62 protein-coding genes (1 of these 62 cut by a window edge) are annotated in these 55,975 nt (G+C 66.1%); 29 read left to right on the top strand and 33 right to left on the bottom strand.

Annotated features, from left to right (window positions below; genetic code table 11):
* A protein-coding gene (locus DQP58_RS01300; RefSeq protein ID WP_112706710.1) for a MarR family winged helix-turn-helix transcriptional regulator crosses the window boundary here: on the top strand, positions 1-291 show its 3' portion. It extends 201 nt beyond the left edge of the window; 291 of the gene's 492 nt are visible here — the last part of the coding sequence; the start codon falls outside the window, past its left edge; the stop codon is at positions 289-291.
* Positions 292-310: 19 nt separating this feature from the next.
* Positions 311-727: a DUF5313 domain-containing protein gene (locus DQP58_RS01295; RefSeq protein WP_112706791.1), complete on the top strand. Its 417-nt coding sequence runs from the start codon at positions 311-313 to the stop codon at positions 725-727.
* Between the two features lie 3 nt (positions 728-730).
* Here the strand turns inward: DQP58_RS01295 and DQP58_RS01290 are convergent, their stop codons facing one another.
* A complete protein-coding gene (locus DQP58_RS01290) occupies positions 731-1,579 on the bottom strand; it encodes a mycofactocin-coupled SDR family oxidoreductase (protein ID WP_066865757.1) in 849 nt (282 codons plus the stop codon).
* Between the two features lie 233 nt (positions 1,580-1,812).
* Positions 1,813-2,463, bottom strand: a complete 651-nt coding sequence (locus DQP58_RS01285; protein WP_066865760.1) for a TetR/AcrR family transcriptional regulator — start codon at positions 2,461-2,463, stop codon at positions 1,813-1,815.
* 243 nt (positions 2,464-2,706) lie between these two features.
* On the opposite strand from DQP58_RS01285, the gene DQP58_RS01280 reads away from it, so the two are divergent.
* Positions 2,707-3,894 carry an acyl-CoA dehydrogenase family protein gene (locus DQP58_RS01280; protein ID WP_112706709.1) on the top strand — a complete coding sequence of 396 codons (1,188 nt, stop codon included), beginning with the start codon at positions 2,707-2,709 and terminating at the stop codon, positions 3,892-3,894.
* Positions 3,895-3,902: 8 nt separating this feature from the next.
* On the opposite strand, the gene DQP58_RS01275 is transcribed toward DQP58_RS01280, so the two are convergent.
* The 8 genes from DQP58_RS01275 to DQP58_RS01240 all read right to left on the bottom strand — a co-directional run bounded on the left by DQP58_RS01275 (position 3,903) and on the right by DQP58_RS01240 (position 10,044).
* Entirely contained in the window at positions 3,903-4,172 is a 270-nt protein-coding gene (locus DQP58_RS01275) for a DUF4190 domain-containing protein (RefSeq protein WP_112706708.1), read from the bottom strand.
* A 119-nt stretch (positions 4,173-4,291) separates the two neighbouring features.
* Positions 4,292-5,050 carry an acyl-CoA dehydrogenase family protein gene (locus tag DQP58_RS01270; protein ID WP_240629516.1) on the bottom strand — a complete coding sequence of 253 codons (759 nt, stop codon included), beginning with the start codon at positions 5,048-5,050 and terminating at the stop codon, positions 4,292-4,294.
* Positions 5,051-5,124: 74 nt separating this feature from the next.
* Positions 5,125-6,222: an acyl-CoA dehydrogenase family protein gene (locus DQP58_RS01265; RefSeq protein WP_112706706.1), complete on the bottom strand. Its 1,098-nt coding sequence runs from the start codon at positions 6,220-6,222 to the stop codon at positions 5,125-5,127.
* Between the two features lie 17 nt (positions 6,223-6,239).
* The gene (locus tag DQP58_RS01260) at positions 6,240-6,710 is read right to left on the bottom strand and encodes a nuclear transport factor 2 family protein (RefSeq protein ID WP_112706705.1); all 471 of its coding nucleotides are present in this window, start codon (positions 6,708-6,710) and stop codon (positions 6,240-6,242) included.
* Positions 6,688-7,908, bottom strand: a complete 1,221-nt coding sequence (locus tag DQP58_RS01255; RefSeq protein WP_112706704.1) for a metal-dependent hydrolase family protein — start codon at positions 7,906-7,908, stop codon at positions 6,688-6,690. Before DQP58_RS01255 ends, DQP58_RS01260 begins: the two co-directional genes overlap by 23 nt.
* A gap of 3 nt (positions 7,909-7,911) precedes the next feature.
* On the bottom strand, positions 7,912-8,235 hold the full coding sequence (locus DQP58_RS01250) for a hypothetical protein (RefSeq protein ID WP_112706703.1): 324 nt from the start codon (positions 8,233-8,235) through the stop codon (positions 7,912-7,914).
* Positions 8,219-9,496 carry an aromatic ring-hydroxylating oxygenase subunit alpha gene (locus DQP58_RS01245; RefSeq protein ID WP_112706702.1) on the bottom strand — a complete coding sequence of 426 codons (1,278 nt, stop codon included), beginning with the start codon at positions 9,494-9,496 and terminating at the stop codon, positions 8,219-8,221. Before DQP58_RS01245 ends, DQP58_RS01250 begins: the two co-directional genes overlap by 17 nt.
* Before the next feature lie 14 nt (positions 9,497-9,510).
* Positions 9,511-10,044: a carboxymuconolactone decarboxylase family protein gene (locus tag DQP58_RS01240; protein ID WP_112706701.1), complete on the bottom strand. Its 534-nt coding sequence runs from the start codon at positions 10,042-10,044 to the stop codon at positions 9,511-9,513.
* A 401-nt stretch (positions 10,045-10,445) separates the two neighbouring features.
* Between DQP58_RS01240 and DQP58_RS01235 the strand changes: the two genes are divergently transcribed.
* From DQP58_RS01235 to DQP58_RS01195, 9 genes are all read left to right on the top strand, one after another.
* Entirely contained in the window at positions 10,446-11,744 is a 1,299-nt protein-coding gene (locus tag DQP58_RS01235; protein ID WP_112706700.1) for an amidohydrolase family protein, read from the top strand.
* Between the two features lie 134 nt (positions 11,745-11,878).
* A complete protein-coding gene (locus DQP58_RS01230) occupies positions 11,879-13,045 on the top strand; it encodes an acyl-CoA dehydrogenase family protein (RefSeq protein ID WP_112706699.1) in 1,167 nt (388 codons plus the stop codon).
* The gene (locus DQP58_RS01225; protein WP_112706698.1) at positions 13,042-13,875 is read left to right on the top strand and encodes an enoyl-CoA hydratase/isomerase family protein; all 834 of its coding nucleotides are present in this window, start codon (positions 13,042-13,044) and stop codon (positions 13,873-13,875) included. Before DQP58_RS01230 ends, DQP58_RS01225 begins: the two co-directional genes overlap by 4 nt.
* 4 nt (positions 13,876-13,879) lie before the next feature.
* On the top strand, positions 13,880-15,034 hold the full coding sequence (locus tag DQP58_RS01220) for a thiolase family protein (protein ID WP_112706697.1): 1,155 nt from the start codon (positions 13,880-13,882) through the stop codon (positions 15,032-15,034).
* Between the two features lie 127 nt (positions 15,035-15,161).
* Positions 15,162-15,776, top strand: a complete 615-nt coding sequence (locus DQP58_RS01215; protein WP_112706696.1) for a TetR/AcrR family transcriptional regulator — start codon at positions 15,162-15,164, stop codon at positions 15,774-15,776.
* Positions 15,773-16,288, top strand: coding sequence for a hypothetical protein (locus DQP58_RS01210; RefSeq protein ID WP_112706695.1), 516 nt, complete (start codon positions 15,773-15,775; stop codon positions 16,286-16,288). Before DQP58_RS01215 ends, DQP58_RS01210 begins: the two co-directional genes overlap by 4 nt.
* A gap of 164 nt (positions 16,289-16,452) precedes the next feature.
* Positions 16,453-17,727: a cytochrome P450 gene (locus DQP58_RS01205; protein ID WP_112706694.1), complete on the top strand. Its 1,275-nt coding sequence runs from the start codon at positions 16,453-16,455 to the stop codon at positions 17,725-17,727.
* Entirely contained in the window at positions 17,724-17,912 is a 189-nt protein-coding gene (locus DQP58_RS01200) for a ferredoxin (protein ID WP_112706693.1), read from the top strand. The genes DQP58_RS01205 and DQP58_RS01200 overlap by 4 nt, the downstream gene beginning before the upstream one ends.
* Before the next feature lie 30 nt (positions 17,913-17,942).
* Complete coding sequence (locus tag DQP58_RS01195; protein WP_009952166.1) at positions 17,943-18,227, top strand: DUF1330 domain-containing protein; 285 nt, start codon at positions 17,943-17,945, stop codon at positions 18,225-18,227.
* Position 18,228: 1 nt separating this feature from the next.
* Here the strand turns inward: DQP58_RS01195 and DQP58_RS01190 are convergent, their stop codons facing one another.
* From DQP58_RS01190 to DQP58_RS01160, 7 genes are all read right to left on the bottom strand, one after another.
* Complete coding sequence (locus DQP58_RS01190; RefSeq protein ID WP_007777398.1) at positions 18,229-18,429, bottom strand: ferredoxin; 201 nt, start codon at positions 18,427-18,429, stop codon at positions 18,229-18,231.
* 11 nt (positions 18,430-18,440) lie between these two features.
* Positions 18,441-19,646, bottom strand: coding sequence for a cytochrome P450 (locus tag DQP58_RS01185; RefSeq protein ID WP_112706692.1), 1,206 nt, complete (start codon positions 19,644-19,646; stop codon positions 18,441-18,443).
* Positions 19,647-19,758: 112 nt separating this feature from the next.
* Positions 19,759-20,559 carry an NAD(P)-dependent oxidoreductase gene (locus tag DQP58_RS01180; protein ID WP_112706691.1) on the bottom strand — a complete coding sequence of 267 codons (801 nt, stop codon included), beginning with the start codon at positions 20,557-20,559 and terminating at the stop codon, positions 19,759-19,761.
* Positions 20,556-21,371 (bottom strand): NAD(P)-dependent oxidoreductase, encoded by an 816-nt coding sequence (locus tag DQP58_RS01175; protein ID WP_112706690.1) that lies wholly within the window; start codon positions 21,369-21,371, stop codon positions 20,556-20,558. Before DQP58_RS01175 ends, DQP58_RS01180 begins: the two co-directional genes overlap by 4 nt.
* Positions 21,371-22,264 (bottom strand): alpha/beta hydrolase, encoded by an 894-nt coding sequence (locus DQP58_RS01170; RefSeq protein ID WP_112706689.1) that lies wholly within the window; start codon positions 22,262-22,264, stop codon positions 21,371-21,373. The genes DQP58_RS01175 and DQP58_RS01170 overlap by 1 nt, the downstream gene beginning before the upstream one ends.
* Before the next feature lie 7 nt (positions 22,265-22,271).
* Complete coding sequence (locus tag DQP58_RS01165) at positions 22,272-23,951, bottom strand: thiolase C-terminal domain-containing protein (RefSeq protein ID WP_112706790.1); 1,680 nt, start codon at positions 23,949-23,951, stop codon at positions 22,272-22,274.
* 126 nt (positions 23,952-24,077) lie between these two features.
* Positions 24,078-24,395 (bottom strand): hypothetical protein, encoded by a 318-nt coding sequence (locus DQP58_RS01160; RefSeq protein ID WP_112706688.1) that lies wholly within the window; start codon positions 24,393-24,395, stop codon positions 24,078-24,080.
* A gap of 187 nt (positions 24,396-24,582) precedes the next feature.
* Between DQP58_RS01160 and DQP58_RS01155 the strand changes: the two genes are divergently transcribed.
* From DQP58_RS01155 to DQP58_RS01145, 3 genes are read left to right on the top strand one after another with little or no spacing between them, the layout of a single operon-like run.
* Entirely contained in the window at positions 24,583-25,506 is a 924-nt protein-coding gene (locus DQP58_RS01155) for an NAD-dependent epimerase/dehydratase family protein (RefSeq protein ID WP_112706687.1), read from the top strand.
* Between the two features lie 11 nt (positions 25,507-25,517).
* Positions 25,518-26,261 (top strand): hypothetical protein, encoded by a 744-nt coding sequence (locus DQP58_RS01150; protein WP_112706686.1) that lies wholly within the window; start codon positions 25,518-25,520, stop codon positions 26,259-26,261.
* Positions 26,262-26,273: 12 nt separating this feature from the next.
* The gene (locus DQP58_RS01145; RefSeq protein ID WP_112706685.1) at positions 26,274-27,230 is read left to right on the top strand and encodes an LLM class F420-dependent oxidoreductase; all 957 of its coding nucleotides are present in this window, start codon (positions 26,274-26,276) and stop codon (positions 27,228-27,230) included.
* On the opposite strand, the gene DQP58_RS01140 is transcribed toward DQP58_RS01145, so the two are convergent.
* The 3 genes from DQP58_RS01140 to DQP58_RS01130 are packed head-to-tail and all read right to left on the bottom strand — an operon-like array spanning position 27,231 to position 30,022.
* Positions 27,231-28,406 (bottom strand): acyl-CoA dehydrogenase family protein, encoded by a 1,176-nt coding sequence (locus DQP58_RS01140; protein WP_112706684.1) that lies wholly within the window; start codon positions 28,404-28,406, stop codon positions 27,231-27,233.
* 27 nt (positions 28,407-28,433) lie between these two features.
* Positions 28,434-28,730: a ferredoxin gene (locus tag DQP58_RS01135; protein WP_112706683.1), complete on the bottom strand. Its 297-nt coding sequence runs from the start codon at positions 28,728-28,730 to the stop codon at positions 28,434-28,436.
* The gene (locus tag DQP58_RS01130; RefSeq protein ID WP_112706682.1) at positions 28,727-30,022 is read right to left on the bottom strand and encodes an NADH-ubiquinone oxidoreductase-F iron-sulfur binding region domain-containing protein; all 1,296 of its coding nucleotides are present in this window, start codon (positions 30,020-30,022) and stop codon (positions 28,727-28,729) included. Before DQP58_RS01130 ends, DQP58_RS01135 begins: the two co-directional genes overlap by 4 nt.
* A gap of 36 nt (positions 30,023-30,058) precedes the next feature.
* Here DQP58_RS01130 and DQP58_RS01125 point away from each other — a divergent pair, with 36 nt between their 5' ends.
* Positions 30,059-30,532 (top strand): hypothetical protein, encoded by a 474-nt coding sequence (locus DQP58_RS01125; RefSeq protein WP_112706681.1) that lies wholly within the window; start codon positions 30,059-30,061, stop codon positions 30,530-30,532.
* A gap of 5 nt (positions 30,533-30,537) precedes the next feature.
* On the opposite strand, the gene DQP58_RS01120 is transcribed toward DQP58_RS01125, so the two are convergent.
* The 6 genes from DQP58_RS01120 to DQP58_RS01095 form a co-directional block, all read right to left on the bottom strand.
* A complete protein-coding gene (locus DQP58_RS01120) occupies positions 30,538-31,404 on the bottom strand; it encodes an alpha/beta fold hydrolase (protein ID WP_112706680.1) in 867 nt (288 codons plus the stop codon).
* A gap of 15 nt (positions 31,405-31,419) precedes the next feature.
* Positions 31,420-31,818, bottom strand: a complete 399-nt coding sequence (locus DQP58_RS01115; RefSeq protein ID WP_064882584.1) for a Rieske (2Fe-2S) protein — start codon at positions 31,816-31,818, stop codon at positions 31,420-31,422.
* Position 31,819: 1 nt separating this feature from the next.
* On the bottom strand, positions 31,820-32,965 hold the full coding sequence (locus DQP58_RS01110) for an amidohydrolase family protein (protein WP_066864369.1): 1,146 nt from the start codon (positions 32,963-32,965) through the stop codon (positions 31,820-31,822).
* 29 nt (positions 32,966-32,994) lie between these two features.
* Positions 32,995-34,086 (bottom strand): amidohydrolase family protein, encoded by a 1,092-nt coding sequence (locus tag DQP58_RS01105; protein WP_112706789.1) that lies wholly within the window; start codon positions 34,084-34,086, stop codon positions 32,995-32,997.
* 247 nt (positions 34,087-34,333) lie between these two features.
* Positions 34,334-35,227, bottom strand: a complete 894-nt coding sequence (locus DQP58_RS01100; RefSeq protein WP_112706679.1) for an NAD(P)-dependent oxidoreductase — start codon at positions 35,225-35,227, stop codon at positions 34,334-34,336.
* Positions 35,228-35,236: 9 nt separating this feature from the next.
* Entirely contained in the window at positions 35,237-35,617 is a 381-nt protein-coding gene (locus tag DQP58_RS01095) for a carboxymuconolactone decarboxylase family protein (protein WP_112706678.1), read from the bottom strand.
* A gap of 293 nt (positions 35,618-35,910) precedes the next feature.
* Between DQP58_RS01095 and DQP58_RS01090 the strand changes: the two genes are divergently transcribed.
* The 3 genes from DQP58_RS01090 to DQP58_RS01080 all read left to right on the top strand — a co-directional run bounded on the left by DQP58_RS01090 (position 35,911) and on the right by DQP58_RS01080 (position 38,809).
* Entirely contained in the window at positions 35,911-36,528 is a 618-nt protein-coding gene (locus DQP58_RS01090) for a nitroreductase family protein (RefSeq protein ID WP_112706788.1), read from the top strand.
* Between the two features lie 123 nt (positions 36,529-36,651).
* Positions 36,652-37,650 (top strand): acyl-CoA dehydrogenase family protein, encoded by a 999-nt coding sequence (locus DQP58_RS01085; protein ID WP_066864359.1) that lies wholly within the window; start codon positions 36,652-36,654, stop codon positions 37,648-37,650.
* Positions 37,634-38,809, top strand: coding sequence for an acyl-CoA dehydrogenase family protein (locus tag DQP58_RS01080; protein ID WP_112706677.1), 1,176 nt, complete (start codon positions 37,634-37,636; stop codon positions 38,807-38,809). The genes DQP58_RS01085 and DQP58_RS01080 overlap by 17 nt, the downstream gene beginning before the upstream one ends.
* Before the next feature lie 5 nt (positions 38,810-38,814).
* Here the strand turns inward: DQP58_RS01080 and DQP58_RS01075 are convergent, their stop codons facing one another.
* From DQP58_RS01075 to DQP58_RS01045, 7 genes are all read right to left on the bottom strand, one after another.
* A complete protein-coding gene (locus tag DQP58_RS01075; protein ID WP_112706676.1) occupies positions 38,815-40,191 on the bottom strand; it encodes an alpha/beta hydrolase in 1,377 nt (458 codons plus the stop codon).
* A gap of 255 nt (positions 40,192-40,446) precedes the next feature.
* Positions 40,447-41,046, bottom strand: a complete 600-nt coding sequence (locus DQP58_RS01070) for a hypothetical protein (RefSeq protein ID WP_112706675.1) — start codon at positions 41,044-41,046, stop codon at positions 40,447-40,449.
* Positions 41,043-41,930, bottom strand: coding sequence for a hypothetical protein (locus DQP58_RS01065; protein ID WP_112706674.1), 888 nt, complete (start codon positions 41,928-41,930; stop codon positions 41,043-41,045). Before DQP58_RS01065 ends, DQP58_RS01070 begins: the two co-directional genes overlap by 4 nt.
* A gap of 55 nt (positions 41,931-41,985) precedes the next feature.
* Complete coding sequence (locus DQP58_RS01060) at positions 41,986-42,381, bottom strand: hypothetical protein (protein ID WP_112706673.1); 396 nt, start codon at positions 42,379-42,381, stop codon at positions 41,986-41,988.
* Between the two features lie 121 nt (positions 42,382-42,502).
* On the bottom strand, positions 42,503-43,867 hold the full coding sequence (locus DQP58_RS01055) for a cytochrome P450 (protein WP_112706672.1): 1,365 nt from the start codon (positions 43,865-43,867) through the stop codon (positions 42,503-42,505).
* A gap of 48 nt (positions 43,868-43,915) precedes the next feature.
* Positions 43,916-44,116, bottom strand: coding sequence for a ferredoxin (locus tag DQP58_RS01050; protein WP_067023400.1), 201 nt, complete (start codon positions 44,114-44,116; stop codon positions 43,916-43,918).
* A gap of 53 nt (positions 44,117-44,169) precedes the next feature.
* On the bottom strand, positions 44,170-44,871 hold the full coding sequence (locus DQP58_RS01045; RefSeq protein ID WP_066880500.1) for an SDR family NAD(P)-dependent oxidoreductase: 702 nt from the start codon (positions 44,869-44,871) through the stop codon (positions 44,170-44,172).
* 281 nt (positions 44,872-45,152) lie between these two features.
* Between DQP58_RS01045 and DQP58_RS01040 the strand changes: the two genes are divergently transcribed.
* From DQP58_RS01040 to DQP58_RS01000, 10 genes are all read left to right on the top strand, one after another.
* Complete coding sequence (locus tag DQP58_RS01040) at positions 45,153-46,688, top strand: aldehyde dehydrogenase family protein (protein ID WP_112706671.1); 1,536 nt, start codon at positions 45,153-45,155, stop codon at positions 46,686-46,688.
* Positions 46,685-47,890, top strand: coding sequence for a CaiB/BaiF CoA transferase family protein (locus DQP58_RS01035; protein WP_112706670.1), 1,206 nt, complete (start codon positions 46,685-46,687; stop codon positions 47,888-47,890). The genes DQP58_RS01040 and DQP58_RS01035 overlap by 4 nt, the downstream gene beginning before the upstream one ends.
* Before the next feature lie 222 nt (positions 47,891-48,112).
* Positions 48,113-48,295: a hypothetical protein gene (locus tag DQP58_RS26570; RefSeq protein WP_133259332.1), complete on the top strand. Its 183-nt coding sequence runs from the start codon at positions 48,113-48,115 to the stop codon at positions 48,293-48,295.
* Positions 48,285-49,103 (top strand): MlaE family ABC transporter permease, encoded by an 819-nt coding sequence (locus DQP58_RS01030; RefSeq protein WP_112706669.1) that lies wholly within the window; start codon positions 48,285-48,287, stop codon positions 49,101-49,103. Before DQP58_RS26570 ends, DQP58_RS01030 begins: the two co-directional genes overlap by 11 nt.
* 7 nt (positions 49,104-49,110) lie before the next feature.
* Positions 49,111-49,956, top strand: coding sequence for an ABC transporter permease (locus DQP58_RS01025; protein WP_066864323.1), 846 nt, complete (start codon positions 49,111-49,113; stop codon positions 49,954-49,956).
* A gap of 19 nt (positions 49,957-49,975) precedes the next feature.
* Positions 49,976-51,238 carry an MCE family protein gene (locus DQP58_RS01020; protein ID WP_112706668.1) on the top strand — a complete coding sequence of 421 codons (1,263 nt, stop codon included), beginning with the start codon at positions 49,976-49,978 and terminating at the stop codon, positions 51,236-51,238.
* Positions 51,235-52,257, top strand: coding sequence for an MCE family protein (locus tag DQP58_RS01015; RefSeq protein WP_112706667.1), 1,023 nt, complete (start codon positions 51,235-51,237; stop codon positions 52,255-52,257). Before DQP58_RS01020 ends, DQP58_RS01015 begins: the two co-directional genes overlap by 4 nt.
* Positions 52,257-53,375 (top strand): MCE family protein, encoded by a 1,119-nt coding sequence (locus DQP58_RS01010; protein ID WP_112706666.1) that lies wholly within the window; start codon positions 52,257-52,259, stop codon positions 53,373-53,375. The genes DQP58_RS01015 and DQP58_RS01010 overlap by 1 nt, the downstream gene beginning before the upstream one ends.
* A gap of 8 nt (positions 53,376-53,383) precedes the next feature.
* Positions 53,384-54,799, top strand: coding sequence for an MCE family protein (locus tag DQP58_RS01005; RefSeq protein WP_205869307.1), 1,416 nt, complete (start codon positions 53,384-53,386; stop codon positions 54,797-54,799).
* Positions 54,796-55,975 (top strand): MCE family protein (locus DQP58_RS01000; RefSeq protein ID WP_112706787.1); only part of this gene is annotated, 1,180 nt, incomplete at its 3' end. The genes DQP58_RS01005 and DQP58_RS01000, both read left to right, overlap by 4 nt.

Here is a 55,975-nt window from a genome sequence, read left to right as displayed (position 1 = left end):
TCGGTCAAGCAGATCGCCGCGGCATTGCAGATGGATTCCGCGACGCTGTCGCCGATGCTCAAGCGCTTGGAGGGCCAGGGGCTGATCACTCGTGCCAAGAATCCGGCCGACGAACGCACCACCGATGTGACGCTCACGCAGCGCGGAATAGCGTTGCGGGAGAAGGCACTCGAGATTCCGCCCGCCGTTGTGGCGCGCCTGGGCGTGGAACAGGCCGAACTCGGGAACCTGCATCAGGTCCTTACCCGAATCAACGCCGCCGCAGTGGCAGCCGGCGCACTGCATTCCTGACATGACCCCGAGGAGCACCATGACCGCCGGGAAACCCAATCTCTGGCAGCGCATCGGCTATGCCTACGGGCGGCGCCTGCCCGACTCGATGCGTGACTGGGTGGCGCGCGATCTGGCCGGGGAGGGAGCCATCCGCCGGCACATGATCAGGTGGGCCATACCGCCCCTGTTGGTGCTTGCCCCGTTTTGGTTGCTGCCCGCCTCGCTCTACGTGCACACGGAGATGACGGCGCCGCTCTACATCTGGGCGTTGCTGATAACCCTTGCCCTGAACAAGGTCTGGCGCCGCCACCGGTTGGCCGTTCATGGACTGGATCCGAACCTGGTCGACGTGATCAATCGACAAAAACAGGCGCGGATGCATGAGGACTACATCCGCCGCTACGGGCCGCGACCCGAATCGGCCGAATGGCAGTCCAACAGCAGCCCCTTCTAGCGGCTACTTGAGGCAGCTACCCGCATCGATGGGCAGGGTCACGCCGGTGATGTAGCGGGCCTCGTCCGAGGCGAAGAACAGCACCGCGTTGCTGATGTCGATCGGCTCGACCCAGGGGATCGGCAGCGTGTGGAACAGCTGACAGATCGGCGCCATGTCGTCGGGGCCCGGGTTTTCCAGGTCGGGACGGAACATCTTGAAGGTGCCGTCGTTGTGCAGCATGGGTGTCTTGACGTGGGTCGGGTGCACGGAGTTGACGCGAATCATGTGCTGTCCCAGCTCAACTCCGAACGCGCGCATCAGCCCGACGACACCGTGCTTGGCCGCGACATAGTGGCCGGTGTGGGGGTAGGCCTTGAGTCCGCCGACTGAGCTGGTCAGGATGATCGAACCGCCGTTGCCGCCCGCGATCAGATGCGGCACACCGGCTTTCACGGTCTTCCACACGCCGGCCAGGTTGATGTCGATCATCTCGGTCCAGTCTTCTTCGCTGGTTTTGTCCAACGTTTCGCCGCCGTTGCCGATTCCGGCGTTGGCCACGATGATGTCGAGCCGGCCGAGTTGCTCGACGCCGGTGTCCACCGCCGCCTTGAGTGCGGCATAGTCGCGCACGTCGACTTCGGCCGTGAAGATCCTGCGGTTGTGTCCCTTGACCAAGTCGGCGGTCTCGGCGAGGTCTTCGGGTGTCGATGCCGGGATCGCCGTGTCCAGCACGCCTTCCCGGATGGGCTTGCAGATGTCGATGGCGATGATGTCGGCGCCCTCCTGGGCCAACCGCACCGCGTGGCTGCGGCCCTGACCGCGCGCCGCTCCGGTGACGAAAGCGACTTTGCCCTCAACACGTCCGGTCATGGCTACCTCAACTCCTGACTTGATAGATCGGCACGCCTGCGCCGGACAACGATGCGGCCTCCGACCGCGGGTCTTGCCGCCCTTGAACTCTGTCATTCGCCCGCCGCGGGTGTCAATGACGAATCCGTTTCGGCTATTTGTGGTTCTAGATATTAGAGAATCTCATTCTCACCGGCAAACGGCGTGCGCTATTTGCTCACTGGCGAGGTGCGGGAAGGCGGGGCGTTCGGGTGCTACGCGACGAAACCGCGTGAGCAGAAATCCCATACCTCTTCGGCGGTGATGGGATGCGTCGTCGCGTCGTCGGGCCCGCCGCTGGATTGTGCGATGAACATCACCGTCTGCATGGTCATCGCGGCGACTCGTTTGGGGTTGATGGTGGTGCGCAGCTTGCCGGCATCATGCGCCGCGTCCATCAGTTCGGTCAGCAACGCGAGCAGCGGTGCATGGGCGATCTTGACCTCGGCCGGGTGGGTGACAAGCAGTCGAGGAGCAAAGTCCGTGAACAGCGGGCGCTTGGCCGTCGGGTCCGGGCGGGACGCTTCGTACAGGAGCTGCACGGCGACCTGCAGCCGCTCCAGCGGATCGGCCTGGTTCTCGGTGGCCGCGCGGATCTGGTCGGCCGACCGGCTCAGTGCATCCTCGAAGAGCGCCAGCAGCAGCTCGTGTTTGCCGTCGAATTGCAGGTAGAAGCTGCGCAACGACTGCCGGGAGCGGTCCACGACCTCCTGCACCGTAAAGTCCGTGCTGCCCTTTTCGATGATGATGGCCTGGGCGGCGTCGAGGAAGCGCTGAACACGCTGCGCCGCACGCAATTTCGCCGTCTTGATCGACCGCTCGACCGCTCGCTGCTTCCAGGCCGGCTCCTCGCTTGGATTGGTCACGGCCGACTCAGGTGATTGCCGCGCGGGGAGAACATGGTTGGACTCTACCGGAGAACGCCGTGACATCGCTGCGCTCGACCCCCTCACGGATCACGTGTCGGAGATTGTAACTTTCTTACCATGAGAATACTATTCTCTTAGACGTGTGTATGGAAGCGTAATCGCAAGAGTGAACCGCGTCGTCGACGGAAACCTTGATCTACCGACGCGTGGGAACACTGAAGGACCATCCCGGGAAGTGCCGTGCAGCTGACCTTTGACGCCGACGTGGAGGCGTTCCGAGCCGAGTTCGTGGCTTTCCTCGACGCGCATCTGCCTTCCGAGGCCGAGGCGTTGGTGCGGCCGCAGTCGAGCTCGGACATCCCGGACTGGGCCCGCCGCTGGCAACGCCTGCTGTTCGACAGCGGCTGGCTACAACCCGGCAACCCGCCGGAGTTCGGCGGACGTAACGCGACGCTGCTGCAGCAATACGTGTACTCCGAAGAGTTGTCGCGCCGGCGGATCTATCAGAGTTTCAATCCGCAAGGTGTCGGGATCATCGCGGCGTCGTTGTTGTCGTTCGGCACGCCCGAACAGAAGCAACGGTGGGCGGTGCCGATCCTGCGCGCGGAGATCACCGCGTCGCTGGGGATGAGCGAGCCCGGCGCGGGATCGGATCTCGCGTCGCTGAAGACGCGCGCAGTGCGCCACTCCGATTCGCAAGGCGACTGCTTCATCGTCAACGGGCAGAAGGTGTGGACGTCGGGCGCCCACCACGCCGATGTGTTGCTGACATTCGTGCGCACCGATCCGGACGCGCCAAAGCACAAGGGGATCAGCGCTTTACTGATCCCCACCGACACTCCCGGTGTGGTTCGGCGCCCGTTCGCCTCGATGGGTGACATCGAAGACGTCGACTTCAACGAGGTCTTCTTCACCGACGCCCGGGTGCCGGCCGAGAACCTGGTGGGGGAGCTCAACGGCGGCTGGCGCGTCGCGACCGGTTCGCTCGGCCACGAACGCGCCATGCTGTGGCTGGATTACGCGGACATGCTGCACGCGATGACCGTCGAGTCGAGCCCCTCGGGGCCGGTGCAGCGGGACCGCTACGCGACGCTGGTAATGGATTTCTACGCGATGCGGCTACTGGGGTCGGCGACCCTGGCCAAAGCCGCGCGCGGCGAAGAGGACGTGCCCGCCCAGTCGGTGCTCAAGTTGCTCGGCTCGGAGGCGATGCAACGCGCCTGCGAGGACGCGCTGGCCGCCAAGGACGGCGAGGGACTGGCCTTGCGCGGAGTCACCGCCCCGTTCGCCCCGCTCAACCTGGACAGCCACTACGGCAGCTGGTTCGACCGGTACGCGCGCACCTTCGCCGCGACCATCGCCGGTGGCACGTCGGAGATTCAGCGCAACATCATCGCCGAACGCGTGCTCGGGTTACCGCGCAATTGATCTGTGCGTCAATGGTTTCGGGCGTCCAGGTGGGCGTAGTAGCCAATGGCGACAAGACCCGCAACTATCGCGACCGCCCCTAGAACCATCCCGGCCAGAGCGGTTCGCCGGTTGTTCGCCTGGCCGCGGGCCACCCTTCGCCGGGCGATGTCGCCGGTCACCACAGCCGCGATGCCGAAGGGCACCCCGAGCAGCAGCCAGCAGGTGATGAGTCCGACCACGCCCAGGAGCACCGAGGCGACCCCGAACTGGTTTTGTGGTCCTTGCGGCCGACTCATTGCGTCCCACCTCCCAGGGCTCATGGCGGGGCCGACGTCCGCGCGCCGACCCAACCACCAAGTGCCCCCGCGAAGCATCTCATGCTCCGCGCACGGTGCCTGGATGTGGGCGCGCCGCGTTACAGCTGCGCGAGCCGGGGCGCCGAGCCGGCAGCCAGGACCGCCTTTCCGGCCTGACGTATCAGTTCTTTCGAACTACCCAGCAGCCCGTCGAGGATCAACGACCGCTTGATGTGGTGGTGCAGGGGGTGTTCGGCGGTGAAGCCGATGCCGCCGAGCACCTGCTGACAGTGGCGCGCGGTGGTCAGCGCCGCCTGGCCGGCCGCGGCCTTGGCCAGCAGCGAAGCGAGCCCCTGCGGGTCGTCGCAGTCCGTGGCGGCCTGCAGTGTCGCTTCGGCACCCTCGATCGCGACCAGCGCCTCGGCCAGTCGATGCCGGATCGCCTGGAACGAACTGATGTGCCGACCGAACTGGACCCGGTCGACGGCGTGCTGACGAGCCAAAGACAGCATGGCGCGGCTGGTGCCGACCAGCCACCACCCCAGAGCCCGCCAACCCGCGTGCAGCACGGCGGGTGGCAACGAATCATCTTGGGGCACGCGGTGTATCGGCAACAGCTCATCGATCGCCGACTCGGCATGGTCACGGCGCTCCCACAACACCCAGGAGCCACCGGCAAACGGCAGCGGCAGGGTCCCCCCGGGCGCGTCACCCGCCGCGCGCAGCACCACGTCGTTGAGCACGGGTGCGTGCGCGCCGGTCTCACCGAGCAGCTTGAACACCAGAGGTATTGCGATGTCGGGCATTTCATCGAGCATGTCGCGCCAGCCGAGCTCGGTCAGCGCCGCGTCGAGCTTGGCTCCCGAGGCGGCCGTCATCGTCGTCCGCAACGACTCCGCAAGCAGGCGCAGAGATTCGGGATCGGACTCGATGTCCGTCGGAGGGGTCACGGTCACTCCTTCCCGAGGTCGAGTAGCCGGCGGGCGATGATATTGCGCTGGATCTCGGCGGTGCCGCCGTAGATCGTCGCAGCGCGTGAATACAGATATTCCGAACGCCACGGGGTGTCTTCGAGCTCGAGCGTTCCCGGCAACACGTCGCGGACGGTGTCGTAGAGTCGCTGCTCCGCGGAGGCCAGCAGCACCTTGTCGATGGAGGTGTCCGGCCCCAGCCTTGCCCCGTCCCGCATACGATGCTGGGTGGCACGCGATCGGCAGCGCAACGTATGAAGAGCCAGATAGGCTCCGCCGAGCGCGGATTCGTCGGGTTCCCCGTTTTCTGACGCCGCGGTGATCAGATCGTCGAAACGTGAATAGAGGTAGGCGATTCGCTGCCAGAAGCAAGCGGAGCGTTCGTAGGGCAGCAGGTCCATTGCCAGTCGCCAGCCGTCCCCGGGCTTGCCCAGCATCCTGCTGGCCGGGATCACCACGTCGTCGTAGTACACCTCGCAGAATTCGTCGACGCCGTGCATCGTGCGCAGCGGGCGGATGGTGATGCCCGGGGTGTCGAGGTCGACGAAGAACGCGGTGATCCCGTCGTGGCCGGGCGCGGTGCGGGTGAGCAGGACGCACCGGGTGGAGAACTGCGCGAAGCTGGTCCAGACCTTTTGTCCGTTGACGATCCAGTTATCACCTTGCTGCGTCGCGCGGGTGGTCAGCGACGCCAGGTCACTGCCCGACCCCGGCTCGGAAAAGCCTTGGCACCATTGCTCTTCCCCGCTGAGCAGCCGCGGCACCATTTCCTTGGCGAGCTCCACGGGCGCGTAATCGATCATCGTGGGTGCGAGGACCTCGAGCATCGAATAGGGGCCGGGCTCGGCCAGGCGCCGGCCCACCACCTCTTCGCCGACGATCGCGCGCAGCACTGCCGGGCCGCCGAGCCCGCCGACCTCGACCGGCCAGCCGAACCGCATCCAATCGGCGTCGTAGAGTGCGCGGCTGACCCGGGCGAACTGCCGCATGTGCCCCTGCAGCGAGTGGTCGCGCTCGGGGGTCAGATCGTTGTCGTCGAGCCACGCGCGCAGGTCGGCCCGGAACTGCTCGACATTCACTTCAATGGGTCGGCTCCTTAAGTCGCTGCCTGGGCCGCGGAGTCACCGGCGGGACGGCCGATGGCGTGCGGGCGCCCGGAGTCGTGCACCCCGCTGCGGCGGATGAAGGTCATGGCGCGGGTCTTCAGTCGCCACCCGTCAGCGGTACGCAGATAGGTGTCGCGGTAGTAACCGATCCGCATGTCGTGAGTGGCATGGTCGATGAAGCACAGCGGTTGGGTGCCGGTGGCCGCATCCCCATCGAGGTCGACCACCGCGGTTCCGGTGAGGAACAAGCCCTTTGGGGCTGCGGCCACCAATTCCGGGAATCGGCTCAGGCTGTAGGTCTCGCCGAAGGCGCTGTAGGTGCCGTCGGCAGTGAAGACGGCGACCAGACCCTCGATGTCCTGCTGGGTGATGGTGACCGCGTAGCGGCCAAGCAGCTGCTGGATCTCGACCAGGTCATCAGTTCGGGTTGGGCCGCTTTTAGGCTGATCGGGTGTCGACATAGACCTTGCCGCCTTTCATGACGAAGCTGACGCGCTGGGTAACCGTGATGTCTTCCAACGGGTTTCCCGGTACCGCGATGATATCCGCGAGCTGGCCCGTCGCGAGGCGCCCCCGGTCGGTTTTGTTGATGAGCTCGGCCGCGGTGATGGTGGCGGCCCGCAGCACCGCCAGCGGCGGCATGCCCCATTCCACCAGCGTGACGAGCTCGTCGGCGTTCTTGCCGTGCGGGATGGCCGGGGCGTCGGTGCCGACCGCGATTTTCACCCCGGCCTCGTAGGCCGCCTTGATCGAGGTCTCGGCCTTGGGGAACATCTCGGCCGCCTTGTCCTGCAAGGCTTTCGGGGCGCGCGACACGTCCATGGCCTGGGCGAGCCTGCGGGTGGTCACCAGGAACCTGTCGTTGTCGACCAGCATCTGGATGGCCTCGTCGTCCATCAGGAACCCGTGCTCGATGCAGTCGATACCGCACGCGACCGCGTGCTTGACCGCCTCCGCTCCGTGCGTGTGGGCGGCGACACGCAGTCCACGGCGGTGCGCCTCGTCGACGATCGCGCGCAGTTCCTCGTCCGAATAGTGTTGCGCCCCGGCCTCACCGGTCAATGACATGACACCGCCGGAAACGCACACCTTGATCAATTCGGCGCCGTGCTTGATCTGGTAGCGCACCGCCTTGCGGATCTCGTCGACGCCGTTGGCGATGCCCTCTTCGATCGTGAGCTCGAGTGCGCCCGGCATGAATGCGGCGAACATCGTCGGGTCAAGGTGCCCGCCGGTGGGCGTGATCGCGTGGCCGGCCGGGACTATTCGGGGCCCGTCGATCCAGCCCGCGTCGATGGCCTTGGCCAGGGCGACGTCGAGCAGGTAGCCGCCGGTCTTGACGAACAATCCGAGGTTGCGAACGGTGGTGAAACCGGCGCGCAGCGTGCGCCGGGCGTTGCCGACCGCGCGCAGCACCCGTGTGGGCGGGTCGTCCTGAACCTGGGACAGCCCGGGCGTCTCGCCGCGCCCGCCCATCAGGAGGTTGACCTCCATGTCCATCAGGCCCGGCAACAGAACTTGGTCGCCAAGCGCGATGATTTCGCCTTCGGGGTCGCCCCCCACGCCGACGATCCGGTCGTCCTGGATCTTCAGGATGCCGGGCCGGATGATCTCGCCGCCGTCAACGTCGAGCAGCCCCGCGGCCTTGAGCGTCAGCACCGGCTAGATCACCGGTTCCCGGATCACTGCAACCCATGCCGCGCCGCTGTCCGGCACGCGCGGCTGCTTCCACGCCTCGATGGGGAACGACACCATGACGAGCGACTGCATCATGTGCATCAACGTCCTTGCGTCGTCCGGCAGGTCGTCCAAGGGGAACTTGTCGCAGTATGCGATGACGTCGTTCAGCTTGGGAAATGCGACGTCATAGAACGCCTGCATTTCCGCCATCGTCGAGGCCAACCGCTTGGCGTAGCGCTCGGGCTCGGTGGCCAGGTCCCACTCCAAAAAGGGCTCGAGGGCGGCGAATTCAGACGGTAGCGCCATTGCGCTGGTACTCCTTGACGTAGTTGGCGGTCGTGTGGTGCAGGTGTCGGATCAAGACTTCCTGGTCGCAGAGCAGGAACTCCTTGACGGCTCGGGTGCCGATCATGGTCTGGGTCGCTTCCAGGGTGTTGGCGTCCTGCAGCGCATACTCCTTGAACGTCACCGCGGCCAACTCCTGGGCCAGGCGTTCCCGCGCATTGCGCGGCGGCACGAAATACAGCGACGACTCGAAGATGTGCTTGTCCACCGCGGTCGGCCAGTAGTGGTAGGTCAAATACCAGCCCGGCTCCCAGATCAGCAGCATGAAGTTGGGGTAGAACAGCCACGAGTCAATGCCCCACTGCGGCACCCGCTTCACGTTGACGCCCGGCGGCAGCTCCAGGTTCTGGATGATCTCCGGCTTGTCCCAAGGACCGAACAGCCCGCTGCGCAACACCTGGTCCATCGGCTTGACCATCGACATGTCCGGGGGCGGCGCCTGGCCACCCCAGGTCGACTGCAGGTTGTGCGGGCCGGCCAACTCGTAGTGCAGCGCCTCGTAGCCGAACTTCTGGATCTTGGCGGCTTCTTCCTTGGTGTACTGACCCTGGTGCAGGATCGGCGCGTGGTAGAACTCGACGAACGCGTCGATGAACAGCTTCCAGTTGCTGCCGACCTCGGCCCGGTAGGAGTAGGTCTCGGTCATCTCGCCGAACGGGTAGCCCTCGATGCTCTTGGCCAGCGGCCCGAGGTAGTCGGTGAGCGGCGCCGCGTTGTCGTCGAAGTTGATGAAGATGAAGCCTTCCCACACCTCGCAGCGAACGGGCGCCAGCCCGAAGTTGCTCTTGTCGAGGTCGAAGAACTCTTCTTCCTGCTGAACGAAGGTCAGATCGCCGTCGAGGCTGTAGCGCCAGGCGTGGTACTTGCAGGTGAACTGCCGGCAGGTGCCGGAGGTCTCCTCGTTGGGAAAGTCGTTCCACACCAACTTGTTTCCGCGGTGGCGGCAGACGTTGTGGTAGGCCTTGACGGATCCGTCCTTGGTCTTGGTGATGATCACCGACGTGCCCTTGCCGGCCGAGGGCAGTTCCCTGGTGAAGTAGCTGCCGGTGCGGGGCAGGCGCTCGACGCGGCCGACGTTGAGCCAGGTCTTCCTGAACACGGCGTCGCGCTCGGCCTCGAAGAACGCGGGGTCGATCGAGTCGGTGTAGTCGACCGGCGAGGTCCCCAACTCGGGGTAGTTCTCTGTCCAGCTGCCGGCGGCCGGCTTCGGGAAGTGCGGCAACGTTCTTACTCCTCTTATTCGACGTTGTTAGCGGCTGTGGTGGCGTGCTCGGGTTGGATGCCAAAAGTGTTGAAGGCCATGGCCAGCAGGGCGTAGCAGCCGACCGTGAAGACGAAGTCCATCCGTTGCTGGTCGTTGAGGCGCTCGCCCAGTGCCGCCCAGGTCTGGTCCGACAGCTCCGACTTCTCATCGAGCTCGTCGACCCCAGTGATCACGACCTGGTCGAACGCGTCGGCGGCCTCGCCGCGCTGCAAGGCCGCGATCTGGTCGTCGGTGATCCCTTCTTCTTTGGCCATCCGCTCGTGGTGTGACCACTCGTAGGCGCACTGCCGGCGATGGGCCACCCGCAGGATGGCCAGTTCGCGGATGCGGGCCGGCAGTGTGGATGACACCAGCAGGTGAACGTTGAACCGAAGAAACGCCTTGGCCAGCGCCGGATGGTGGGCCAGCGTGGACAGCGCGTTGTTGCTGTCCGCCCCACGCATCGCCGAGAGGGCCTGCCGGGTCGCCTCGTCCCACTGGTCGGCGGGCAGCGGCTGCAAGCGCATCGGCAGTGTCCTCTCGGTGAAAGAGAATCATATTCTCATTTGCAACTAACAGACTGGCACGAAACGCGCGTCCGGTCAATGCCGGCGTGCCGCTCGGGGACAGGTCCGCCCATCGACTCGGCGCAGGCCGCGGCTGGGCCGTCGACCCGGGCCGACAGGGTGGCAAGCGCCTCGGTCCCGCCGCGCCAACCCGGGTTCTACCTCACGGCATGGCTGCGCCGTGGAAGGGCGCTAGACCTGCACGTTCGGCTGCTGGTCAGAAGGTTGCGGCAACGCCTAGCAACCGCTGGATGTTGATTCTCGCCTGGCGAGAAGATAGTTTTCAGTTTAGTGATCTTGGCACGGGACAGCGATTCGCCGAGGCTCTAATCGATCCGGTGGATCCGATGAAAGGGACGGCCATGAACAAAGAAGACATGATTTTGATCAGCGTCGACGACCACACCGTCGAGCCGCCGGACATGTTCAAGAACCACCTGCCGAAGAAGTATCAGGACGATGCGCCCCGGCTCGTGCACAACGCCGACGGATCGGACATGTGGAAGTTCCGCGACACCGTCATCCCCAACGTCGCGCTCAACGCGGTGGCCGGGCGGCCGAAGGAGGAGTACGGCATCGAGCCGACGGGGCTCGACGAGATCCGGCCCGGTTGTTACAACGTCGACGAGCGCGTCAAGGACATGAACGCCGGCGGCATCCTGGCGTCGATCTGCTTCCCGTCCTTCCCCGGTTTCGCCGGACGGCTGTTCGCCACCGACGACAACGACTTCTCGATCGCACTGGTGCAGGCCTACAACGACTGGCACATCGAAGAGTGGTGCGGCGCCTACCCGGCGCGATTCATCCCGATGGCGATCCCGGTGATCTGGGATGCCGAGGCGTGCGCGGCCGAAGTGCGACGGGTCGCCAAAAAGGGCGTGCACGCCTTGACCTTCACCGAGAACCCGGCCGCGATGGGCTACCCCAGCTTCCACGACGACTACTGGGCCCCGCTGTGGAAGGCGCTGTGCGACACCGGCACCGTGATGAACGTGCACATCGGTTCCTCGGGGCGGTTGGCCATCACCGCGCCCGACGCCCCCATGGACGTGATGATCACGCTGCAGCCGATGAACATCGTGCAGGCCGCCGCCGATCTGTTGTGGTCCAAGCCGATAAAGGAATACCCCGACCTCAAGATCGCGCTGTCGGAGGGCGGAACCGGCTGGATTCCCTACTTCCTCGAGCGCGCGGACCGCACCTTCGAGATGCACTCCGCCTGGACGCACCAGGATTTCAAGGGCAAGCTGCCCAGCGAGGTTTTCCGCGACCACTTCTTGACCTGCTTCATCAGCGACAAGGTCGGCGTGGCGCTGCGCAACATGATCGGCATCGACAACATTTGCTGGGAAGCCGACTACCCGCACAGCGACTCGATGTGGCCGGGTGCGCCCGAAGAGCTGTGGGATGTGTTGTCCCTCAATAACGTTCCCGATGACGAGATCAACAGGATGACCCACGAGAACGCCATGCGCTGGTACTCGTTCGACCCGTTCACGCACATTTCGCGCGAACAGGCGACCGTCGGTGCGCTGCGCAAGGCCGCCGAGGGGCACGATGTGTCCATCAAGGCCAAGGGCCACGACAAGGACAGTCGGGGCGGCTCGTCCTTCGCGGACTTCGCGGCCAACGCGAAAGCCCTTACCGGCAACAAGGACTGAGCACAGTACTGTTGCCGAGCAGCCCCCCGCAAGCGGGAGCTGCCCCCGGCAAGAGCACCTAATTCGTCGGCGTGCCGGGTGCTTCTGAGTTGTTCGCGCTGAGAAGAGGAGACTGAGCAGTGCCCGGCGCTGGAATGAACTTTGAACTGACCGAAGATCAGGAACTGATCCGTCGGTCGGTCGCGGAGCTGGCACGGAGATTCGACGACCAGTACTGGATGGAGAAAGACCAGGCGCACGAATTTCCGACCGAGTTCTATCAGGCCATCGCCGATGGCGGCTGGCTGGGCATGACGATCCCGACCGAGTACGGCGGTCATGGCCTGGGAATCACCGAAGCGACGATCCTGCTCGAGGAGGTCGCCAAGTCCGGCGGCGCCATGAACGCCGCCAGCTCGATTCACCTGTCCATCTTCGGCATGCAGCCGGTCGTGGTGCACGGCTCCGACGAGCTCAAGGCCCGTACGTTGCCCGCGGTCGCGACCGGCGAGGTGCACGTCTGCTTCGGGGTCACCGAACCCGGTGCCGGGCTTGACACTTCGCGGATCACCACGTTCGCCAAGCGCGACGGTGATCGCTACATCGTCAACGGTCGCAAGGTCTGGATCTCCAAAGCGATGGAATCCGACAAGATCCTGCTGCTCACCCGAACGCAGAGCTACGACGAGGTCACCAAGAAGACCGACGGGATGACCCTGTTCCTCACCGATCTCGACCGCAGCCGCGTCGACATCCGCCCCATCCGCAAGATGGGCCGCAACGCCGTCAGCTCCAATGAACTGTTCATCGACAATCTCGAGGTGCCGGTCGAGGACCGAGTGGGCGAGGAAGGCAAGGGCTTTCAGTACATCCTCGACGGCCTCAACCCGGAGCGGATGCTGATCGCGGCCGAGGCGCTCGGCATTGGCCGGGTGGCGCTGGAGAAGGCGGTGAAATACGGCAATGAGCGCGAGGTGTTCGGCCGACCCATCGGCATGAACCAGGGATTGCAGTTCCCACTCGCCGATTCACTGGCCCGGCTCGACGCCGCCGAGCTCATGCTGCGCAAGGCCACCTGGCTCTACGACAATGGCAAACCCTGTGGGCGAGAGGCCAATACGGCAAAGTATTTGTGCGCCGACGCCGGCTTCACCGCCGCCGACCGGGCGCTGCAAACCCACGGCGGCATGGGTTACGCCGAGGAATACCACATCACCCGTTACTTCCGCGAGGCCCGGTTGATGAAGATCGCGCCGGTCAGCCAGGAGATGATTCTGAACTTTTTGGGAGCCAACGTCCTGAAGTTGCCGAGGAGCTATTGACCACGACCGATGACCCCGTGTTGCTGTCGGAGGACCGCGACGGGGTGCGCACCCTCACGCTCAACCGCCCGCGTCGCAAGAATGCGATCAACCCGGAACTGTGGGCCGCCCTGCGGTACGCGTTGGATGCCGCCGGCCACGATCCCGGCGTGCGCGCACTGGTGATCACCGGCTCCGGCGGCAGTTTCTGTTCCGGCGCGGACATCTCGGCTCCCGAGGACATCCATCCGAAGTACAAGTTGCAGCGGTTGACCGACGTGGCGCTGGCGCTGCACGAGCTGTCGGTTCCGACGATCGCCAAGGTGACCGGGGTGGCCGTCGGCGCCGGCTGGAACCTCGCGCTGGGCTGTGATCTGGTGGTGGCCACACCGGAATCGACGTTCTGCCAGATCTTTTCGAAGCGTGGTCTGTCGATCGACCTCGGCGGCTCCTGGCTGTTGCCCAAAATCGTTGGGCTGCAACAGGCCAAGCGGCTCGCGTTGCTGGCGGACACGATCGATGCCGAGGAAGCGTGCGCCCTGAACCTGGTGACCTGGGTGGTGTCGGCCGCGGAGATCGACGCGTTCGTCGACGATCTCGCCAACCGACTGGCGGCCGGCCCGCCGATCGCGCTGGCCCACACCAAGGCGCTACTGAACGAGGGCGCCGACCGCACCCTGCGGGACGCGCTGGCCAGCGAGGCCCGCGCCCAGGGCGTCAACTTCGCGACCGCGGACACGGCGGCCGCCTACGCCGCTTTCGCGCAACGGCGGGAGCCATCGTTTACTGGTCGGTGGGCCCTAGCAAAATCTGGCGCGGAACCACATTCTGGCGACAAGCAATCGGAGTAGGGATATGCGAGAAACAGTCATCGTCGAGGCCGTTCGGACGCCGGTGGGGAAGCGCAACGGCGCCCTGTCCGGCATGCATGCCGCCGACCTGTCCGCGGTCGTCCTGACCGAACTCATCGAGCGCACCGGCATCGGTCCCGAGATCATCGACGACGTGGTCTGGGGTTGCGTCTCCCAGGTGGGCGATCAGTCCAGCAACATCGGCCGCTACGCGGTTCTGGCCGCCGGTTGGCCCGAGACCATCCCCGGCACCACCGTCAACCGCGCCTGCGGGTCCAGCCAGCAGGCGCTGGACTTCGCCGTGCAGGCGGTGATGTCCGGGCAGCAGGATGTCGTCGTGGCCGGCGGGGTCGAGGTCATGAGCCGCGTTCCACTCGGTTCCGCCCGCGCAACCGGTATGCCCTACGGCCCGAAAGTCCTTGCCCGCTATGACGACTTCTCCTTCAACCAGGGCCTGTCGGCGGAACTGATCGCCAAGAAATGGGGATTCTCCCGCACCCGCCTCGATGAATTCTCCGTCGAGTCCCACGAGCGGGCGGCCGGGGCCCAGGACAGCGGCGCATTCACCGAGCAGCTGGTGCCGGTGTTCGTCGAGGGAGGCGACAACAACGTCGTCACCGCCGACGAGGGCGTGCGGCGCGGCAGCACCGTGGAGAAGCTCGGCACCCTCAAACCCGCCTTCGCCGAGGACGGGGTGATCCATGCGGGCAATTCCTCGCAGATCTCCGACGGCGCCGCCGCCCTGCTGGTGACCACCGCGGAACTGGCCGTCGAGCTCGGTTTGACGCCGATCTTGCGCTACCTGGCGGGTGCGGTGACCGGCGCCGATCCGGTGCTGATGCTCACCGGCCCCATCCCCGCGACCGAGAAGGTGCTGGGCAAGGCCGGCGTCGCGCTGTCCGACGTGGGTGTCTTCGAGGTCAACGAGGCCTTCGCGCCGGTTCCGCTGGCGTGGCTGGCAGAAACCGGGGCGGACCCGGCCCGGATGAACCCGCTGGGTGGGGCGATCGCGCTGGGACACCCGCTGGGCGCGTCGGGGGCGGTGTTGATGACGCGCATGGCCCACCACATGCGCGACAACGGGATTCGCTACGGGTTGCAGACCATGTGCGAAGGCGGCGGCACCGCCAACGCCACGCTGGTCGAGCTGGTGAGCTGACCGCCGCGGCCCGCAGCGGCCGCACGCGCGCCGAAAGTGTGCACCACGTGACCCTTGTCACAGCGCCCAAACTAACCTACTGTGTGTTCACTAAGTTGGTTTTGCTATGTCGGTAGAGAGGACCCTGGTGCCCGTCGCACGGCGATACGACACACTTCTCGCCAAGGGGGAGGACCGCAAGATGCGGATCCTCGACGTCGCCCAACGCCTGCTCACCCGCAACGGCTGGCGCAGCACCACGCTCGCCCAGATCGCCGGTGAGGCCGGGGTGACACCGGCGGGCCTACTGCATCACTTCGAATCGAAAGAGCAATTACTGCACGCGGTGCTCGATGCCCGCGACCTCGACGACGACACCCACGCCGACCGGACCGGGGACCTGTTCGACCAGATCGCCGCGGTCGCGGACCGGTTCCACCGGGCCCCCGAATTGGTAGGGACGTTCACGGTGCTGCTCGTCGAGAACATCCTCCCGGAGGCTCCGCTGCACGACCGCATGCTAGCGAGGCACCGGGCCGCCACCGACATCGTCGCCGAGCTCATCCGTCGCGGTCAGGCCGACGGCCGGTATCGCGAAGACATAGACCCCGCCGTCAAGGCAGTGGAAATCCTCGCCTTCGTCCACGGAATGGAAACCACATGGTTACTCGATCCCTCGATACCGCTGCCCGAGGTATTCAAGCAGTACGCCGAGACACTGGCGCGGGACTTCGCGCCCCCGAAGAAGCTCGAGACGGCATGAGGTACCGGCTCGACGTCGTTGCCACCACCGCGGTCGATGTGGTGCGGTTCGCCGGTGGCTGGATCTTCGACCGGTCGATGGCGGGTTGGGACGTCACCGTGCTCTTGATGGATCTGGCCGACCACCCCGATGATCGGCCGCTGCAGATCATCGGCGCTCAGGTGCTCGACCTCGAAGAGGCGCTGGCATCGGTGCAATCGCGGCCCCGCCCCCAGGCCCTGGCGGCCGCGGCGGACCTGTTCGGTTGCGACGCGCGGGTTCGCCAAGGCGTGCTGCGGGCCCTCGATCAGGGCGCCATGGAGGTCACGCTGTGGGGGGAGGACTGGCCGTCGGAACTCGATGACAGCGTCGGCCTGGTGCAACACCAGCTGAGCATGGCGGCGCAGACGTTCAAGGCCCAGGCCCTCGCGGCCGCGGCCGTACCGCACGCCCCCGTCGGCCACGTCGAGACGTTCCGCAGCGGGCTGCTGGCGTGGCCCTCGGTGGCCGCCGACCTGGTTCCCGCCAGCTAGTCGGGCGCGATGCGGACCGGCGCGCCACGGCCGGCGGCCGGCGGACTCGCGCATCTCGTGACACCCGGCGGGGACCCGTCGTTGACGACCACCACCCCGTGTGAAAATGTAATACTCATCCGCGAGAGGCACATTCTCACTAGCCGAGATTCAAGGAGCAGGAGATGGCGAACGAATTCTCCGAGTTGGACTTCTTTCGCGGCAGCGAGCTCATCGAGAACCCGTACCCCTACTACGAGGCGCTGCGTCAGCGATGCCCCGTCACCCGGGAAAGCCACCACGACGTCACGATGATCACCGGGTGGGACGAGGCGTGTGCGGTGCTCAACGACGCCGAGACCTGGTCTTCCTGCATCTCGGTGACGGGTCCGTTCCCCGGCTTCCCGGTCCCGATCGAAGGCGACGACATCACCGAGCTGATCGAGCAGCACCGTGACGAACTGCCGTTCAGCGACCAGCTGCCGACGCTCGACCCACCGACCCACACCAACCATCGCTCGCTGCTGATGCGACTGATCACCCCGAAGCGCCTCAAGGAGAACGAGGACGCCATGTGGGCGCTCGCCGACCAGGCGCTCGATGACTTCCTGGCCCCCGGCCGCGGCGAATGGATCAAGGGCTTCGCGGGCCCGTTCACCCTGCTGGTGATCGCCGACCTGCTGGGCGTGCCGATGGAAGACCGCGACAAATTCGTCAAGGGCATTCGCGAGCACTCGGGCGGCGGCGTCGGGGGCACCGGCAAGGAATCGTTGGCCCACAGCCCGCTGGAATTCCTCTACGGCCTGTTCTCCGATTACGTCCGCGACCGCCGGAGCGAGCCGCGTGACGACGTGCTGACCGGGCTGGCCACCGCCACCTTTCCCGACGGTTCGATCCCGGACGTCGAGGACGTGGCCCGCGTCGCCAGCAACGTGTTTTCGGCGGGACAGGAGACCACCGTGCGGCTGCTCGGCGCGGCCCTGCAGACGCTGGGCGAGCGCCCCGACATCCAGGCGCAGCTGCGCAAGGACCGCAGCCTGATCCCGAATTTCATCGAAGAGTCGCTGCGCCACGAGAGCCCGGTCAAGGGCGACTTCCGGATGAACCGGCGGCCGGTCAACGTCGGCGGCGTCGACCTGCCGGCCGGCACCACGGTGATGATCGTGCAGGCCGCGGCCAACCGTGATCCGCGCCGGTTCGAAGAACCCGCCACCTTCGATCCGACGCGCAAGAACGCGCGCCAGCACATCTCGTTCGGTCGTGGTATCCACAGCTGCCCCGGCGCCCCGCTGGCGCGGGCCGAAACCCGGGTGGCGATCGAACGGCTGCTCGACCGCACGACGGATATTAAAATCAACGAGGACGTCCACGGGCCCGCGGATAGCCGTCGTTACCAATACGTTCCGACCTACATTCTGCGTGGCCTGACCGAATTGCACCTGGAGTTCACACTGGCATGAAGGTTTGGGTAGACGACCAGCGATGTCGCGGTCACGGCATGTGTCTCACGCTGTGCCCCGACGTGTTCAGCCTGACCGACGACGGTTACGCCGTAGCGATAGATTCCGATGTCCCAACGGAATTGGAGTCCGCCGCCCAGGAGGCGATCCAATGCTGTCCCGAGCAGGCGATCAGCGAGAAATAACCAAAATTACGGGCGAGTAAGGAGATTCGAGTGGCCAAAGGGTATGTCATCCTGACCGAGGCCATCAAAGACCCGGAAGGCATGAAGGCATACGCTCAAGCCGCCGGATCCGCGATGAGCGGTGCCACCATCCTCGCGGTGGACACCGCGCCCAAAGTCATCGAGGGGGACTGGCACGGCGACCAGACCGTCGTGCTGGAATTCGAATCGGTGGATGCGGCTCGGGCGTGGTACGAATCCGAGGGCTACCAGAAGGCGGCGAAACTGCGCCAGCAGGCTGCCGACTGCAACGCCGTCATCCTCTCCGGATTCTGATTTACTCGCCGACGATCGAGATCGCCTGCCGAGGGCACTGACGGACGGCCTCGCGCACGTCCGCCTCGTTCTCGGGGGTGACTTCCTCTTGGTGGACGGTCAACATGTCGTCGTCGCCGAGTTCGAAGATGTCTGGGTTGATGCCCATGCAGACACCGTTGCTCTCGCAGAGTCCCCAGTCGACTTCGATCTTCTTCGTCATCGTGGCCCCCTTCAACGAAGCACCTTGACGGGCACGTTCTTCCAGCCCGCCACGTTTTGCATGGTCACCCGTTTGCATCCCGCCAGGTCGAGCTCGTAGCGCGGCATGAAATCGAGCAGCCGCTCCAGCGCGATCCGGCTTTCCAGGCGGGCCAGCGCTGCGCCCAGGCAGCTGTGGATCCCGTACCCGAGTCCGAGGTGCTGCGCCTCGGTGTGGTCGCGTTCGATGTCGAACGTGTCGGGGTCGGTGAAGGCGTCCGGGTCGCGGTTGGCCGCGGCGCCGCACAGGAATACCGGTTTGCCCGGCGGGATGACCCCACCGCTGACGTGGGCCTCCTTGAGGGTGTAGCGGACGTTGTATTGCACCGGTCCCTCGTAGCGCAGTAGCTCTTCGACAGCCCCGGGGATCTTGTCCCGGTCCTCCTGGAGCTTCTGCCACTGGTCGGGGTGATTGGCGAAGATGACCGCGGCGTTGCCCATCAACTTGGTGACGGTCTCGGCGCCCGCACCACCCAAAAGCGTTGCGAACCCGCAGATCTCGATGTCGTCGAGCTTGCGCAGCTGGCCGTCTTCACCGGGAATCTCGGCGGCGATCAGCCGGCTGATCATGTCGTCCTGCGGCTCCTGGCGACGCTCCTGGACCAGGCTGAAGTAGTACATCGCCGTGTCGATGTTGGCCTGCATGCCGGCCTCGCTGATCTCGATCTGCCCCGGCTCGTGGTGCAGGCTGGTGTCGATCCAGTGGCGGACCTGCTGGCGGTATTCCTCCGGCACTCCAGCCATCCGGGTGATGACCTCAACCGGGAACGGACCGGAGAAATCCTGCACCACGTCGAAGTTGTCCGAGTCGACCGCACCCAGGTATTTGTCGATCACCTCGATGATCGTCTCGCGCTGCGACTGGATCGCCCGCGGGGTGAACGCCTTATTGAGCAGGCTGCGCATGTGGCGGTGCTCCGGCGGATCCATGAAGATGATCGACTTCTGCTCGGGGGCAATGCCCCGGCGCACCATCGCCAGGTCGCAGCCGCGTGCCGAAGAGTACGTCTCGAAGTCCTTGAACGCGGCCGCCACGTCTTCGTGACGGGTCAGCGCGTAGAAGTCCTCCTTCTCGTCGTAATACAGTGGCGTTTCCTCGCGCATCCGCCGATAGATGTCGAACGGATTGTTGAAGTAGTCCTCGGAGTAGGGATCGAAGACGACCTTCGGTTTTGTCACTGCATCCTCCTCAGCGGCGAGGTCGGGCTGGAACCTTTACAGCGGAGTCACTGACTGTAACGCTAACGGTAATACCTTCGTGACGAACCGGAAAGACCAAAACGCTGGCATTTCATACCCTCTTCGCGGCGCCGATGGCCGCGATGACGTCATCCAGCGCACCCAGGCCGCTGCCCAACTCCCCGGCGATAGCGCGGACGGCGGCCACATCCTTCGCCACGAACTCACCGGTCATTTCGATGAACGACGCGATGGAACCGCCCGCCGCGACGAGGTTGAGCACGCGGCTGGTCGCGCTGCCGTGCCCCAGGGCGCTCAGCAATGTGGCTTCCGGGACGCCGAGCACTTCTGCCAGTCGTATCGACTCGGCAAGGAGCCCGATCTGCGCGGCGAACAGTGCGTTGTTGACGAGTTTCACCTTCTGACCCGCGCCGGCGGGCCCGACGTGCAGGACCGGGTCGCCGTAGCAAGCCAGCAGCGGTCGCACTCGGTCAACCGCTTGGTCGGCACCGCCGACGAACAGCGTGAGCCGGCCGGCGGCGATGTCGTGTGGGCCCCCACTGACCGCGGCGTCGACGACGTCAACGCCGTTGGCGTGCTCGGCGATGGCCGCGATGGTGTGCGGGTTGACGGTGGTGTGCACCACCAGCACCGCGCCGGGCCGCAGGGCGGCCAGCAATTCGCCGGCCAGGCAGAGCTGTCGAACCTGTTCGTCGCTGAACACACAGAGGACCACGACGTCGGCTTGGGCACCGGCCTCGGCCGCCGCGCCGACGGCCCGCGCGCCCAGTTGCTCGACCTCGCCGCGCTTTTCGGCCGTCCGGCCCACGGCCCGGACGTCGTGACCGGCGGCCACCAGGCGGCCGACCATGGGGCGGCCCATCCGTCCCGCGCCGATGAATCCGATTCTCACCGCGGGTGGTCCATCAGGGCCAGCGCCGCGTCGGCCGCATCGAGCACCGCGCCGCCGTTGGCCCCGGCGTTCTCGGCAAGGTCGACGACCAGCCGAACATCCTTCTGTAGCAGCCCGCCCGCCACCCCGGCCAGCCGATCAAGTCCGCCGATGCCGCCCAGGGCGTTGAGCGCAAAGCTGTTGCCTGAGCTGCGGGAGACCACCTCGGTGAGGCGGTCCGGCTCGACGCCGAGCAAGCTGGCCAGTGACAGCGCGCTGGCCGCGGTGGCCAGGTTGGCGGTGAACAACAGGTTGTTGAGGAGCTTCGTGGTCTGTCCGGAACCCAGCTCGCCGAGGTGAACGACGGGATCGGCATAGGTCGCGAAGACGGGGCGGCAACGTTCGACGACGTCGGTGTCGCCGCCCACCATCACGAGCAGCCGGCCCTCGGCCGCCGCGCCGCCCCCGCCGCTCACCGGCGCATCGATGACGGAAACACTTTGGGCGGCGGCCTTGTTCGCGAGGTCTCGGCAGGTGTCCGGATGCACCGTGCTGTGCACGGCGATCACGCTGCCGGGCTTCATCGTCGACAGCAATCCATTTGTCCCGCAGGCCAGTTCGTCGATGTCGGCGTCTGCGACCACGCAGAGGCAGACCAGGTCACTGGCCGCGGCGAGTTCGGCCGGCGATCCGGCAATGCCGGCCGAGGTGTCGGCGAATGCCTCGAGGGTCTCCGGCCTGCGCGCCCACAACGTGGTGGGGTAGCCGCCCTCGACGATCCGGCGCGCCATGGGGCCGCCCTGGCTGCCCAACCCGATGAATCCGACGCGCATCAGCCGGCCTCCAGATCGGATTGCGTCTTCGCCGAACGCTCGGCCACACAATCCCGCACGAATTCAAGGACTTTCGAGTGATAGATGGGGGCGGCGTGGCTGAGGCTGATGTTGTGCCCGGCGTCGGGTTGCCGGTGCACGACGAATCGCGGCGCCCCGGTGAACAGGGCGCCGACCTCGGTCACCGCCGCATCGTCGGCCTGCCAGACCTTTTCGTGCTCGGCGATGCTGAAGTGCACCGGGACGCGCACGTCGGGCGCGAGCTCCGGGAAAGTCTGTCGCGCCCAGTTCGACACCATCTGGTCTTCGTAGGCCGGGGCGGACGGCGACACCGTGGCGCCGTTGAGAACCTCGGGCGGATAGGACTGCTCTGGGCTCCACAGCAGTTCGCGCATGCCCGACGGGCGGCGTTCGCGGGTGGCCGTTTTCAGTATTTCCTTGGCGGCGGGGTGGTAGTGCCGGCCGGTGCCGGCCAGCTCGATACCGAGGAGGTCGGCACCTCGCGCGTCGGCGGCCAACCGCAGCGTCAGCTCGCAGCCGCCCGAGTGGCCCCACACGAATGTGCCGGCGCCCCGCGGTCGTTCGCCGAGGATGCGGTCGACGGCGCCGTAAGCCAGGTTGACGCGCTGCTCGCCGGAGACCATCGCTTCGGGATAGGGCGCCGAGCTGCCATAGCCCGGCCGATCGAGGGCCACCACGGTGAACCCGGCCGCCGCGCCGGTCCGCAACAGCGAATACGAGGGGTGGCCCGGGCAGTCGAAATACATCGCGGTGGTGCCACCGCCGTGGATGGCCACGATCACGGCCTGGGGGTCTTCGACTTCGGTGACCAGCGCCGACATCGGCACCCCGTCGACGATTACCAGCCGTGGCCGCGGTGCCGCGGGGTTCATGCTCGCCTCATTCCGGCGCCCGCAGCAGGAGCACGCCGCTAGGAGTCAGGCCGCCGCTGCTGACCACACCGACGCGGGCACCGGCGACCTGGCGGTCACCGGCCTCGCCGCGCAGCTGAGTGATGGCCTCGTGCAGCAGACCCATGCCGTGGGTGCGGCCGTGCGAGAGTTGGCCGCCGTGCGTATTGAGCGGCAACTGCCCGTCGCGCGCGATGTTCTTCCCGCCGTCCAGAAAGTCTTTGGCTTCACCGATTCCGCAGAAGCCCAGCGCCTCGATCCAGGACAGACAGTTGAAGGAAAACCCGTCGTACAGCTCGGCCACGTCGACGTCGGCGGGTCGCAGCGAGGTACGCGTCCATACGTGCGCCGCCTGGCCCAGGACCTGCGGCTCGTGGGTGAGGGTGCTTTGGTCCCAGTCGAGTCGCTCGACGATCTGCGTTCCCACCGCTTCCACCAATACCGGCGGCTTGGCCAGGTCGCTTGCTGCGTCGACGGCCGAGACGATGACGGCGATGGCGCCGTCGCACGGCACGTCGCAGTCGTATAGGCCGAACGGCGTGGTGATGGGCCGCGCGCCCAGGTAGTCGTCCATCGTCATGGGGGAGCGGTAGATGGCGGTCGGGTTGAGTTCGGCATTGGCGCGCTGGTTCAACGCGATCCAGCCCAGCGTCTCCTTGCGGGTGCCGTACCGGTGAAAGTGCCGCTGCGCGTTCATCGCCAGTGTGTGCGCCGCCGACGTGGCACCAAATGGCATCTGCCAGCCCGACATTCGGCCCGCTGAACCATGGGCCGGGGTGATCTTGCCCTGCTTCATCAGCTCGCCGTGGGTGGCTTCCCACACCGTCCGGAAACACAGCACGTGCCGCGCGAGCCCGACGGCGATCGCCAGCATCGCGGCGATCACCGAGCCACCCGGCCCGAACGTTTCCATCGCGCCGTTGTGCCAAGTCGGCCGGATGCCCAATGCGGCCTCCAGGGCGGTGGTGCCCCCCTCGCCCATGCCCGCCACGTTGAGAGCGCCGGGGTAGGTGGACAGACCGTCGATATCGGCGAATGTCAGGCCGGCATCGGCGATGGCCGCTTCACACGCCTGCACCGTCAACGCCAGCGGCGGCTGCATCAACCGGCGACCGATCGGCGACGCGCCGATTCCGGTCAACGCGACCTTGTCCTCGAACTTCTCGGCGGTCAGCATCGGCCGGACGTGCTCACCGAAACGTTCCGGCGCGATCTCGTCGACCGGCAGCTCACCGGGTTCGTCGGCATCGGTCCCTCCCGCCCGCAAGGGTCGAAACAACGGAAACCACACGTCCTCGACCTGCTCGAAGACGACCTCGACCTGCTGTCCGAGTTCCAGCCGATCGACATCGCTTTCGACGATGTTGGTGGTCAACCGGACCCGCGGGTCCTCGGCGATAGCCACCTGCGCGATCACGTAGGGCGCCGCCAGTCCGGGCAGGCTGAACCGCTCGTTGATCGTGAAGCCGGCGAGCGTCGCCCGGCCCGAGACCGCCCGCACGCCGATGTCGCGGGACCGGCAGTACCGGCAGACCGGCGCGGGTGGATGGATCAGCGATTCGCAGCTCTGGCATTCCTGCAGGCGCAGCTTGCCGTCGGCGCCCGACGTCCAGAAGAATTCGTTGTCCTGCGTGATCAGGGGCAGCGGCCGTCCGGGTGCTGCTGACACGTCACCTCCGGGGGTCCGCACGGCCGGCCTGGTAGGGCCATTATGCAAATCGGAGAATTACGTTATCACTTAGCGCAGGTGCGATCCAGACGCGTTGCGGGGTTCGGTGAGGTGGGGCGGCCCCGGTCAGTACGGCACCCAGACGCCGTCGAAATAGGCGCCCCATTGGTGAAAGCCGACGCTCCACATCGGTTCGTTCGGCGACCACGCCGGCCGAGGCGGCGGCGGCGGCACGTCCGACGCGAATGCCGGCGAATATGCCGGCGGCACGGCGTACCACGGCGGCGGGGCCGGTCGCGGTTTGCATTCGAACGTCGACACATTGAACGACAGGTTGCGATCGCACTGCGCCGAGCCGATCGCCGGCGTCGCGATCACCGCAACCACCATCGCCATGAAGGCGACCGCGACAACCGCGGTCAGGCGACCAAATAACCACCTCATGGTGGGCCTCCCGGTGGGCCAATTCGAGCCTGGCCTGGTCCAGCTTATTCCGTTGCTACCGCCACGACCAGGTGACGTTCGTTGGAGGACGACACGACACCGAACGCGGCGTCTCGTGGCGTTTTCCGTCGACCGGGAGTTATGCTCGCGCCACGCGGTATCAAGTACTTAATATTCGGAGGACGGGTTGCTCGACGCAGAGAAGATCCTGATCACCGGTGCGACGGGCAAGATCGCGTTTCCGATCGCGCGTGCCTTGGCCGCAGCAGGGAACGAGGTGTGGGGCGCCGCCCGCCTGAAAGAACCCGCGGCCCGGCAAAAACTGGTGGACGCGGCGATCAGACCGGTCGCGCTGGACGTCGGCGCCGGCGACTTCTCCGGTCTGCCAGACGATTTCACCTACGTCTTCCACGCCGCCGTGGACCCGGGCGCCGATGATTGGATCCAGTGCGTCGAAACGAACGCGCAGGCGTCGGGCGAACTGCTCTACCATTGCCGCGCCGCAAAGGGTTTCGTCTTCTGCTCCACCGGCTCGATCTACGCCTACCAGGGCCGACGACCGCTTACCGAGACCGATCCGCCGGGGGCACCACTGCGGGCCAACTACAGCTTCTCCAAGGTGGCCGCGGAGGCGGTGTGCACCTGGATCGCCAGGCGCTTTCACATCCCGCTGACCATCATCCGGATCTGTTCGACGTACGGCCCACAGGGCGGCGCGCCCGCAGACCGTCTCGACGCGATGTTGGCGGGCAAGCCCATTCGGCTGCATCCCGACAAGCCGAACAATTACAACCCCATCTATGAAGACGACTACGTACAGCTGGGCATCCGCGCGATGGAAGTCGCCGCGACACCGCCCGTCGTGGTGAACTGGGCGGGCAGCGAAACCGTCAGCGTGGAGGAGTACTGCGCCTTCATGGGTGAGTTGGTCGGTGTCGAGCCGATCTTCGAGTACACGCCTCAGGCGCACACCCCGCTGTGGCCGGACGTCACCCACATGCACGACGTGCTCGGCCGCACGAAGGTGCCCTGGCGTGTGGGATTTCGGCGCATGATCGCGGCTCGCCATCCAGAAATCCAATTGTATCAAGACGATTCGACGAGAGCCTGAGGTTCAACGCCATGCATCTTCCCGGCACGCCGTCGGACGAGGTCCCCGAGATCCGTGCCGCCGGTAGCGGCGAGATCACCACCCTGTTCGTCTCCATGGCGGTCCGCCATCCCGACGGTAAAGACGCCGAGTACCTGCGTTGGCACAGCCTGGATCACCGTCCGGAGCAACACCGCCTGCGCGCGGTGCGCGCCTCGCTGCGGCTGGTGTCCACGCCGGCCTGCCGCTCGGCTCGCGCGGTGAGCGACGGGCCGTTGAACGCGGTCGACCACGTGATGACGTACTTCTTCACCGACATTGCCGGACTGCACGATTTCAACGAACTGTCCACGGCGCTGGGGAATGCCGGCCGCAAACTCCCGCTGCTGCCGCCGGTGGAGCGCGGCGTGTACGACGTGCAACGCAAAGCCGCCGCGCCGCGCGTCAGGATCGGGTCAGACGTGTTGCCCTGGCTGCCCGTGCGGGGCGCGTTCCTGTTGGTCGAGCGGGGACCGTCGTCGCCGGACCCACTGGTGGACGTCGACGGCGTCGCCGGGGTCTGGTCCGCAGTATCTCGCCGGGTCGATGCCAGTTTGGCCAGCGCACCACAGAACCAGACGATCACGTATTGCTTTCTCGACGACGACCCGATCGCCACCGCGCAGCGGCTGCGACCGGTACTCGAGGCCCGCTGGGCCGAACCGGGCATTGAAGCATTGTTCGCCGCACCATTTTTCGCGGTCGTCCCCTACGAGTGGGATCGCTATGTGCCGTAGGGAAGGGGCCGCATGCGCATCGGCTTGATGGTCGGCTCGGACAAAGAGCGGTCACGCGCCGATCGGCTCGCCGGCCTGATCGACGACGGGGTGACCGCCGAAAGCGACGGTTTCACCGCGTTTTGGATGCCCCAGGTCCCGGGCTATCTCGACGCGTTGACCGCCGTGGCGCTGATTGGGCAGGCCACCGAGGCCATCGAGATCGGAACGGCGGTCGTACCGATTCAGACTCGCCATCCGATGATCATGGCGCAACAAGCCCTGACCACCCAGGTCGCGTGCGGCGGTCGGTTCACGCTCGGCATCGGGCCCTCGCATCATTGGATCGTCAACTCCCAGCTGGGGCTGCCCTATGACCGCCCGGCGCGCCTGATCGGTGACTATCTCGACGTGCTCCTCGCGTCGTTCGCCGGCCCCGGCACCGTGGATGTCGACAACGAAAACTATTGCGTCCATTCGCCGGTCGACGTCACCGACGCCTTCGAGGTGCCGGTGCTGTTGTCGGCGCTCGGGCCGACGATGCTGCAACTCGCCGGCGAGCGGGCCGGGGGCACCGTGCTGTGGATGGCCGACGAGCGCGCCATCGCCGACCACGTCGTTCCGCGCCTCACCGCGGCGGCCGCCCGGGCCGGGCGCCCCGCGCCCCGGATCGTCGCCGGTATTCCCGTCGCGCTCTGCTCCAATAGCGAGGCGGACGAGGCTCGCGGCTACGCCAGCGAGGTGCTCGGACACGCAGACTTCTCGCCGAACTACGTGCGCCTGCTGCAGCACGGCGACGCCGAAGACGTCGGCGACACCATGGCGGCAGGCGACGAGGTGGCCGTCCTGGAGCGGCTGCGCCGCTACCGCGATGCCGGTGTCACCGACCTCGCGGTGCGAATCGTCCCGTTGGGCAAGGACATTGACGAGCGAATCAACTCGCGACGCCGAACTCAGCAGTTTCTGTCGTCGCTGTGTCCGGCGTTGTGATCACCGCGAGGGCAGACCGAGGACGCGCTGCGCGATGATGTTGCGCTGGATCTCCGACGTGCCGCCCGCGATGGTGCCCGCGTAGCTGCTGATGTAGCGCGCGAACCAGCTGGCGGTGAAAAGATCCGGGGCGTAAGGGTTGTACGGGGCCGTGAGCATTTTGTCGCGCAGCCCATCGGCCCCGGCGGCATCCAGAGCGTGTCGCAGCGCGCTCTGTTCGGCCTCCGAGCCGAACACCTTCAGCGCGGACAACGCCGCCACGTCCACCTCGCCGCGAGCCGCTTTGCCCAGCGCGGCCGAACCGAGCAGGCGCAGCGCGTAGTAGTCCATCACGATCGTGGCGTAGTAGTCCGCATTCACCTCGTCGCTGGGCCGGTAGTCCTCGAGGAGTTGCTCGAGCCGGTTGGCGAACGCCATCCACATCAGGGTGCGCTCGTGGCCGAGCGAGCCGTTGGCGACCCGCCACCCGCCATTAAGCGGCCCGACCAGGTTATCCACGGGCACCCGGACGTCGTTGAAGAACACCTCGTTGAAGTCCAGCTCGTCGCGGTCATAGACCGAGGGGAAGGGGCGACGCACCAGCCCGGGACTATCGGTCGGGATGAGCAGCGCGCTGATTCCCTTGTGCCGCGGAGCGTTCGGGTCCGTACGAACGAATGTCAGGATCACGTCGGCATCATGGGCGCCGGAGGTCCACACCTTCTGCCCATTGACCACGAACTCATCGCCGACCAATTCGGCCTTCGTCCGCAGCCCGGCCAGGTCGGAGCCGGCTCCCGGCTCGCTCATTCCCAGGGACGCGGTCATGTCGGCTCGCAGGATGGGGACGGCCCAGCGACGCTTCTGCTCTTCGGTGCCGAAGGACAACAGCGACGCGGCGATGATGCCGACGCCCTGGGGATTGAAGCAGTGGTAGATTCTGCGTCGCGACAGCTCCTCGCGATGTACGAACTGCTGCAAGATGTTTGCGTTGCGACCACCGAATTCCGGTGGGTTGCCGGGCAGTAGCCATCCGTGGTCGAACTGGAGTCGCTGCCAGCGGCGCGACCATTCGGGCACGTGCGAGGTCGACGACGGGCGCTGCGCGGCTTGGGCCTGCGTCGGCAGGTGTTCGGTGAGGAAGCCGACGAACTCCGCGCGAAACGCTTCTACGTCGGCGTCAAAGGTGAGCTGCACGGCACTACTCCCCGGAGCGCGGACGGCTCAGCGCGTGAATCCCCACTCCGCCTCGTTCTCTTCGGTTTTGAGGTGCTCGGCCGGGTCCTCGGTGTCGGCCAACGGCGGCTGGGAAGCGCGGGAGGTGCGCTGGCCGATTTCGGTGATGGCGTGCACCGGGCAGTCGAGCAGCGCCCGCATGACTGCGTCGCGATCCGCCTCCGCCACCGTGCCGTCCCCGATGAGCGATGCGTATCCCCAGTCGTCCAGCGAGAAGTATCCGGGCGCGTGCTTGGCGCAGATGCCGAAGCCGTCACAGATGGTGCGATCCAGCCGGATTTTCATGCTTGCCTCACAGGTTCCGCCTCGTAGGGACGGTCCGCGCGGAGCGCACCGCGGGTGCAGTCCGGGCAAGTGCCGTCGAGATGGGCACCGACGTCGTCCGGGAACTGATCGAGCAGGCTGGCAGCGACGTTGGTCGCGGCATCCAGCGTTGCGCACGCACCGCGTCCACGCAGCAGCACCGACCAGCGGCGCAACCGTTCCACGTCTGCCGCCGTCGCGGCGCCATCGCGCAGTGCGCCGGCGACCGCGGCCATCGCCGCCGTCCCGTTGAAGCACGATCCGCATTGACCGGCGTTTTCGCGATCGAAGTACGCGAGCACGGATGCGGCCACCGCGACGGGACAGTCCTCGATGAGGATCGAAATCGCGCCGCAGCCCAGCCCGCTGCCGACCCGTCGCATCGTCTCGTGGTCCAGGGTGGTCTCCAACACCGAGCGGTTGAGCAGACCGGCGAAGTAACCACCCATCAGTGCTCCGCGCACCCGGTCGGCCGGAACACCGTGCAGGGCAAGCAGTTCCGTGAACGGCAGCCCAAGCGGCAGTTCATACAGGACGGGAGGTCGCCCGCCCCCGGTGATGGTGGCCAGGAAGGTGCCCGACGACAGCGTCGTGCCCTGCGACCGGAAATCGGCCGATCCGTGGGACTGCAGGTAGGGCAGGTTGGCCAGGGTCTCGACGTTGCTCACCAGCGTGGGCCGGTCATCGACGCCGGCTTCGAAGGGGCGCGGCGGCTTGTCCGTCGGCTTGGCCGGGCCGCCGTTGATCGCGCGCACCGCGGCCGTCTCCTCGCCGGCCACGTACCCCGGCGCCACGGTGCGCAGGTCGACGGCGACGCCGAGCGCGCCGGGATCCAGCTCGCCGAGCGCGGATTCGATGCTGTGTGCCGATTCCTGGTCGGACACGTAGACGTAGGCGCGGTCGGCGGCAACGATCGTCGCGGCCAGCCGCAGTCCGTCCAGGACGAGGTGAGGGCGATTGCGCAACAGCCAACGGTCCTTGACCGAAGCCGGTTCTCCCTCTTCGCCATTCGCCACGACGACGGGGACGCCCAGCAGTCGTCCGTTGTCGCGCACCGACCGCAGCTTCACCGACAGCGGGAACGCCGCACCGCCGCGGCCGACCAGGCCGCTGGATTCGACTTCGGTCAAGAATTCATCGGCGTCGCCAAGCGGGCGGTAGCCACCGAGCTTGCGATAGGACGCCAGATCCTCGCGGGCGTGCTCGCTCAACAGCCGCGGCGTGCATCCGGGCAACGTCGCGGTGGCGATGGTGGTGGACTGAGTGGTGTTCACGGCCGGCCTGCCATCGTGTTAGTTAGGCTTGCGCACATGCGAACTGCGGTGGTGCGTGTCAACGTTGACCCGGAAAGCGTGCTCACGCCCGCACGACTACGCGACGGCATGGCGGCCCTCCTCGAGCTGGTAGCCGCGGCCGGCGCCGACGTGGTCGACAATGACCTCGCATCGCGGCCCGCGACCCGCCGCGAACTGGAACTGCTCATCGCGGCCGAAGACGCCGACACGGCCAAGGCCACCGCGATCGGATTGTGCGCCAGAGCATTCGGCGTTGATCCCGCTGCGGGAGTGGTCACCTTCGTCAGCCGGGGAACCGACGACGACGCGCACGGCGTCCTGTCCGCATTCGGGCTCACCGGTGACATCGAGCGCACGCCGGGCGAGGACGGTTTCGACATCGTCCGAGTGACCCTGCGCGAGTCCGACCTCGAACGGATTCCGGAAAGCCGCGTGCACACGGCGCTGGAGGCGTCGCTGAATTGTGAGGTCCACATCCGCACCGTCTAGCGCCATTACGAACCCAGGAATTCCAGGATCGCGGGCGCCGCCTGCACCCAGGTGTCGAACATGTTGAAGTGCTGCACCCGGCCCGCGGCACGGTCCTCGGACGCGCGCTCCCACGCATCCTCGGGCCACGGCGGGTCGATGAGCTTCGATCCCTTGATCAGGCAGCTGACTTCCAGCGACGTCCGCTTCGGGTGATCCATGTCGTTCTCGCCGCCACGAATGATCAACGTAGGCACCTTGATCCGATCGAACATCTCGTCCTCGACCCCCGGAATCGTCTGTCCCGGCTTGGAGACGAAGGCGTTGAGCCAACGCAGCATGAGCTTGAGGAATTCATCCTTGTCGAAGTCGAGGAATCGCTGCTTGTTGTTCGGGTTCTCCTCGATGCGCTCACGCCATTCGGCCACCTTCATCACGCCGTCCATGCCGGTGCCGCGCACCGCGAGGATGCTGGGAATGATGTAGAACGAACCGAGCACGAAGGTGCCGTAGGTGCCGCCGACGATGTTCCACACCACGAGCTTGGTGACCATCTCGGGATAGAGCATGGTGGTCAGCATGGAATCCCTTGCGCCGCCGGAGCCCCCGGCCAGAATGCAGCGCTCGAAGCCCAGGCCGGTCACCAGCTTGTGCAGCGTCTCGGCGCGCATATGCGACTCGCTCTGCCCGTAGAACTGCACATCGGAGGCACCACAGTTCGGCCGGTCCCACAGCAGCACCCGGTAGCCACCCGCGGCCAGCGCTTCGGCGAGCGGGCGCAGGCCGGGGATCTCCTTGCTGAACCGGCCGCCCGGCGTCAGCGCAATGAGATCGCCAGAGTCACCGAGGATTTCGTAGACGACATTTCCCCCGTTGATCTCAATAGAAGGCACCCGATTCTCCTGTGGTTAGGCCTGAACCAAAACGTCGTTGCCGACGACGCGCACCGGATAGGTGCGAATACTCCATTCCGGCTTGACCGCCGTCGTGCCGGTCGCCAGCTCGAAACCCCATTGGTGCCAGGGGCAGTAGATGTATTCCAGGTCGCGCACCATGACCGAGTCGCCCGGCGCGGTCTCGTCGACGATGGTGCGCCCCCGGGCCCGTCCCGAACATAGCGGGCCGCCTTGGTGGGGGCAGTAGTTAGCGATGGCGTAGAAGGTGCCGTTGACGTTGTAGACGCCGACGCCGTGGCGCCCGATCGGCACCAGTTTGTGTGTGCCCGGCGGGATTTCGTCTACGGTGGCGACAACATGCTCGCGGCCCTGGGCGAGACGGGGCTCGGGCCGTTTGGTTTCTTCCGTCAACTCAAAGCACCCGGGTCTGACCCTCGAGGACCGGCACGGTCTCGGGCAGGTGATAGGTCGCGATGCCGTTCTTGTACATCACCGCGTCGCGGGCGTGCTTGGGCAGGTGCTTGACCAACCAGCGCGGGTCGTCGAACGTCCAGTGCGGGTAGTCCGAGGAGAACAGCAGGATCTTTTCGCACTCCATCCATTCCAGCGCGCGGGTCAGCTCGGTCTTGTCCTCGGGATAATCCAGCGGCTGGGTGGTGAACTTGATGTGGTCCTTGACGTACTCGGACGGCTTGCGCTTGATGTCGAGCCACGACTTGCGGGCGTCGTAGATCGCGTCCATGCGCCACATCAGCGGCAGGATCCAGCTGAAGGCGTGCTCGACGAACACGATCCGCAGCGTCGGGAACCGGTCGAAGACGCCGTCGAAGATCAGGCTCATCACCTGGTTGGCCGCCAGCAGGGAGTAGGTCACCATGAAGTCGTGGTTGTAGCTGGGGAATCCCACCGGCGGAATCGGCAGCTCGTCGAACTGGCTGCGCGACAGGTGGCAGCTCACGGTGATGTCATTCTTGGTGGCGGCCGCCCAGATCGGGTCGTACTTCGGGTGGCCCCAGGACGGCCGCGGCTCGGCCTTGATCAGGATCTGCGCCATGAAGGGGTGCCCGGCCCAGCGCTCGATCTCGCGGACCGACTCCTCCGGCTCCTCGATCGCGATGCAAATCGAGCCCCGCCACCGCTCGTGCCAATTGTTGTGGCTGTCCAGCCAGTGATTGGCCTGCCAGTCGTTCAACGCGGCCGACATGGCATGCTGCGCTTCGGGAATGCGCGCCGGATAGGCCGCGGGCTCCAGGATCGCGATGTCGGACCCGGCCTCCATTATCAGCTGGCGAAACGCCAAATCCGGGTCGCTGCAGGGGAACTCGCCGTTGGCCGGAAACGAGTCCACGCGCATCGCGTAGGAGTGCGCGTAGTCGGGTGCGTCGTAGTAGATCTGCTCACCAACCGTGCGAGTGAGGAAGTACTTGCTGCGCCACGGCTCGGGGATGTACGGGAGCAGCTCTCCGCGCTTGGGGGCCGGGTGGACATCCGAGTCGACGCAGCGGACGGCTATGCGCTCGGTAGCGGGAACCCGCTCCTGCGAATGGGTCAACGTCATCTGGCTCTCCTCAGTCTTTCGCGATACTTCTACTGTGCGCCCACCCCGGCGGGAATGTCTATGCCGTAGAGCCGCGCCGCGTTGCGCCAGCACAGCTTCTCGCGCTGCTCGGCGGACAACGCGCTGGGCAGTTTGCTGACATCGCCGCATTGCCAGTGTGGATAGCTCGACCCGAACATCACCATGTCGTCTTTGCCGGTGAAGCCGAACCATTCGCCGGCGAACTCGACGTCGCCGGGTCCGTCGAGGCTGCCCTGAACGAAGAACACGTGACCGGGCAGGTAGTCGCTGGGAATCCGCGGTGCCCACGGCGTCTGCTCCAGGTGCGGACGGCCGAAGGTGTCCATCCGCCAGATGAACGGCGTGATGAAGTCGGCGGCGCCGTCGCCCCAGACGAACTTGAGGCCATCGAACCGCTCGAACACACCCTCGGCGATCATGTTCATCAGGTGATACAGGTAGTTCAGCGCCATGAAGCTGACGTACTGCTCGTAGGTGCGGGTGTTGCCGTTCGGCGTCGGCGGGAACGCGATGCCCGACCCGACCTCGATGTGCGCGGCGACGGGCAATCCGGCGTCGACGGCAGCCTCCCAGATCGGCCAGAACTGCGGTTTGCCGTACAACTCGCGGGATTGCAGCGGGACGCCGATCTGGACCACCCGCGGGTGCGCACGCCACCGCTCGATCTCGCGCAGCGCGCCGGGGATGTCGTCGGGGTTGACCCGGATGGTGCCGCGGAACCGCTCGCCGAACTGGCCGGACTCTAGCCAGTTCGACACCATCATCTCGTTGTGCGCGGCGTGCAGGGCGCTGCCCAGGTGCCGGTCCGGCATGATGCCGCGCGCCATCGGATGCAGAAGCGCCACATCGACGCCGCGCTTCGAAAACAGTTCATTGGCAACGAAATCCGGATCCGAACCCGGGTACTGGCGGTCCGGGCCCTCGGTGTTGGGCGCGTACTCACCGCCGGGGGCGCCGTACCAGTCCATCTCGTAGTCCGGAAAGCCGCGGCTCTTGAACGGCTCGCGCAGGGTCTTGCGCAGGGCCTTGTTCGACGGAAAGAAGATGTGCACGCTCGCGTCGATCAACGGGGTGCTGGTTCCGTCGGCGTGTGTGATCACGAAAGCCACCCTTCGGCTGCGGCGGCAAACGCCGTCCGCGCGAGGTCAGATGATAGCCAATCTAACATTTTCGTCGGTGATCCATCAACGGGTTTCCGGTAAGCATTTCGTTTAATCATCGTCGCTGGTGGCGGGCGTTTCGCGGTCGTTGGAGCAAGTATGGTTCTTCATTCCGGATAATATCATTCTCCGCGTTACGACGGACGCGAACTGCGGGGCTCGTCGCCCCGATGGCCACGGCCACGGGCTAATCCGATCGTCCGCCGACCGTCACACCCGCGGCCCGCTCCAACGGTTTGATCACCGCCGTGAAGTCGGAGTCGGGCCCCTCGTCACGGGCGAGCGCCTCCCACAGCCGGCCGACCGTCTCGGCGACCTCGGCGGGCACGCCCAGCGCCCGTGCTTCGTCGAGATAGAGACGCACATCCTTGAGCATCAGCCCGGTGGCGAAGCCGTAGTCGAAGGTGCGCGGCAGGATCGCGCGGGGGAACTTGTCGCGGCTCGCGCTCGTCGCACCCGATCCCGCGTTGAGCACCTCGATCATCACGCCGGCATCGAGGCCGGCTTTGACGCCCATCACGACGACTTCGGCGGTGGCGGCCAAGACGTTTGCCGCCAAGATGTTGTTCGCCAGTTTCATTGTCTGCGCCGCGCCGGGCTTGTCGCCGACATACACCGGCCGGCCCAGTGCTTCGAGCGTGGTTCGCACGAGGTCGAATTGGTCGCGCGGGCCGGACACCATGAGCGCCAGGGTCCCTTTATCCGCCCCGCCGACGCCGCCGCTGACCGGGCTGTCCATCGCCACGATGTTGCGCCGGGCCAGCATTGCGTGGATTCGCACCGCCATTTGGCTACCGACAGTGGACAAGTCGACGTAGCGCCGCACCCGTGCGCCCTCGATCACGCCCGCCGGACCGGTCGCCACCGTTAGCGACACGCCCGGGGTGGGCAGGCTGGCCAGCACCGTTTCGGCGCGGTCGGCGACCTCCTTGGCCGACGACGCCGGGCGGGCGCCGAGGGCGACGATGCGCTCGAGCGCGTCGCCGCGAGTGTCGAAGGCGACGACGTCGTGATTTTCCCGGAGGAGGCGGGATGCCATGGGAAGGCCCATGTTTCCCAGCCCGATGAATCCGATCTCCATGCTGCGTCCCTAGTCCCGGTCCAGTTCGGCGAACGCCTCACCCGCGATGCGAAAGCTGTCGACTGCGGCCGGCACGCCGGCGTAGATGGCCACCTGCAGGAAGACCTCGCGGATCTCCTCGCGGGTGACGCCGTTGGTCAGTGCCGCCTTGACGTGCGTACGCAATTCGTTGGGCCGGTTGAGAACCGAGATCATCGCCAGGTTGAGCATGCTACGGATCTTCCTTGGCAGTTCCTCCCGGCCCCACACGGCACCCCAGCAGTATTCGGTCACGAGGTCTTGCAGGGGACCGGTGAAGTCATCCGCGTTGGCCAACGCGCGGTTGACGTATTCCTCACCCAGCACCTCGGAGCGGATGTCAAGCCCCCGCTGGTAGGTTTCACGATCCAATGCACTTCTCCCTTCAGTTCGGGGCAGCGGCCCTCGATGTTGTCGCGCGTGCGCCGGCGAGGTTCCGATTGCCTGAGCGCAGTCTTGCACCGCGGTCGCTCGGCGGGGTCTACAGTCGAGGTTCTAATGCAGCTGTCCGCTCTCTGTTCTCATTGCCGCCGGACGGGTGCTGGAACGTCGCGGTAACCAAAAGTCTTGCGCCGCAAGGAATACGAACTGACGGTGCGGACCTGAGCGACTCTGGACGTAGAGGAGAAGCAGTGACCGGAGCAAGCGCGGACATCTGGGAAGTGATGTCGACGGCCCGGACCATCCGGCGCTTCACCGACGAACCGGTGGACGATGCGACTCTGGCGCGCTGCCTCGAGGCGGCCAGGTGGGCCCCCTCGGGCGCCAACGCGCAAGGCTGGCGATTCGTGGTGCTGCGCTCGCCCGACCAGCGGGCGGTGGTGGCCAAGGCCGCGGCCCACGCGCTGGAAGTGATCGAGCCGGTCTACGGCATGAGCCGGCCCGCCGCCGACGACAACAGCCGCCGCGCCCGCACCTACCGTGCGACATACGAATTGCACGACCGCGCCGGTGAATTCACTTCGGTCCTATTCGCCCAGGCGCATTATCCGACGGCGTCCGAACTGCTGCTGGGCGGTTCGATCTTTCCCGCCATGCAGAACTTTCTGCTGGCCGCTCGCGCCCAGGGCCTCGGCGCCTGCCTGACCAGCTGGGCCTCGTACGGCGGTGAGCAGCTGCTGCGGGAAGCCGTTGGGGTACCCGAGGGCTGGATGATCGCCGGCCACATCGTGGTGGGGTGGCCGAAGGGCAAACATGGCCCGCTGCGGCGGCGCCCACTGGCCGAATTCGTCAACCTCGACCGTTGGGACCAAGCCGCCGACGGCCTCGTGACCAGCGGTTAGGTCGCCCGACGGAGTCCGCTTGTCAGCAGCCTTGCGGTGACCCCATGCCCGGATTCAGAGATTATTACTTCCGCAACCGAGAATGGTATTCTCGCGTGACAGTCACGACGAGAGGCGGCGCGGATGCTGTTGGAGTTCGATGCTGACCAGCGACTGTGGCAGGACACGGTGCGCGACGCCGTCGCGAAGCAGTGCCCGCCGTCGTTGGTGCGCAGCGTGGCCGAAGAGGGCGTCGACCCGAGCCCGTTGTGGAAATCGTATGTAGACCAGGGCTGGACCGAGCTCAGCGATGCGGACAGCGCCGTCGAGTTGGCCATCGTGCTCGAGCAGCTCGGCCACGCCACCGACCCCACCCCGTACCTGGCGACGATGAGCCAGTTCGCGCCGCTGGCCGCAGACCGCTTCGACCCTCACCAGTCGGGCACCGCGGTCTACAGCGGGGTTGCCGCGCACCGCGACGCCGAGGGTTGGGTCCTGGAAGGCACCGCGCGGCACGTGCTCGACGGAGATCGGGCGGATCGGTTGGCGGTGGTGACCGACGCCGGGGTGTTCCTGGTCGCGTCCGGTCAGGTGTCGGCCCGGCGCGCGGCGGTGTTCGATCCGGTACTGCACGTCGCCGACCTGTCATTCGCCGAGGTGCGGGTGCCCGACAGTGACCGGCTGACCGTCGACGCGGAACGCGCTCACCATTTCGCTTTGACCGGCATGGCGATCACGATGGTTGGCGCCTGCCAACGCATCCTCGACCTGGTCCTCGAGCACGTGAGTAGCCGCCAGCAGTTCGGCGTGGCGATCGGCTCGTTCCAGGCCGTGCAGCACAAGGCCGCCGACATGCACGTCGCCGTGCAACGGGCGCGCGCGCTGGCCTACTTCGCCGCGTTGACGATCGCGGCCGACGATCCGCGCCGCCGGCTGGCGGCCGCGATGGCCAAGGCGTCGGCCGGCGAATGCCAGTCGCTGGTATTCCGGCACGGCCTACAGCTGCACGGCGCAATGGGATTCACGTGGGAGAACGACCTGCAGTTCGCGCTGAAACGAGCCAAGGCGGGCGAGTTGATGCTCGGCGGCGCGGCGGAGCACCGGGCGCGGATCGCGGAGGAATACCGTGCAGCTGACTTTTGATTCCGACGTCGAGGAGTTCCGGACGGAGTTCTCGGCGTTCCTCGACGAAAACCTGCCTCCCGCAAGCGAAACGCTCGAACGTCCCCGGTCGGTCTCACACATGCCGCAGTGGGCCCGCGACTGGCAGCGGCTGTTGTTCGACAACGGCTGGCTGCTGCCCAGCCAGCCGCCGGAATTCGGCGGGCGCAACGCCACGGTCATTCAGCAGTTCGTCTATCTCGAGGAACTGAGCCGCCGGCGGATCTACCACAGCTTCAACCCGCAGGGCGTGAATATCGTTGGGGCATCGCTGTTGTCGTTCGGCAGCGACGAGCAGAAGCGGCGTTGGGCGGTGCCGATTCTGCGGGCCGAGATCACCGCGTCGCTCGGCATGAGCGAACCGAGCGCGGGCTCCGACCTGGCGTCGCTGCGCACTCGCGCGGTGCGCGACGGAGACCACTTCGTGGTCAATGGGCAGAAGGTGTGGACCTCGGGCGCCCACGACGCCGACGTCCTGCTGACGTTCGTGCGGACCAACCCGGATGTGCCGAAGCACAAGGGAATCAGCGCGCTCATCATCCCCACCGCTACCCCGGGCCTAGTCCGTCGGCCGTTCCCGTCGATCTGCGGTGCCGACGATCTGGATTTCAACGAGGTGTTCTTCACCGACGTTCGGGTGCCGGCCGAGAACCTGGTCGGCGAGCTCGACCAGGGGTGGCGGGTGGCCAACGGCTCGCTGGGGCATGAACGCACCATGATGTGGCTGGGTTTCGCCGATCGCCTGGAGAACATGATCGACGACTTCCATCCGAGCACCGACGTCGAGCGTGACCAATACGCCAGCACCATCATGGACAAGCAGGCCCTGCGGCTGTTGGGTTCGGCGGCCCTGGCGCGCGCCGCGCGTGGCGAAGATGATGTGGCCGCAATCTCGGTGCTCAAGCTCCTAGGCTCCGAGGCCGAGTTGCGTGGCATGGAACTGGCGCTGACGTCCGCGGGATCCGATGGACTGGTGCATCCGGGCCTGACGGGCCCGTACGCGCACATGAATCTGGACCACTACTTCGCCAGCTGGTTCGAGCGCTACGCCCGCAGCTTCTCCGGGACCATCGCCGGCGGCACGTCGGAGATCCAGCGCAACATCATCGCCCAGCGGGTACTCGGCCTGCCGCGCGGCTAGCGCGGTCACAGGGCTTGCTGAGAGCCGTTGCTGGGCAGGGCGATTCGGTTCACACCCGGGGTGTGCAGCTGGCCGGCCAGCCACGGGAGTGCGGTGGAGAACGCCATGCCGGCGGTCGGCCAGTCGTGCTTTCCGGTCTGGGCCACGACCGCGCAGTCGATGCCGTTGGCCCGGCCCAGCCCGCACAGGGACGAGGCGGCCGCGGCCTGGTTGCCCGGGTCGGCGGCGGCGGCGCGACCGGCGACGGCCATCGCGGCGGTGTCCACGGTGGTGATGTCGCGGCGCGGCGAATCACCCGACGAGATGGCGAACCAACCGGATACCCCGGTGTAGCGACCGTGGCGGTTGATCACCGTGGTCGGGTCGAACCTCGCCCACGCGTCGGCATCGCCGTCGAACAGGTTGGCGATGGTTTGCTCCTTGGTCCCGGTGTTGGGGGTCAGGTCGCCCTCGATGTCGACGAACGAGCTGAACATGTTGGGGTGCATGACGGTCAGGTCCACCGCGCAGGTTCCGCCCATCGACCAGCCGACGACGCCCCAGCGGGACGGGTCGGGGCTGACACCGAAGTTCGAGATCAGGTACGGCACAACGTCTTTGGTCAGGTGATCGGCCGCGTTGCCGTGGCTTCCGTTGACGCATTCGGTGTCGTTGTCGAACGCGCCGCCCGGATCGACGAACACCAGCACCGGCGCGTTGCCGCCGTGCGCGGCCGCGAAGGCGTCGACGGCATCCACGGCACCGCCGGCGCGCACCCAGTCGGCGGGCGTGTTGACCATGCCGCCGATCATCATCACCGTCGGCAACTGCGGCGGCGGGTAGCTGGCGAACCAGGCCGGCGGCAGGTAGACGAGTTCCTCACGGTGCTTGAATTGCGAAGCGTCTTCGGGGATCACGACCGGCACCAGGCTGCCGTGCGGCGGCTTGGAGCCCTTCGCCGCCAGCGTGGTGACCGTGGCCTTGTCGACCTGGTCGGGCAGCGGAACCGAGGTGAACTGATTCCACGCGCTCTGAACGGTCTGGAAGTAGCCGACCCATTGGTTGAGCACCAGCAGCGAGCAGAGCAGGCACAGCGGCACGGCCAGGATGGATAGTCCGCGCCGCCACCACCGCGCACCGCGCCAGCCCAGGATCAGCACCGCCATGGCCATACCGACCAACGCGATCCAGACGTACAGCGCGTCCGGTGCCGCCGCGCTGATGCAGTGGCGCGCCCCGAGCGCCGTGCCGACCCCGACGACGCCAGCGGCGGGCAGCCAGAGCAGGTGCCAACGACGCGATCGCCAGCCGGCGGCAACCGCCAGGGTGAGCGGGGTGACGATCTGGGCCGTGATCGGCACCCAACCGTGCATTAGAGATATGTGGTTGCCCAGTAGCGACATGGCGATTCCTCCTCCCGGCTGCCGACGATTCAGCGGCGTGAGAAAAGGATCGAATGCCGGCCTCGGCGGATCCTTGGTGAATCCTTGGGCATGGTCCCGGCGGCCGGAGCCCGGCGGCGCAGGCTCGCTACGTCGAGTGTGAATCCACGGTGTCGAGTGTGAAACCTGGGCGGCGACACGCCCGGCGTGTCGGCGCCCTCAGCTCACAGTGAAAGCCGCGGATTCACGCGCAACGGTCGGACTAGCTGAAACGGCCTAGACCGGGTCGAACTTGGTGATCAGCCAGGCGCCGTTGACTTGGGTCAAACTCACCCGCACGCTGCTGGAAGCCATCGCGGGGTCGGGATTGTCCTTGCTGGTGGTGCTCTGGTCGACGAGCACCAGCACGACCGCCGAATTCGGGTGTAATTCCTGAACCGCGGCCCCCAACACCCGGGCGTTGGTTTTCAGTGACTTCTGCTTGGCTGCCGGCGCGACGATCTGTTCGGTGAACTGGTTGTAGTACGACAAGAAGTCGCCGGACAGGTGGGTCTTCGCGTTGGCGAAGTCCTTGTCGAGCGACTCCGGTGAGTACGACAGCAACGCGACGGTGCCGTCGGACGCCGCGTTGGCGACCGCGCTCGCGACGCTGGCGTCGGTCTGTTTGTCGGGCCGGTACTGCTTGAAGTACAGCCACGTCGCCGTGCCGCCGGAAAGCAGCAGCAGCACAATCAGAATCACGGGAACGACTTTCACCCTGCGCCGCGCAGCTGGAGTGCTACTTTCGTCGCGGTCCGTTTGGTCGACGGAGTCGTGGTCGACAGAGTGGTCGACGGAGTCGTCGGCAGTGTCGATGCCGGGCTGGTCCTCGGTCACGGAATGAACTCCACGTTGGACATCTTGTATTGCCCGCCGTCGTTTTTGACGGTCACTTTGAGCCGCCAATTGCGTGGCTCGTCCTTGGCGCCCGCGGCGTTGGTGATGTGCGATGTCGCCGCGACGAGAACCAACGCGAAGTCCCCGTTGACGGATTGCACGGCCGCCGCATTCACGGTTCCCTGGGTGACCACTTTGGATTGTTCGACGACGGTCGTAAAATCCTTTGCGCGAGCTTGGAAGTCGTCCCGGAACTGGCCGGTCGAGCTGTCGATCACCCGTTGGACGTCCTCCTTGGCCTTATTGAAGTCCATGGAAGTCAGGTTTACGACACCTTGTCGGGCTCCCGCGAGAATGTTGGCGGCGCGGTGGTCGCGCTCGATCGTTTCATTGTGGTTCCACACCATGTATCCGCTGGCGCCGAGGAAGGCGCAGATGAGCAGGATGACCGCCGCTTTCCACACCACGGACCACGAGGGCAGCCGCAGACGCCGCCGAGAGCGGGCCGGCTCCGCCTGCGCTTCTGTCTCTTCGGCGGTTTCGTCCGAGGACGCTTCATCCTCGGACTCGGCTGCTTCGGTGCCGGTTGCCTCGACGGTTTCGGTGACGTCGTCGTCGGTCTCCGGCTCGGCGGTGTCGGTTCCGTCCTCCTCGGCGGCCGGCGACTCTTGGGCGGTCTCGGGCTCGGTTGTGGCCGCGGTCGCTGTCTCGGTCTCGGTCTGGGCCAGCGCTTCGCGCCGGAGGCGGGCGGCGCGAGCGCGGGCGCGGGCCGCGGCGGCCAGCGCCTCGGCTTCGGCGGCCTCGGCCTCGGCCTCCTCGAGCAACGCCTGCACGTCGGCCTTCGAGGTGGCCGAATCCACCGGCGCTTTCTTATCCTCAGCCATCGTGGCTACTGCCCGTCGCCGTCATGATCGACCGACTCCTGTACCTCTCACGCGGCTACCATCGCACGAGCGAGAAAGGCCAGCTGTTGGCGCCCCCCGGTCCGCCGCCGCAGCCGGTGTCGAACGTCGAGTCGACCTGACCCGCCAGCGTCACCGGATCCCATGAGTAGACGTCATGCGAGGGAAAGAACTGGACCACGCAACGCACACCGAAGGGGTCGTCAGCGGCCATGACATAGCGGCCGTCGGTCAGGTGGGCCTCTCCCCGCCAGGGCGCCGCCTGCCCGTTGGGCTGCGGCGTGGCGTACACCTGCAAGCATCCCGGCGCCGGATGAACGCACGGGTTGATCGACCAGATCCAGCTGTGGCCGGGATCCCGGTTCGTGTCCACTCGGTAATTGGAATACAGCATGTCCGCGTGGGCGCTCGGCGTGACAGTCAGCGCGGCCATGGCAAGCGCAAGGCTCATTGCGAAAGTCTTCACCGATGCGTCTCCCTCTGTGCGCACGCGTTTGGCTCAAATATAAGACGCGGTCACGCCGAACAGGCCTACTCGCGAAATTCTGAGCGGCTCAGTCGATGACCGCGGCTTCCTTGCGTTCGGTGATCGGCCGGGCGAGTTCCTGTTCGTCGCAGATGCGCTGAAGCTTCTCCAGTGTTTCGTCGAGGCCTGCCCCGACCTTGCGGCCGGGCGTGAAGGTGGCCGGCAACTTGCGCATGCCCTGGATGACACCGATGGTCTCGTAGTGAACGGTGCCCTCCGGATCGCATTTATAGTCGGGCATCCGGTCGAGGACCGCGGTGAGCATGGATTTGAACACGGTGCGTGCCACGTTCGAGCCGATGCAACGGTGCACGCCCAGCCCGAAGCTGAAGTGCCGGTTGCCTTTACGGTCGAGGATGATCTGGTCCGGGTCGTGGAACACCGAGGGGTCGCGGTTGGCCATCGCCCACGAAATCCACAGCCGCTCACCCTCTTTGAACTGAGTGCCGTCGAGCTCGGTGTCCTCGGAGAAGGTCCGGCCATCTCCGGGCGCCGGGGTGAAGTAGCGCAAGAACTCCTCGGTCGCGGGGTCGAGCAGGGTCTTGCGCTCGTCGCTGAGCAGTTGTCGTTGCTCCGGGTGTTCGGAAAGCCATTCCAGCGAGTGGGCGGTCAGCGCGGTCGTGGTGTCGAATCCCCCGCCGATGACCAGGCCGAGGTTCCCCAGGATTTCCAGCTCCGGGGCCGGCTCCCCGTCGATGCGCATCTGGAGTAGGCCGTTGACGATTCCGGGCCGCGGGTTCGCGCGGATCTCGATCATGTTGTTGACCATGTCGAGGCCCATCTCGCGGTGCATCGCGGTGACGCGCTCGATGTCGGGGGAGTGTTCGGGCGTGTATACCGCGGCATGCACCGGCTCGCTGTACAGGTTCCACTTCTTCAGCGGGATGCCCAGCATCGCCAGCGTGAAGACGGCGGGCACGATATTGGCCAGGTCGTCCACGAAGTCAATGCGGCCACTTTCGATCTTCTCGTCCAGGCAGGCGCGCGTGACGTCGTCGATGAACGGTTCCCAGCGCTTGATCGCCGCGGGCGACAGGTACGGGTTGAGCACGGTTCGGTAGATGCGGTGCTCGGGGTCGTCCATCTCCAGTATCCCGCCGCGCACCGCGCTGACCCGGCTGGCCGTGGGGATCGAAATGCCTTTGTAGCCGCGGCGTTCGCCGTGGATGTCGTGATCGTTGGAGACGGCGGGGCAGCGGGCCAGCTCGAACACCTCGTGGCTGCCGGCCGCAACCCAGTGGCCGCCATAGGTTTCCGTCCACGCCATCGGGCACTTGGCGTGCATCTCTTCGGTGATCGCCTTGAACTTCGACCGGTATTCCGAGGAATGCCGGTCGAAGTGGTACCGGTTCTTCTTGCGGTCGCTGTCATTGACGACGTCGTCGACGCTCAATGCTCTGTCTCCCTATGTGTTTGCCGTAGCTACGGAACGGATAGCGGCTCAGGCGTCGTCGGTGATCATGATGGCCTGCTCCGGACAGGACTGCGCGGCCTCACGGACCTGGTCCTCGCGGTCGGCGGGCACCACCTCGTCGACCGCCGACGAACTGCCGTCGATGTCGCTGAGCTGAAACGATTCCGGAGCGATCATGGCGCACAGGGTGTGGCCCTGACACCGCTGCGAATCCACCCAGACCTTCACGGGTTGTCTCCTCTCACACTGGTTACCGGGCGCGGCCGACGGATCGCCACCGCTCAGGTGTTGCGGCCGCCGTTGACGCCCAAGATCTGACCGGTGATGTAGCCGGCCTCCTCGGACACCAGGAACGCGCACGCCGCCGCGATGTCCTGCGGCGTGCCCATCCGACGCACCGGCGTCCGCGCGATGGTCTCGTCGATGTCGCCGAGGAATCCGTTCTTCTCGGCGGCGCGCAGCATCGGGGTGTCGATGAAGCCCGGCGGCACCGCGTTGACCGTGATGCCCTTGGGCCCGTACTCGAGTGCGAGCGACTTCGTCAGGCCGTTGACCGCCGACTTGGCCGCGACGTAATGACTCATGTAGGGCGCACCGGAATGCGTGCTCGACGACGAGATGTTGACGATGCGTCCCCATCCCGCCTCGACCATGTCGGGGAGCACCGCCTGGACGGTGTGAAAGACGCCGTTGAGGTTGACGTCGATCACCCGCTGCCAGTCCTCGAAGGTGATGTTGTTGAACTTCTTGAACCCGTCGAGGCCGGCGGCGTTGACCAGAACCGTCACCGGCCCGAGTTGCGCGCGGACGGCCGACAGCGCGGCGTCCACTTGCGACCGATCGGTGACGTCGGCGGTGAAGGCGAAATCGGCTTCCGACGGTCGCAGGTCGATGGAGGCGACGTTCAAACCGTCGGCCCGCAGGCGTTGCGCGACGGCGAGACCGATGCCGGATCCGCCGCCGGTGACTACCGCAGTCTTCATGTAGAGGCCTCTGCTCCGGAGGGGGCCATTTCAGTCACAAAGAATCTCCCTTACAATTATGAGAACCTTACTCTCCGCGCGGATCGCCGTGCAACATGCGCCTAACACCGCGTCCAGCCTGCGGGAAAGGCCCTGGCCGGCAGTGTACGGCCGGTTGCGGCCCTGGTCAGCACCCCGAATCTCATTCCTGAGACTTTCTTGAATTATCAAAACTCGAATGTAAGATTCGCCGGGGAAGAGAATGAAATTATCGTGATCGCCACCACACTAGGGGGTACGGAATGCCTGCCCAGGACACGGCAGAGCCCGCCACTGGAACCACAGTGACCGTCGCGGATGCCGCGTCTGAGTCCCACGTCGACCGCCGTCTGTTGATCGATGGCCGGCTGGTCAGCGCCGACAGGACATTCCCCTCGATCAACCCCGCCACGGGTGCGGTCATCGGGCATGCGCCGGACGCCGGTGGCGAGGAAGCTCAAGCGGCGATCGCGGCCGCCCGGCGAGCGTTCGACGAGACCAGCTGGCCCACCGACGTCGAGTTGCGGATCCGCTGCCTCGACCAGTTGCACCAGGCGCTCGTCGACCACGCCGAGGAGTTGCGCGACCTCACCATCGCCGAAGTGGGCGCCACCCGCGCGCTGACCCAGGGCGCTCAGCTCGACGAGCCGATCGGCATCGTGCGCTTCTACGCGGACCTGCTGCGCACCTATCAATTCACCGAGGACTTGGGCGAAAAAGAATCGCGAGGCATGCTCCACCACCGCTGGGTGGAAAAGGAAGCCGCCGGGGTGGTCGGCGCCATCATCGCCTACAACTATCCCAACCAGCTCGCGCTGGCGAAGCTCGCCCCGGCGCTGGCCGCCGGATGCACGGTGGTGCTCAAGGGCGCCCCGGACACACCGCTGGTCACGCTGGCGCTCGGCGAGCTGATCGCCAATCACACCGACATTCCGGCCGGGGTCGTGAATGTGCTGAGCTCGTCGGATCCGGCTGCCGGGGTAGCCCTGACCACCAGCCCGGCCGTCGACGTCATCACCTTCACCGGGTCGACCGCGGTCGGACGCAAGATCATGGCCGCCGCGAGCGACACCGTCAAGCGGGTCTTTCTGGAGCTGGGCGGCAAGTCGGCGGCGATCATGCTCGATGACGCCGACTTCGCCAACGCGGCCGTGTTCGCGGCCTTTAGTATGGTCACCCACGCGGGCCAGGGCTGTGCGCTCACATCCCGGTTGCTGGTGCCCAGGTCGCACCACGACGAAATCGTCGAACTGATCGCCCAGAACTTCGCCAAGGTGCGCCACGGCGACCCGGCCGATCCCAAAACCTATATGGGACCGCTGATCAACCAGCAGCAGCGGGACAAGGTCGACGGCATGGTGCAGCGCGCCGTGGCCGCCGGGGCGACCCTGGTCACCGGGGGCAAGCGGCTCGACCCCGGCTACTTCTATGCGCCGACGCTGCTGACCAACGTCGATCCCGACAGCGAGATCGCCCAGGACGAGATCTTCGGGCCGGTGCTCGTGGTGATCGCGTTCGACGATGACGACGACGCCGTGCGTATCGCCAACAACTCGATCTACGGGCTGGCGGGCGCGGTGTTCAGCCGCGATCAGGACCGCGCGCTGGCCGTGGCGCGCAGGATCCGGACCGGATCCTTCTCCATCAACGGCGGCAACTACTTCGGCGCGGACAGCCCGTTCGGGGGTTTCAAGCAGTCGGGCGTGGGCCGGGAGATGGGGGTCGCGGGGCTCGAGGAGTTCCTCGAGCGCAAGACCTTCGCCGTGCCCGCCGTCTCAGCGAAAGGAGCCGGCGCATGAGGCCGCTCGAAGGCATCCGCGTCCTCGAAGTCGCCATGTACGGGTTCGTGCCCTCGGCGGGTGCGGTGCTCGCCGAATGGGGTGCCGACGTGGTCAAGGTCGAGCACGCGGTAACCGGTGATCCGCAACGTGGACTGCGACAGACCGGGATGCTGCGCGTCGAGGGCGATCCCAACCCCAACATCGAGCACGCCAACCGCGGCAAGCGCAGCATCGGGCTGGACATGTCCGTGCCCGAGGGTAAGGAAGTGCTCTACGAGCTGGCCCGCCGCTCGGATGTGTTCCTCACCAGCTTCCTGCCCGACCACCGGCGCAAGTTCGGCATCGACGTCGACGACATCCGCGCGGTGAACCCGAAGGTCGTCTACGCGCGCGGCAGTGCGCTCGGCCCGCGCGGCGAAGAGTCGACCAGAGGCGGCTACGACATGACCGCCTTCTGGTGCCGGGCCGGCACGGCCGCCACCATCACTCCCGCCGGCATGCCCGGCATGATCGCGCCGCCCGGACCGGCGTACGGCGACACCATCTCGGGTACCAACCTGGCCGGCGGCATCGCGGCGGCGCTGCTCAAGCGCGAGCGCACCGGCGAACCGTCCGTCGTCGACGTCTCGCTGCTGGGCAGCGGGCTGTGGTCGCTGGGGCACACGGTCGCGCTGACGAAGCATCTGAACCAGCGGCTGGAATCGCCCCCGCCGGGCGTGCACGGCGCGCCCAACAACCCGCTGGTGGGTTTGTACACGACATCCGACGGCCGCTACATCTCCTTCGTGATGATGCAGCCCACCAAGTTCTGGGCCGACGTGTGCCGCCACGTCGACCTGCCGGAGTTGGCCGACGACCCGCGCTTCGACAGCGTCGAAAACATCGCCGCGAACACCGCGGACGCGGTCGAGCTGCTGACCAAGGCCATCGCCGGTCGCACGCTGGCCGAGTGGAGCGAGCGCTTCGCCACGCTCTCCGGGCCGTGGGCGCCCGTGCAGGACACCCTGCAAGCGACCGAGGATGCGCAGATCCGCTCGAACGAGTACCTGGTGCGGGCGGGCGAACTCGAGCTGGTGGCCAACCCGGTACAGTTCGACGTCGCAGCGCCACAGACCGGGCCAGCCCCCGGATTCGCAGAGCAGACCGACGAGATCCTGATGGAGCTCGGCCTCGACTGGGACCGCATCATCGAACTCAAGACGGCCGGCGCCGTCACGTGAGCACTATATGGACTGGAGTCAGCCGCGACATGCTTGAGCCGACCGTCGCTTGCGTTGGGACGCAGTCGCCTTGCGCCCGTGCACCGATCGCGGAATGCGCGATAACGGTTATGCATTTTTCGCTCCGCCCGGACGCGGCATGAGTCATAATCGCCGGACGCTTCAAGACGTGGGGCCCCTCGTTTTGCAGCGCCAACTCACGCAACAGAACGGAGGTCTGGCGTGAGCGAGGTCGCGGCTGTCACTTCCAAGGTCGATGCCGGAAACTGGCTGCCCGCTGAGCATTTCGCCCTCGTCAGCGGGCGTTTACGGCCGTCAATTCTGCTGAACTTACCGCAGCCGTTGCGCCAGAACAAGACTGCCGGTCTCGTAGCGTGGAAAGGGTCTGACGCCGATGGCAACTAAGGGCGCCGACCACTGGTCAGCGGGATTGCCGCAGCTGAAACTGAAATGGGACTTCACGGGGCCCATGCATGCCGTCGGCGCCCTGTTTGCGATGTCCGCCGACGCGGTCAAGTTCCTGTTCCGCCGGCCCTTCCAGTGGCGGGAGTTCTTGGAGCAGTCCTGGTTTGTCGCGCGGGTGTCGCTGGCTCCCACCTTGTTGGTCGCCATCCCGTTCACCGTCCTGGTCAGCTTCACGCTCAACATCCTTTTGCGTGAACTGGGCGCGGCGGATCTCTCCGGTGCGGGCGCCGCGTTCGGTGCGGTCACCCAGCTCGGCCCGCTGGTCACGGTTTTGATCGTTGCGGGTGCCGGCGCTACGGCGATGTGCGCGGACCTCGGAGCGCGGACGATCCGCGAAGAAATCGACGCGATGGAGGTGCTGGGCATCAACCCGGTGCAACGTCTGGTCACACCGCGCATGCTGGCCTCCGGATTGGTCGCCTTCTTGCTCAACAGCCTGGTGGTCATCATCGGCGTCCTTGGCGGTTACGTCTTTTCCGTATTTGTCCAAGACGTCAATCCCGGCGCGTTCGCCGCGGGCATCACGTTACTCACCGGCGTTCCCGAGGTGATCATTTCGTGCGTCAAGGCAGCGCTTTTCGGCCTCATCGCCGGCCTGGTCGCCTGCTACCGCGGCCTGTCGATCACCGGCGGCGGCGCCAAGGCCGTTGGCAACGCGGTAAACGAAACCGTCGTCTACGCCTTCATGTCGCTGTTCGTCGTCAACGTGGTCGTCACCGCGATCGGCATCAAGATGACGGCGAAGTAGGGCTGCCATGGCACTGAGGGCCGCATACCCGCGTCTGACCCGGCAACTCGAGAGGCCGGTCGCCCTGATGGGGCGGATCGGCGATCACACCCTGTTCTACGGCAAGGCGCTCGCCGGGGTGCCTTTCGCTGCCACCCACTACACGCGCGAAGTCATTCGACTGGTCGCCGAGATCAGCATGGGCGCGGGCACTTTGGCGATGATCGGCGGAACCGTGGTGATCGTCGGCTTCTTGACGCTGGCAGCGGGCGGCACCCTGGCCATCCAGGGGTACACCTCGCTGGGCAACATCGGCATCGAGGCGCTGACGGGCTTTTTGGCCGCGTTCATCAACGTGCGCATCGCGGCACCGGTGGTCGCCGGGATCGGTCTGGCGGCCACCTTCGGCGCCGGCGTGACCGCTCAGCTGGGTGCCATGCGGATCAACGAAGAAGTGGATGCCTTGGAGAGCATGGCCATTCGGCCGGTCGCCTACCTGGTGAGCACCAGGATCCTGGCGGGAATGATGGCGATCACGCCGCTGTACAGCATCGCCGTCATCCTGTCGTTCGTGGCCAGCCAGTTCACCACCACGTTCCTACTCGGACAGTCGCAGGGTTTGTACCAGCACTACTTCAACACGTTCCTGAACCCGATCGACTTGTTGTGGTCGTTCCTGCAGGCGATTCTGATGGCGCTCACCATCCTGCTGATCCACACCTACTACGGCTATTTCGCCTCCGGGGGGCCGGCCGGCGTCGGCAACGCGACCGGCAACGCGGTGCGCACCTCGCTCATCGTCGTGGTGTCGGTGACCCTGTTGGTCTCGCTTTCTATCTACGGTACGAACGGCAACTTCAACCTGTCCGGTTAGCAGAGGAGGTGAAACAGCAATGACGCAGAATGTTCCGGCGGGTCGCGGCGCGGTCGCGGGTCGACCGGCGCGCGCCGGCCATGCGCGACCGCCGGCCGGGCGGAATTACCTGCCCCCCTTGCTGGGACTGGCCACCGTCCTCATCATCGGTCTGATCTTCGCCGTCGCGGTGGGTCTGTTTCAGGGCTCCTTCACCGAAACCGTGCCGGTGACGGTCATCTCGCAACGAGCCGGCCTGGTCATGAACCCCGACGCCAAGGTCAAGATGCGCGGCGTGCAGGTGGGCAAGGTGTCCTCGATCGAGCCGCTGCCCAACGGCGAGGCCGCCATTCACTTGGCGATGGACCCGTCACAGATGCACTTCATCCCCGGCAACGTGCTCGTCAATATCGCCTCGTCGACGGTCTTCGGCGCGAAGTCCGTCGAGCTGGTCCCACCCGACCAGCCCTCGGCCCAACGGCTACGCAGCGGCCAGACGCTGCAGGGCCAGCACGTCATGGTCGAAATCAACACGGTATTCCAGCAATTGGTGTCGGTCCTGAGCCACATCGACCCGCCCAAGCTCAACGAGTCGCTGGGTGCGCTGGCACAGGCGTTCAGTGGGCGGGGCCCACAGCTTGGCCAGTCGCTGAGCGACCTGGATTCGTTCCTGGCCAGGCTGGAGCCGAGCCTGCCCGCGTTCCGGCACGACCTCGCTGTCTTACCGGCGGTGTCCAACGCCTATGCCGACGCGGCACCCGACCTGGTGAAGACCGCCGCCAACGCGACCCGAATCAGCAAGACACTTGTCGACGAGCAGCACAACCTGGATGCGTTGCTGATCAGCGCGATCGGGTTGGCCGACATCGGCAACGACGTGTTGTCGACGAACCGCCAACCGCTGACAAATGTCTTGCATCTGCTGGTGCCGACGACCGATCTGACCAACGAGTACGCCCCGGCGCTCAACTGCGCTTTCGCGGGGCTCGGAACGCTTTCGCATGGGGCGCCGTTGTCGGAACCGAGCATCAACATCTCGGCGAGCCTCACGTGGGGCGCCGAGCGCTACCGCTATCCGACGAACCTGCCCAAGGTCGCGGCGACGGGCGGCCCGCAGTGCGTGGGCCTGCCGAAGCCGCCGTTCAACACGGCCCCACCGCAGCTGATTGCCGATACCGGCGCGAATCCCGTCAATTACGGAAACCCACAGCTGTTGATCAACTCCGATCTTCTCAAGCAGCTGCTGTACGGGCCCATCGCCGGACCGCCACGCAACTCCGCGCAGATCGGACAGCCCGGATGAGGACGCGCGCAACGCTGATCAAGTTCACGATCTTTGCGGTCGTGATGGCGATGCTTACCGCCTTCCTGTTCTTCATCTTCGGTCAGTACCGGACGGGTTCGGTGACCGAGTATTCGGCGGTGTTCACCGACGTGTCGCGCCTCAAGCCGGGCCAATCGGTGCGGGTCGCCGGGATCCGGGTGGGCACGGTCAACAGTGTGTCGCTGCAGCCGGACAAGAAGGTTGTGGTGAAGTTCGACGCCGACCGCAACGTCGTCCTCACCGAGGGCAGCAGGGCGGCGGTCCGCTACCTCAACCTGGTGGGCGATCGCTACCTCGAACTCGTCGACGGTCCCGGCTCGCCCAAGCGGCTGCCGGCCGGCGGTCAGATTCCGGTCAGCCGCACCGCTCCGGCGCTCGACCTCGATCTGCTGCTGGGCGGGCTGAAACCCGTTACGCAGGGCCTGAATGCCCGCGATGTCAACGAGCTGACCTCCGGACTGTTGCAGGTCTTCCAGGGCCAGGGCGGGACGCTCGAGTCGCTGTTCGCTAAGACGACCTCGTTTTCAAATGCCTTGGCCGACAACGACCAAACCGTGCAGCAACTGATCGACAATCTCAACATCGTGATCGGCACGGTGGCCAAGGACGGCAAGCAGTTCTCCGGCGCCATTGATCGCCTCGAGCAGCTTGTCAGCGGCCTGTCGGGTGACCGCGACACCATCGGATCCGCCATTGACGCCCTGGACAAGGGAACGGCCTCGTTGGCGGATCTGCTGGCGGAGGCCCGCCCGCCGCTGTCGGGCACCATCGCTCAGTTGAACCGGCTGGCGCCGATCCTCGACGGCGACAAGGACCGCCTCGACGCCGCCCTGCAAAGGGCACCGAGGAACTACCGCAAGCTGGTCCGGCTCGGCGTGAACGGCGCCACCATCCCGTACTACATCTGCCAATTCGGGCTCCGGGGCACGGACCTCAATGGCAAGACAGTGCGCGCCAACATCTTCAGGTCAGATGCAGGAAGGTGTACGGAACCCTAATGCTCAAGTATCGCGGAGCTGGGCTCGTCAAGCCCGGACTCATCGGCGTCGTCCTGGCGGTGATGGTCATCCTGGTCGGCCTGTCGCCCGACCGATTCATCCAATGGGCGACGATGGTCCGTTACCAGGCGCTGTTCACCGAAGCCGGCGGTCTTGCGACGGGCAATCCCGTGATCGTGTCGGGCATGAAGGTCGGCTCCGTGTCGGATGTGAAGCTGAGCCACGGCGATGCCCTGGTGACCTTCGCGATGAAGGGCAACATCCTGCTCGGCTCGGAGACTTCCGCGCACATCCGCACCGGCACGCTGCTGGGCGAGCGGATGCTGACAGTGGAATCGGCCGGCAGCGGCACGATGCACCCGATGACTCTGATCCCCGTCTCGCGCACGTCGTCGCCGTATTCGTTGAGCGAAGCGGTCAGTGACCTGACGTCGGACACGGCCGGCACCAACACCACCGCGCTGAACCAGTCGCTGGACACGCTGGCGGCGACGCTCGACCAAATCGCACCCCAGATGGGGCCGGCCTTCGACGCGCTCACCCGGTTATCGCGAACCCTGAACAGCCGCAACAAGAACCTGGGCGAGTTGTTCAAGAGCGCCGGCGATGTCACCGGGATCCTTTCTGAACGCAGCATGCAGGTCAACAAGCTCATCCTCAACTCGGATTCTCTGCTCCAAGTGCTGGTCGCACGCAGGCAAGAGATCGTGGACCTGCTGGCCAACACCTCGGTGGTGGCCAAGCAGCTCACGGCGTTGGTGCACGACAACGAAGCCACTTTGGCACCGACGCTGGAGCGGCTGAACAGGGTCCTTGGAGTGTTGGAGAAGAACCGAGACAACATCGGCAAAGCGCTGCCGGGTCTCGCCAAATTCGAGATCACGGTCGGTGAGGCTATCGCCGGTATGTACGCCTACCAGGCGTTCGCCCCGAACTTCCTTATCCCGCAACTCTTCCAGGAGTTGTTCGACTACCTCTGGGGATTCCGCACCTTCGATACCTCCAAGGGCCCCGGCTTCCCGTCGCCGGTGCCTCGGGCGCTGACCCCCTGGCCGTATAACTCCATTCCCCAGTGCCCCGGCTGCACGCTGGGTGGACGGATCGGAGGATCGCAGTGACCTCCCGGATGTCCCGGATTCCGCGCAAGCGGCTGGCGGCCGTGACGGCGGTCGTGCTGGTCGGCCTGATCATTGCCGGCGCCGCCATGGTCGTCCGGAACACGTTCTTCGGGCCACGCACGATCACCGCCTATTTCACCACCGCCACCGCGATCTATCCCCATGACGAGGTGCGGGTCTCCGGTGTCAAGGTCGGCAACATCAAATCCATTCAGCCGCAGGGCACCCAGGCCAAGATGGTCCTCAAGGTCGACCGCGACGTGCCCATTCCGGCGGACGCCAAGGCGGTGATCGTCGCGCCGAATCTGGTAGCCGCCCGCTACGTCCAGCTCTCGCCGGCCTATCGCGACAGTGGGCAGGTGATGCGCGACGGGGCGGTCATCCCCGTCGAACGGACCGCGGTACCAGTCGAGTGGGACGAAGTCAAAACCCAGTTGATGCGGCTGGCAACGGATTTGGGACCTAAGAGCGGGGTTTCGGGCACGTCGGTGGGCCGGTTCATCGACAGCGCCGCTAACGCGCTCGACGGCAACGGCGACAAGCTGCGGCAAACGCTCGCGCAACTGTCCGGGGTGGGCCGGATCCTCGCCAACGGCAGCGGCAACATCGTCGACATCATCAAGAACCTGCAGACCTTCGTCGGCGCGCTGCGCGACAGCAACGTGCAGATCGAGCAGTTCAACGGTCGCCTCGCCACGCTCACCAGCGTGGTCAACGACAGCAAATCCGACCTGGATGCGGCGCTGACCGATCTGTCGACGGCGGTCGGCGAGGTGCGGCGGTTCATCGCCGGGACCCGCAACCAGACCAGCGAGCAGATCGCCAGGTTGGCCGATGTCACGCAGAACCTGGTCGATCACCACATGGCCCTGGAAAACATTCTGCACGGCGCGCCGAACGCGTTCGGCAACTTCTTCAACGACTACAACGCCGACACCGGAACCATCGTCGGCGGGTTCGGGCTGATGAACATGTCCAATCCCACGTGGGGCGGTCAAGTTCTGCTGAGCGTGCCCGGTTGCACGCAGATCGGTGCCATCGAGAACATCACCGCGGTCGAATCGGGCAAGCTGTGCTCCCTGTTCCTGGGGCCCGGGCTGCGGCAGACCAGCTGGAACAATTCGCCAATTCCCATTAACCCGTTCATAGCCAAGTCGGTCGACCCGGCCAGGGTTCTCTATACCGAACCGCGCCTAGCGCCCGGCGGCGAGGGGCCGAAACCCGGACCGCCCGAGATCCCGCCTGAAGTGTCGGCCTATACCGGCCTGCCGGGTGATCCGGTGGGGCCGCCGGGGGCGGTGCCGCCGGAGCGGATACCGGGCGCGGCGATGCCGCTGCCGCCGCCGCCGTCGACACCGGTGCCGCCACCACCGGCGCCGTCCGTGTCGGGCATGCTGCTGCCAGACGAGGGGCCACAACAATGATCGCTCGGGTGGTCGCTCGGCGGGTGTTCACCGTCGGCTGTTGCGTGGCGTTGACGACGACGGGTTGCGCATTCCACGGCCTGAATTCCCTACCGCTGCCCGGTGCGGTCGGACGCGGGCCGGGAGCCAACATCTACCACGTCGAACTCCCGAATGTCGGGACGATGGAATCGAATTCGCCGGTGATGATCGACGACGTCGTCGTCGGCAGCGTCGGCACGATGCGGGTGCAAGGCTGGCACGCCGACGTCGACATCTCGGTCAAGCGCGATGTCGTCGTCCCGGCCAATGTCGTAGCCACCGTCGGTCAGACCAGCCTGCTGGGCTCAATGCATGTCGAGCTCAACACACCGCTCGGTCAGCAGGGCAGCGGACGGCTGCAGCCCGGCGCCACCATCCCACTCAGCCGGTCATCGGCCTACCCGTCGACGGAGCAGACGCTGTCGTCGTTGGGCGCGGTCGTCAACGGCGGCGGACTGGGACAGATCGGGGAGGTCATCCACAATTTCTCGGCCGCCCTGTCCGGGCGCGAGGGCGCGGTGCGTGACCTGATCACCCGCCTGGACACGTTCGTGGGCACACTGGACGACCAGCGCGACAACCTCGTCGCCTCCATCCAGGCGTTGAATCGGCTGGCCGGCACATTCGCCGACCAACGCGACGTCATCACCGACGCGCTGCGCAAGATACCGCCGGCGCTCGAGGTGTTGATCAAGGAGCGGCCGCGCCTGACGGCCGCTCTGGATCATCTTCGCGTGTTCAGCAACACCGCCACCCGGCTAATCAACGACTCCCAGGCCGACCTGGTCACGAATCTCAAAAACCTGGAGCCGACCATCAAGGCGCTCGCCGACGTCGGACCGGACTTCGGCGCGGCCATCGCGGCGTCGTTCGTGTTCCCGTTCACCCAGAACTTCGTCGACCGTGCGGTCCGAGGTGACTTCTTCAACCTGCATTTCGATTTCGACCTCACGATCCCGCGGCTCAAGAAGGGATTGTTCCTGGGAACCCACTGGGGGCAGCTGGACATGCCCGTTCCACCGGTGCCCGGGGACCCGTATCGCATGAACTACACGCTCGATCCGTTGCATAACCCGCTGAGGCCGCCGTGGATCGATCCCAACGCGTTGCCGCTGCCGCCGCCACCGCCGGGTGCGAGGACGACGCGGACAATCC

The organism is Mycobacterium colombiense (genome assembly GCF_003284975.1).
Classification (GTDB): Bacteria; Actinomycetota; Actinomycetes; order Mycobacteriales; family Mycobacteriaceae; genus Mycobacterium; species Mycobacterium europaeum_A.
This window is presented reverse-complemented; position numbering and strand designations above follow the sequence as displayed.

Coding starts and splice junctions, on each gene's coding strand:
- DQP58_RS01295 (WP_112706791.1), top strand. CDS start 311: ATGACCGCCGGGAAACCCAATCTCTGGCAGCGCATCGGCTATGCCTAC.
- DQP58_RS01290 (WP_066865757.1), bottom strand. CDS start 1,579: ATGACCGGACGTGTTGAGGGCAAAGTCGCTTTCGTCACCGGAGCGGCG.
- DQP58_RS01275 (WP_112706708.1), bottom strand. CDS start 4,172: ATGAGTCGGCCGCAAGGACCACAAAACCAGTTCGGGGTCGCCTCGGTG.
- DQP58_RS01270 (WP_240629516.1), bottom strand. CDS start 5,050: ATGACGGCCGCCTCGGGAGCCAAGCTCGACGCGGCGCTGACCGAGCTC.
- DQP58_RS01260 (WP_112706705.1), bottom strand. CDS start 6,710: ATGTCGACACCCGATCAGCCTAAAAGCGGCCCAACCCGAACTGATGAC.
- DQP58_RS01250 (WP_112706703.1), bottom strand. CDS start 8,235: ATGGCGCTACCGTCTGAATTCGCCGCCCTCGAGCCCTTTTTGGAGTGG.
- DQP58_RS01240 (WP_112706701.1), bottom strand. CDS start 10,044: ATGCGCTTGCAGCCGCTGCCCGCCGACCAGTGGGACGAGGCGACCCGG.
- DQP58_RS01235 (WP_112706700.1), top strand. CDS start 10,446: ATGAACAAAGAAGACATGATTTTGATCAGCGTCGACGACCACACCGTC.
- DQP58_RS01230 (WP_112706699.1), top strand. CDS start 11,879: ATGAACTTTGAACTGACCGAAGATCAGGAACTGATCCGTCGGTCGGTC.
- DQP58_RS01220 (WP_112706697.1), top strand. CDS start 13,880: ATGCGAGAAACAGTCATCGTCGAGGCCGTTCGGACGCCGGTGGGGAAG.
- DQP58_RS01210 (WP_112706695.1), top strand. CDS start 15,773: ATGAGGTACCGGCTCGACGTCGTTGCCACCACCGCGGTCGATGTGGTG.
- DQP58_RS01205 (WP_112706694.1), top strand. CDS start 16,453: ATGGCGAACGAATTCTCCGAGTTGGACTTCTTTCGCGGCAGCGAGCTC.
- DQP58_RS01200 (WP_112706693.1), top strand. CDS start 17,724: ATGAAGGTTTGGGTAGACGACCAGCGATGTCGCGGTCACGGCATGTGT.
- DQP58_RS01190 (WP_007777398.1), bottom strand. CDS start 18,429: ATGACGAAGAAGATCGAAGTCGACTGGGGACTCTGCGAGAGCAACGGT.
- DQP58_RS01175 (WP_112706690.1), bottom strand. CDS start 21,371: ATGCGCGTCGGATTCATCGGGTTGGGCAGCCAGGGCGGCCCCATGGCG.
- DQP58_RS01170 (WP_112706689.1), bottom strand. CDS start 22,264: ATGAACCCCGCGGCACCGCGGCCACGGCTGGTAATCGTCGACGGGGTG.
- DQP58_RS01160 (WP_112706688.1), bottom strand. CDS start 24,395: ATGAGGTGGTTATTTGGTCGCCTGACCGCGGTTGTCGCGGTCGCCTTC.
- DQP58_RS01150 (WP_112706686.1), top strand. CDS start 25,518: ATGCATCTTCCCGGCACGCCGTCGGACGAGGTCCCCGAGATCCGTGCC.
- DQP58_RS01145 (WP_112706685.1), top strand. CDS start 26,274: ATGCGCATCGGCTTGATGGTCGGCTCGGACAAAGAGCGGTCACGCGCC.
- DQP58_RS01135 (WP_112706683.1), bottom strand. CDS start 28,730: ATGAAAATCCGGCTGGATCGCACCATCTGTGACGGCTTCGGCATCTGC.
- DQP58_RS01125 (WP_112706681.1), top strand. CDS start 30,059: ATGCGAACTGCGGTGGTGCGTGTCAACGTTGACCCGGAAAGCGTGCTC.
- DQP58_RS01110 (WP_066864369.1), bottom strand. CDS start 32,965: ATGACGTTGACCCATTCGCAGGAGCGGGTTCCCGCTACCGAGCGCATA.
- DQP58_RS01100 (WP_112706679.1), bottom strand. CDS start 35,227: ATGGAGATCGGATTCATCGGGCTGGGAAACATGGGCCTTCCCATGGCA.
- DQP58_RS01090 (WP_112706788.1), top strand. CDS start 35,911: ATGTCGACGGCCCGGACCATCCGGCGCTTCACCGACGAACCGGTGGAC.
- DQP58_RS01085 (WP_066864359.1), top strand. CDS start 36,652: ATGCTGTTGGAGTTCGATGCTGACCAGCGACTGTGGCAGGACACGGTG.
- DQP58_RS01075 (WP_112706676.1), bottom strand. CDS start 40,191: ATGTCGCTACTGGGCAACCACATATCTCTAATGCACGGTTGGGTGCCG.
- DQP58_RS01065 (WP_112706674.1), bottom strand. CDS start 41,930: ATGGCTGAGGATAAGAAAGCGCCGGTGGATTCGGCCACCTCGAAGGCC.
- DQP58_RS01060 (WP_112706673.1), bottom strand. CDS start 42,381: ATGGCCGCGCTGACTGTCACGCCGAGCGCCCACGCGGACATGCTGTAT.
- DQP58_RS01045 (WP_066880500.1), bottom strand. CDS start 44,871: ATGAAGACTGCGGTAGTCACCGGCGGCGGATCCGGCATCGGTCTCGCC.
- DQP58_RS01040 (WP_112706671.1), top strand. CDS start 45,153: ATGCCTGCCCAGGACACGGCAGAGCCCGCCACTGGAACCACAGTGACC.
- DQP58_RS01035 (WP_112706670.1), top strand. CDS start 46,685: ATGAGGCCGCTCGAAGGCATCCGCGTCCTCGAAGTCGCCATGTACGGG.
- DQP58_RS01030 (WP_112706669.1), top strand. CDS start 48,285: ATGGCAACTAAGGGCGCCGACCACTGGTCAGCGGGATTGCCGCAGCTG.
- DQP58_RS01025 (WP_066864323.1), top strand. CDS start 49,111: ATGGCACTGAGGGCCGCATACCCGCGTCTGACCCGGCAACTCGAGAGG.
- DQP58_RS01020 (WP_112706668.1), top strand. CDS start 49,976: ATGACGCAGAATGTTCCGGCGGGTCGCGGCGCGGTCGCGGGTCGACCG.
- DQP58_RS01015 (WP_112706667.1), top strand. CDS start 51,235: ATGAGGACGCGCGCAACGCTGATCAAGTTCACGATCTTTGCGGTCGTG.
- DQP58_RS01010 (WP_112706666.1), top strand. CDS start 52,257: ATGCTCAAGTATCGCGGAGCTGGGCTCGTCAAGCCCGGACTCATCGGC.
- DQP58_RS01005 (WP_205869307.1), top strand. CDS start 53,384: ATGTCCCGGATTCCGCGCAAGCGGCTGGCGGCCGTGACGGCGGTCGTG.